Source organism: Streptomyces luteolus, from assembly GCF_029968015.1.
Lineage (GTDB): Bacteria > Actinomycetota > Actinomycetes > Streptomycetales > Streptomycetaceae > Streptomyces > Streptomyces luteolus.
Map to the genome: position 1 here is coordinate 1 of NZ_JASCIS010000051.1, position 56,196 is coordinate 56,196.

General features: G+C 72.2%; 49 protein-coding genes and 1 pseudogene. 28 read left to right on the plus strand and 22 right to left on the minus strand.

Going from position 1 to position 56,196, the window contains the following annotated elements:
- From sucB to QIT00_RS32715, 4 genes are all read left to right on the plus strand, one after another.
- Nucleotides 1–998, plus strand: a 998-nt coding sequence (gene sucB, locus QIT00_RS32700; protein ID WP_282539093.1) for a 2-oxoglutarate dehydrogenase, E2 component, dihydrolipoamide succinyltransferase, incomplete at its 5' end; no start/stop codon positions are given.
- 228 nt (nt 999–1,226) lie between these two features.
- Entirely contained in the window at nt 1,227–1,850 is a 624-nt protein-coding gene (locus QIT00_RS32705) for a GntR family transcriptional regulator (protein ID WP_282539139.1), read from the plus strand.
- Between the two features lie 362 nt (nt 1,851–2,212).
- Entirely contained in the window at nt 2,213–4,909 is a 2,697-nt protein-coding gene (aceE, locus tag QIT00_RS32710; protein WP_282539094.1) for a pyruvate dehydrogenase (acetyl-transferring), homodimeric type, read from the plus strand.
- Nucleotides 4,910–5,144: 235 nt separating this feature from the next.
- Entirely contained in the window at nt 5,145–6,116 is a 972-nt protein-coding gene (locus QIT00_RS32715; protein ID WP_282539095.1) for a helix-turn-helix transcriptional regulator, read from the plus strand.
- Here QIT00_RS32715 and QIT00_RS32720 read toward each other — a convergent pair.
- Nucleotides 6,107–7,126: an SDR family oxidoreductase gene (locus QIT00_RS32720; RefSeq protein ID WP_282539096.1), complete on the minus strand. Its 1,020-nt coding sequence runs from the start codon at nt 7,124–7,126 to the stop codon at nt 6,107–6,109. The genes QIT00_RS32715 and QIT00_RS32720 overlap by 10 nt on opposite strands.
- Before the next feature lie 124 nt (nt 7,127–7,250).
- Between QIT00_RS32720 and QIT00_RS32725 the strand changes: the two genes are divergently transcribed.
- A complete protein-coding gene (locus QIT00_RS32725; protein WP_282539140.1) occupies nt 7,251–7,775 on the plus strand; it encodes a DUF4240 domain-containing protein in 525 nt (174 codons plus the stop codon).
- A 22-nt stretch (nt 7,776–7,797) separates the two neighbouring features.
- Here the strand turns inward: QIT00_RS32725 and QIT00_RS32730 are convergent, their stop codons facing one another.
- Entirely contained in the window at nt 7,798–8,946 is a 1,149-nt protein-coding gene (locus tag QIT00_RS32730; RefSeq protein WP_282539097.1) for a PP2C family protein-serine/threonine phosphatase, read from the minus strand.
- Between the two features lie 134 nt (nt 8,947–9,080).
- The gene (locus QIT00_RS32735) at nt 9,081–9,875 is read right to left on the minus strand and encodes an SDR family NAD(P)-dependent oxidoreductase (protein WP_282539098.1); all 795 of its coding nucleotides are present in this window, start codon (nt 9,873–9,875) and stop codon (nt 9,081–9,083) included.
- 111 nt (nt 9,876–9,986) lie between these two features.
- Here QIT00_RS32735 and QIT00_RS32740 point away from each other — a divergent pair, with 111 nt between their 5' ends.
- The gene (locus QIT00_RS32740; RefSeq protein WP_282539099.1) at nt 9,987–10,643 is read left to right on the plus strand and encodes a TetR/AcrR family transcriptional regulator; all 657 of its coding nucleotides are present in this window, start codon (nt 9,987–9,989) and stop codon (nt 10,641–10,643) included.
- A gap of 137 nt (nt 10,644–10,780) precedes the next feature.
- Here QIT00_RS32740 and QIT00_RS32745 read toward each other — a convergent pair whose 3' ends face one another.
- Nucleotides 10,781–11,272 (minus strand): GNAT family N-acetyltransferase, encoded by a 492-nt coding sequence (locus QIT00_RS32745; RefSeq protein ID WP_282539100.1) that lies wholly within the window; start codon nt 11,270–11,272, stop codon nt 10,781–10,783.
- A gap of 127 nt (nt 11,273–11,399) precedes the next feature.
- Here QIT00_RS32745 and QIT00_RS32750 point away from each other — a divergent pair, with 127 nt between their 5' ends.
- Nucleotides 11,400–12,302, plus strand: a complete 903-nt coding sequence (locus QIT00_RS32750) for a TIGR01777 family oxidoreductase (protein ID WP_282539101.1) — start codon at nt 11,400–11,402, stop codon at nt 12,300–12,302.
- A 254-nt stretch (nt 12,303–12,556) separates the two neighbouring features.
- Nucleotides 12,557–13,933 carry an NAD(P)/FAD-dependent oxidoreductase gene (locus QIT00_RS32755; RefSeq protein ID WP_282539102.1) on the plus strand — a complete coding sequence of 459 codons (1,377 nt, stop codon included), beginning with the start codon at nt 12,557–12,559 and terminating at the stop codon, nt 13,931–13,933.
- Between the two features lie 194 nt (nt 13,934–14,127).
- Here the strand turns inward: QIT00_RS32755 and QIT00_RS32760 are convergent, their stop codons facing one another.
- Nucleotides 14,128–15,570: a regulator gene (locus tag QIT00_RS32760; protein WP_282539103.1), complete on the minus strand. Its 1,443-nt coding sequence runs from the start codon at nt 15,568–15,570 to the stop codon at nt 14,128–14,130.
- A gap of 241 nt (nt 15,571–15,811) precedes the next feature.
- Here QIT00_RS32760 and lipB point away from each other — a divergent pair, with 241 nt between their 5' ends.
- The 4 genes from lipB to QIT00_RS32780 all read left to right on the plus strand — a co-directional run bounded on the left by lipB (nt 15,812) and on the right by QIT00_RS32780 (nt 18,936).
- Complete coding sequence (lipB, locus tag QIT00_RS32765) at nt 15,812–16,642, plus strand: lipoyl(octanoyl) transferase LipB (protein ID WP_282539104.1); 831 nt, start codon at nt 15,812–15,814, stop codon at nt 16,640–16,642.
- Between the two features lie 120 nt (nt 16,643–16,762).
- Nucleotides 16,763–17,728, plus strand: coding sequence for a lipoyl synthase (gene lipA, locus QIT00_RS32770; protein WP_282539105.1), 966 nt, complete (start codon nt 16,763–16,765; stop codon nt 17,726–17,728).
- Between the two features lie 272 nt (nt 17,729–18,000).
- Nucleotides 18,001–18,204, plus strand: coding sequence for an SCO2195 family GlnR-regulated protein (locus QIT00_RS32775; RefSeq protein WP_282539106.1), 204 nt, complete (start codon nt 18,001–18,003; stop codon nt 18,202–18,204).
- 30 nt (nt 18,205–18,234) lie between these two features.
- On the plus strand, nt 18,235–18,936 hold the full coding sequence (locus QIT00_RS32780) for a DUF4191 domain-containing protein (RefSeq protein ID WP_282539107.1): 702 nt from the start codon (nt 18,235–18,237) through the stop codon (nt 18,934–18,936).
- A 203-nt stretch (nt 18,937–19,139) separates the two neighbouring features.
- Here the strand turns inward: QIT00_RS32780 and QIT00_RS32785 are convergent, their stop codons facing one another.
- Entirely contained in the window at nt 19,140–19,607 is a 468-nt protein-coding gene (locus QIT00_RS32785) for an RDD family protein (protein WP_282539108.1), read from the minus strand.
- 212 nt (nt 19,608–19,819) lie between these two features.
- Between QIT00_RS32785 and glnA (QIT00_RS32790) the strand changes: the two genes are divergently transcribed.
- Nucleotides 19,820–21,229 (plus strand): type I glutamate--ammonia ligase, encoded by a 1,410-nt coding sequence (gene glnA, locus QIT00_RS32790; protein ID WP_282539109.1) that lies wholly within the window; start codon nt 19,820–19,822, stop codon nt 21,227–21,229.
- 249 nt (nt 21,230–21,478) lie between these two features.
- Here glnA (QIT00_RS32790) and QIT00_RS32795 read toward each other — a convergent pair whose 3' ends face one another.
- The 8 genes from QIT00_RS32795 to QIT00_RS32830 all read right to left on the minus strand — a co-directional run bounded on the left by QIT00_RS32795 (nt 21,479) and on the right by QIT00_RS32830 (nt 29,211).
- On the minus strand, nt 21,479–22,045 hold the full coding sequence (locus tag QIT00_RS32795; protein WP_282539110.1) for a GTP-binding protein: 567 nt from the start codon (nt 22,043–22,045) through the stop codon (nt 21,479–21,481).
- Nucleotides 22,026–22,469 (minus strand): DUF742 domain-containing protein, encoded by a 444-nt coding sequence (locus QIT00_RS32800; protein WP_349017220.1) that lies wholly within the window; start codon nt 22,467–22,469, stop codon nt 22,026–22,028. Before QIT00_RS32800 ends, QIT00_RS32795 begins: the two co-directional genes overlap by 20 nt.
- Nucleotides 22,466–22,918: a roadblock/LC7 domain-containing protein gene (locus QIT00_RS32805; protein ID WP_282539111.1), complete on the minus strand. Its 453-nt coding sequence runs from the start codon at nt 22,916–22,918 to the stop codon at nt 22,466–22,468. The genes QIT00_RS32800 and QIT00_RS32805 overlap by 4 nt, the downstream gene beginning before the upstream one ends.
- Nucleotides 22,915–25,467, minus strand: a complete 2,553-nt coding sequence (locus QIT00_RS32810) for an ATP-binding protein (protein WP_282539112.1) — start codon at nt 25,465–25,467, stop codon at nt 22,915–22,917. Before QIT00_RS32810 ends, QIT00_RS32805 begins: the two co-directional genes overlap by 4 nt.
- A gap of 138 nt (nt 25,468–25,605) precedes the next feature.
- Nucleotides 25,606–26,388, minus strand: coding sequence for an MHYT domain-containing protein (locus QIT00_RS32815; protein WP_282539113.1), 783 nt, complete (start codon nt 26,386–26,388; stop codon nt 25,606–25,608).
- Between the two features lie 281 nt (nt 26,389–26,669).
- The gene (locus QIT00_RS32820; protein WP_282539114.1) at nt 26,670–27,650 is read right to left on the minus strand and encodes an asparaginase; all 981 of its coding nucleotides are present in this window, start codon (nt 27,648–27,650) and stop codon (nt 26,670–26,672) included.
- A gap of 40 nt (nt 27,651–27,690) precedes the next feature.
- A complete protein-coding gene (locus tag QIT00_RS32825; protein WP_282539115.1) occupies nt 27,691–28,692 on the minus strand; it encodes a fibronectin type III domain-containing protein in 1,002 nt (333 codons plus the stop codon).
- 225 nt (nt 28,693–28,917) lie between these two features.
- Complete coding sequence (locus tag QIT00_RS32830) at nt 28,918–29,211, minus strand: hypothetical protein (protein ID WP_374991078.1); 294 nt, start codon at nt 29,209–29,211, stop codon at nt 28,918–28,920.
- 166 nt (nt 29,212–29,377) lie between these two features.
- Between QIT00_RS32830 and QIT00_RS32835 the strand changes: the two genes are divergently transcribed.
- Nucleotides 29,378–29,746 (plus strand): arsenate reductase family protein, encoded by a 369-nt coding sequence (locus QIT00_RS32835; RefSeq protein ID WP_282539117.1) that lies wholly within the window; start codon nt 29,378–29,380, stop codon nt 29,744–29,746.
- A 351-nt stretch (nt 29,747–30,097) separates the two neighbouring features.
- On the opposite strand, the gene QIT00_RS32840 is transcribed toward QIT00_RS32835, so the two are convergent.
- Nucleotides 30,098–31,024 (minus strand): Gfo/Idh/MocA family protein, encoded by a 927-nt coding sequence (locus tag QIT00_RS32840; protein ID WP_282539118.1) that lies wholly within the window; start codon nt 31,022–31,024, stop codon nt 30,098–30,100.
- Between the two features lie 222 nt (nt 31,025–31,246).
- On the opposite strand from QIT00_RS32840, the gene glnII reads away from it, so the two are divergent.
- Nucleotides 31,247–32,278: a glutamine synthetase gene (gene glnII / locus QIT00_RS32845; RefSeq protein ID WP_282539119.1), complete on the plus strand. Its 1,032-nt coding sequence runs from the start codon at nt 31,247–31,249 to the stop codon at nt 32,276–32,278.
- A 107-nt stretch (nt 32,279–32,385) separates the two neighbouring features.
- Nucleotides 32,386–32,547 (plus strand): annotated as a pseudogene (locus QIT00_RS32850) (winged helix-turn-helix domain-containing protein); the annotation flags it as partial.
- A gap of 129 nt (nt 32,548–32,676) precedes the next feature.
- Here the strand turns inward: QIT00_RS32850 and QIT00_RS32855 are convergent.
- Together QIT00_RS32855 and QIT00_RS32860 are read right to left on the minus strand one after the other, a co-directional pair.
- Nucleotides 32,677–34,218, minus strand: coding sequence for a PepSY-associated TM helix domain-containing protein (locus QIT00_RS32855; RefSeq protein ID WP_282539120.1), 1,542 nt, complete (start codon nt 34,216–34,218; stop codon nt 32,677–32,679).
- A 74-nt stretch (nt 34,219–34,292) separates the two neighbouring features.
- Nucleotides 34,293–35,009, minus strand: coding sequence for a hypothetical protein (locus tag QIT00_RS32860; RefSeq protein WP_282539121.1), 717 nt, complete (start codon nt 35,007–35,009; stop codon nt 34,293–34,295).
- 251 nt (nt 35,010–35,260) lie between these two features.
- On the opposite strand from QIT00_RS32860, the gene QIT00_RS32865 reads away from it, so the two are divergent.
- The gene (locus tag QIT00_RS32865) at nt 35,261–36,253 is read left to right on the plus strand and encodes an NAD-dependent epimerase/dehydratase family protein (protein ID WP_282539122.1); all 993 of its coding nucleotides are present in this window, start codon (nt 35,261–35,263) and stop codon (nt 36,251–36,253) included.
- A gap of 57 nt (nt 36,254–36,310) precedes the next feature.
- Nucleotides 36,311–37,837, plus strand: coding sequence for a DUF1996 domain-containing protein (locus QIT00_RS32870; RefSeq protein WP_282539123.1), 1,527 nt, complete (start codon nt 36,311–36,313; stop codon nt 37,835–37,837).
- Between the two features lie 66 nt (nt 37,838–37,903).
- Here QIT00_RS32870 and QIT00_RS32875 read toward each other — a convergent pair whose 3' ends face one another.
- Nucleotides 37,904–38,338 carry a hypothetical protein gene (locus tag QIT00_RS32875; protein ID WP_282539124.1) on the minus strand — a complete coding sequence of 145 codons (435 nt, stop codon included), beginning with the start codon at nt 38,336–38,338 and terminating at the stop codon, nt 37,904–37,906.
- Nucleotides 38,339–38,452: 114 nt separating this feature from the next.
- Here QIT00_RS32875 and QIT00_RS32880 point away from each other — a divergent pair, with 114 nt between their 5' ends.
- From QIT00_RS32880 to QIT00_RS32910, 7 genes are all read left to right on the plus strand, one after another.
- Nucleotides 38,453–41,569 (plus strand): alpha-N-acetylglucosaminidase, encoded by a 3,117-nt coding sequence (locus QIT00_RS32880; protein ID WP_282539125.1) that lies wholly within the window; start codon nt 38,453–38,455, stop codon nt 41,567–41,569.
- Nucleotides 41,570–41,821: 252 nt separating this feature from the next.
- Nucleotides 41,822–43,813 carry a hypothetical protein gene (locus QIT00_RS32885; RefSeq protein ID WP_282539126.1) on the plus strand — a complete coding sequence of 664 codons (1,992 nt, stop codon included), beginning with the start codon at nt 41,822–41,824 and terminating at the stop codon, nt 43,811–43,813.
- A gap of 112 nt (nt 43,814–43,925) precedes the next feature.
- A complete protein-coding gene (locus QIT00_RS32890; protein WP_282539127.1) occupies nt 43,926–44,852 on the plus strand; it encodes a metal-dependent hydrolase in 927 nt (308 codons plus the stop codon).
- A 1-nt stretch (nt 44,853) separates the two neighbouring features.
- Nucleotides 44,854–45,930, plus strand: a complete 1,077-nt coding sequence (locus tag QIT00_RS32895; RefSeq protein WP_282539128.1) for a PDR/VanB family oxidoreductase — start codon at nt 44,854–44,856, stop codon at nt 45,928–45,930.
- 54 nt (nt 45,931–45,984) lie between these two features.
- Nucleotides 45,985–46,689 (plus strand): TetR/AcrR family transcriptional regulator, encoded by a 705-nt coding sequence (locus tag QIT00_RS32900; RefSeq protein WP_282539129.1) that lies wholly within the window; start codon nt 45,985–45,987, stop codon nt 46,687–46,689.
- A gap of 156 nt (nt 46,690–46,845) precedes the next feature.
- Complete coding sequence (locus tag QIT00_RS32905) at nt 46,846–47,883, plus strand: LacI family DNA-binding transcriptional regulator (RefSeq protein ID WP_282539130.1); 1,038 nt, start codon at nt 46,846–46,848, stop codon at nt 47,881–47,883.
- A gap of 118 nt (nt 47,884–48,001) precedes the next feature.
- Nucleotides 48,002–48,949 (plus strand): phosphatase PAP2 family protein, encoded by a 948-nt coding sequence (locus tag QIT00_RS32910; protein WP_282539131.1) that lies wholly within the window; start codon nt 48,002–48,004, stop codon nt 48,947–48,949.
- A gap of 34 nt (nt 48,950–48,983) precedes the next feature.
- Here QIT00_RS32910 and QIT00_RS32915 read toward each other — a convergent pair whose 3' ends face one another.
- From QIT00_RS32915 to QIT00_RS32925, 3 genes are read right to left on the minus strand one after another with little or no spacing between them, the layout of a single operon-like run.
- Nucleotides 48,984–52,013, minus strand: a complete 3,030-nt coding sequence (locus tag QIT00_RS32915; protein WP_282539132.1) for a bifunctional [glutamine synthetase] adenylyltransferase/[glutamine synthetase]-adenylyl-L-tyrosine phosphorylase — start codon at nt 52,011–52,013, stop codon at nt 48,984–48,986.
- Nucleotides 52,014–52,070: 57 nt separating this feature from the next.
- A complete protein-coding gene (locus tag QIT00_RS32920; protein WP_282539133.1) occupies nt 52,071–52,490 on the minus strand; it encodes a type II toxin-antitoxin system VapC family toxin in 420 nt (139 codons plus the stop codon).
- 2 nt (nt 52,491–52,492) lie between these two features.
- Nucleotides 52,493–52,696 (minus strand): hypothetical protein, encoded by a 204-nt coding sequence (locus QIT00_RS32925; protein ID WP_282539134.1) that lies wholly within the window; start codon nt 52,694–52,696, stop codon nt 52,493–52,495.
- A 46-nt stretch (nt 52,697–52,742) separates the two neighbouring features.
- Between QIT00_RS32925 and QIT00_RS32930 the strand changes: the two genes are divergently transcribed.
- Nucleotides 52,743–53,165, plus strand: a complete 423-nt coding sequence (locus QIT00_RS32930) for a VOC family protein (RefSeq protein WP_282539135.1) — start codon at nt 52,743–52,745, stop codon at nt 53,163–53,165.
- A gap of 64 nt (nt 53,166–53,229) precedes the next feature.
- Here the strand turns inward: QIT00_RS32930 and glnA (QIT00_RS32935) are convergent, their stop codons facing one another.
- On the minus strand, nt 53,230–54,591 hold the full coding sequence (glnA, locus tag QIT00_RS32935) for a type I glutamate--ammonia ligase (RefSeq protein WP_282539136.1): 1,362 nt from the start codon (nt 54,589–54,591) through the stop codon (nt 53,230–53,232).
- A gap of 192 nt (nt 54,592–54,783) precedes the next feature.
- Here glnA (QIT00_RS32935) and QIT00_RS32940 point away from each other — a divergent pair, with 192 nt between their 5' ends.
- The gene (locus tag QIT00_RS32940) at nt 54,784–55,488 is read left to right on the plus strand and encodes a DUF3105 domain-containing protein (protein WP_282539137.1); all 705 of its coding nucleotides are present in this window, start codon (nt 54,784–54,786) and stop codon (nt 55,486–55,488) included.
- A complete protein-coding gene (locus tag QIT00_RS32945) occupies nt 55,485–56,156 on the plus strand; it encodes a DUF305 domain-containing protein (RefSeq protein WP_282539138.1) in 672 nt (223 codons plus the stop codon). Before QIT00_RS32940 ends, QIT00_RS32945 begins: the two co-directional genes overlap by 4 nt.
- Nucleotides 56,157–56,196: the final 40 nt, after the last annotated feature.

Here is a 56,196-nt window from a genome sequence, read left to right on the forward strand (position 1 = left end):
CGGCCGCCCCGGCTCCGGCCGCGCCCGCCGCTCCCTCCCCGGCCGCCCAGGCCCCGGCTCAGGTGGACGACGGCGCGTACGTCACCCCGCTGGTCCGCAAGCTCGCGTCGGAGAACGGCGTGGACCTGTCGACCGTCAAGGGCACCGGCGTCGGCGGTCGTATCCGCAAGCAGGACGTCATCGCCGCCGCGGAGGCCGCCAAGGCCGCCGCCCCGGCCGCTGCCGCTCCGGCCGCCGCTGCCGCGCCGAAGGCCCCGGCCCTGGAGGTCTCTCCCCTCCGCGGCCAGACGGTCAAGCTGCCGCGCATCCGCAAGGCCATCGCGGACAACATGCACAAGGCGCTGCAGGAGCAGGCGCAGCTGTCCTCGGTCATCGAGGTCGACATCACCAAGCTGATGAAGCTGCGCGGCAAGGCCAAGGACGGCTTCGCCGCCCGCGAGGGCGTCAAGCTCTCCCCGATGCCGTTCTTCGTCAAGGCCGCCGTCCAGGCGCTGAAGGCCCACCCGGTCATCAACGCCCGCCTGAACTACGACGAGGGCACGATCACCTACTTCGACTCCGAGAACGTCGGTATCGCCGTCGACTCGGAGAAGGGCCTGATGACCCCGGTCATCAAGGGTGCGGGTGACCTCAACATCGCGGGCATCGCCAAGAAGACGGCGGAGCTGGCCGACAAGGTCCGTACGAACAAGATCGCTCCGGACGACCTGTCGGGCGCCACCTTCACGATCTCCAACACGGGTTCGCGCGGTGCGCTCTTCGACACGGTCATCGTCCCGCCGAACCAGGTCGCCATCCTGGGCATCGGTGCCACGGTGAAGCGCCCCGTCGTCATCAACCACCCGGACCTGGGCGAGACCATCGCCGTCCGTGACATGACGTACGTGACGCTCTCCTACGACCACCGTCTGGTGGACGGCGCCGACGCCGCCCGCTACCTGACCACGGTCAAGCAGATCCTGGAGGCGGGCGAGTTCGAGGTCGAGCTCGGCCTCTGACCTGCGGGTTCCCGTAGTACGTCAGCGCCCCCGTCCGGAGCTCTCCGGGCGGGGGCGCCGCCGTGTGCCTACCCGTCGGGCCGCCCGCGCGCGAGCGGCCCCGTAGCAGCCCCGCGTGACGGATCCCGCACCCCCCGCACATCCCAAGGTCGTGGTGAACGCCGTATCGTCGTCCCATCGCACCTGCCTGAGGAGCCACCACCCATGAGTTCGAGCCCCGGGACGGCCATGTCCGCGCCCGTCGTCCACTCGCTGCGCGACCAGATCCGCGAGCACATCGTGGAGGGGATCGTCAGCGGCCGCTGGAAGCCGGGCGAGCGCATCGTGGAGCGCCGGATCGCGGTCGAGTTGGAGGTCAGCCAGACCCCGGTGCGGGAGGCGCTGCGCGAGCTGGAGTCGCTCCGCCTGATCGAGTCGGCGCCGAACAAGGGCGTCCGCGTACGGAATCTGACCGCGGCCGACCTGGAGGAGAGCTACCCGGTACGGGCCGGCCTGGAGCAGATCGCCGCCGAACTGGCCGCCGACCGCCTCGCCGAGGACTGCTCGGCCCTGGAGGCGCACGTGACGCCGCTCTACGAGGCCGACCGGAACGCCGACGGCACGGCACAGGTGCGGCACACCGTCGGCTTCCACCGCGAACTGGTGCGCGCCGCGGGAAACTCCGTGCTCCTGCACACCTGGGAGGGCCTGGGCATCGAGGTGTTCACGGCCCTGTCGATCCGCTGGCTCGGCACGGTCCAGCAGTCGTACGCGGAGGAGCACGAGGCTCTGGTCGCGGCTTTCCGGCGGCGCGATCCGCAGATCGGGGCGCTGGTCAAGGAGCACGTTCTGGGGTGCGCACCCCGAGCTTGACCGTTCCTTGCTGTGGACCACGGCGCCGTCGATCGCCCTTCGGGCTCGTCCTCAAACTCCCCCAGCTACCGCTGGGAGGTGCCCCCAGACAGGCTGGATCTGCTCACCTGCCGCGCGTGACGCCCAAAAGTGCGTCCACTTTGACCGAATTAGGCGGCACCCCGTGCCCGAACCCCAGGCACGGGGTGCCGATTTCTCTACGTAGAGAAATTTCTCCCCTCAACCCTTTGATCGATCATCGATCAGCGGCTTACAGTCGACGGCGGGCTGCACCCAGCCCGCCGCCCTGTCCTGCCAGATAGGGCCATCTCCACCCCCTCTTCCGCGATGTCGCGGGAGAACCTGTCCGGAAGGCGTCGATCATGACCGACCCCGTAGGCAAGCTTCCGAGCCAGCTGGACCAGCTGCCGGACCGCGACCCCGAGGAGACCGCCGAGTGGGCGGCCTCCGTGGACGCCGTGAGTGAGCACGCCGGTACGCATCGCGCGGAGTACCTGCTGCGCCGTACCCTCCAGCACGCCGAGGACGCGGGCCTCGCCCTCCCCCGGCTCCTGGAGACGGATTACGTCAACACCATCCCCACCTCCGCCGAGCCCGCCATCGAGGGCGACGAGGAGCTGGAGCGGAAGATCACCGCGTGGAACCGCTGGAACGCGGCCGCCATGGTGACCCGCGGCTCCAAGCACGGCGTCGGCGGCCACATCGCCACCTTCGCCTCCGCCGCCTGGCTCTACGAGACGGGCTTCAACCACTTCTTCCGCGGCAAGGAGCAGGACGGCTCCGGCGACCAGCTCTACATCCAGGGCCACGCGTCGCCCGGCATCTACGCCCGCGCCTTCCTGGACGGCCGCCTCAGCGAGCAGCAGCTCGACCACTTCCGGCAGGAGGCGGGCGGCAACGGCCTCCCGTCGTACCCGCACCCGCGCCGCCTGCCCTGGCTGTGGGAGTTCCCCACGGTCTCCATGGGCCTCGGCCCGCTCTCCGCGATCTACCAGGCGCGGTTCAACCGCTACCTGACCAACCGCGGCATCAAGGACGTCTCCAGCTCCCACGTGTGGGCGTTCCTCGGTGACGGCGAGATGGACGAGCCCGAGTCGACGGCGGCACTCGCACTCGCCTCGCGCGAGGGCCTGGACAACCTGACCTTCGTCATCAACTGCAACCTGCAGCGCCTCGACGGCCCGGTCCGCGCCAACTTCAAGATCGTGCAGGAGCTGGAGGCCCAGTTCCGCGGCGCCGGCTGGAACGTCGTGAAGTCGCTCTGGGGCAACGCCTGGGACGAGCTCTTCCAGCTCGACACCAACGGCGCCCTGGTCCGCCGCATCCGTGAGGTCCCGGACGCGCAGATCCAGACGTACCAGACGCGTGACGCCGCCTACATCCGCGAGCACTTCTTCGCGGGCGACCCGGCGCTCGTCCAGCTCGGCAAGTCGCTCAGCGACGACAAGATCATCGAGTGCTTCCAGCTGTCGCGCGGTGGCCACGAGCCGCGCAAGGTGTACGCCGCGTACAAGGCCGCCCTCGCGCACAAGGGCGCGCCGACCGTGATCCTGGCCCAGACGGTCAAGGGCTTCACGCTCGGCGAGGGCTTCGCGTCGAAGAACGCCAACCACCAGATGAAGAAGCTCACGGTGGACGAGTTCAAGAACATGCGCGACCTGCTCGAACTCCCCATCAAGGACAGCGACTTCGTCGACGGCCAGGTGCCTTACGGCCACCCCGGCGCCGACTCTCCCGAGGTCCGCTACCTCCAGGAGCGCCGCGCCGCCCTCGGCGGTCCGGCCCCGGCCCGCCGCACGCAGCCGCTGCCCGCGCTGCCCGAGGCCGCCGCGAAGACCTTCGCCGCCTTCGACAAGGGCTCCGGCTCGCAGTCGGTGGCGACGACGATGGCGTTCGTGCGTCTCGCCAAGGACCTGATGCGGGACAAGACCTCCGGCAAGCGCTGGGTCCCGATCGTCCCGGACGAGGCCCGCACCTTCGGTATGGAGTCGCTGTTCCCGGCGCTCGGCATCTACTCGCCGAAGGGCCAGACGTACGAGCCGGTCGACCGCGACCAGTTGATGTACTACCGCGAGGCCAAGGACGGCCAGATCCTCAACGAGGGCATCACCGAGGCCGGCTCGATGGCCGACTTCATCGCCGCGGCGTCGTCGTACGCCACGCACGGCGAGACGATGATCCCCTTCTACATCTTCTACTCGATGTTCGGCTGGCAGCGCACGGCCGACCAGATGTGGCAGCTCGGCGACCAGCTCGGCAAGGGCTTCCTGATCGGTGCCACGGCCGGTCGTACGACGCTGACGGGTGAGGGTCTCCAGCACGCCGACGGCCACTCGCCGATGATCGCGGCGACCAACCCGGCGGCGCTGACGTACGACCCGGCGTTCGCGTACGAGGTCGCGGCGATCGTCAAGGACGGTCTGCGGAGGATGTACGGCGAGGCCGCGCCCGGCGAGGACTCGAACGTCTTCTACTACCTCACGGTCTACAACGAGCCGATGCCGCAGCCCGCGAAGCCCGAGGGCGTCGACGAGGGCATCGTGAAGGGCCTGTACCGCTTCAACACGTCCGAGTCCGCGGGCCTCTCCGTCGCCTCGGACGCCCCGCGCACCCAGCTGATGTCCTCCGGTACGGCGATCCACTGGGCGCTCAAGGCGCAGCGGCTGCTGTCCGAGGAGTGGGGTGTCGCCGCCGACGTATGGTCCGCGACCTCCTGGACCGAGCTGCGGCGCGACGCCCTGGAGTCCGACGCGGCGCTGCTGCGCGGCGAGGAGCGCACGCCGTACGTCCGCCAGGCGCTGGAGGGTGTCACCTCGCCGGTGCTCGCGGTCACGGACTACATGCGGCAGGTGCCGGACCAGATCGCGCAGTGGGTCGAGCAGGACTACACGTCCCTCGGCGCGGACGGCTTCGGCCTCTCCGACACCCGGGACGCGGCCCGTCGCCACTTCGGCGTCGACGCGGAGTCCATCGTGGTGGCGGCGCTGGCGCAGCTTGCACGCCGCGGTGAGGTGTCCGCTGCCGCGGTCAAGGAGGCCCGGGAGAAGTACGGGCTCTGAGCCCTGTCTCGTAGGTCGGCCCCCGTCACGCTCGTCGTGGCGGGGGCCGGTTCCATTTCCCCACCCCGCCCCTTCCCGAAAGCCTGCGGCGCTTCGGGGGCCAGCCCCCGGACCCCCGCTCCTCAAACGCCGGAGGGGCTGGAATTGGCCCGCACAATTCAGCCCCTCCGGCGTTTGAGGAGGCCCGTCCGGCGAGGACTTTCGGGAAGGGGCGGGGTGGGGAAAGAATCACCGCATGCGTGCCGCTCGCCTCATCAAGATGGTGCTTCTGCTCCAGAACCGGCCCTCCATGACCGCCGCCGAGCTCGCGGCCGAGCTCGAAGTCTCCGAGCGCACCGTGACCCGCGACGCCCAGGCCCTCTCCGAAGCCGGCGTCCCCGTGTACGCGGACCGAGGCCGCCTCGGCGGGTACCGGCTGATCGGCGGCTACCGCACCCGCCTCACGGGCCTCGCCCGCAGCGAGGCGGAGGCGCTGTTCCTGTCCGGCGTGCCGGGCGCCCTGCGCGAGATGGGGTTGGAGGACGCCGCGTCCGCCGCCCGCCTGAAGGTCTCGGCGGCGCTGCTGCCCAGCCTCCGGGACGCCTCGCGCAGCGCCTCGCAGCGGTTCCACCTGGACGCGCCTGGCTGGTTCCGGGAGGCGGACCCGCCCGAGCTGCTGCCGGTCGTGGCCGACGCGGTGTGGGACGACCGCCTCGTCACCGCCCGCTACCGCCGCCAGGACACGGAGGTGGAGCGGGAGTTGGAGCCGTACGGGCTGATCCTGAAGGCGGGTGTCTGGTACCTGTGCGCCCGCGTCCCGGAGCACAAGGCCCACCGGGTGTACCGGATCGACCGGTTCACCTCCGTCACGCCCGGCGAGGAACGCTTCGTACGGGACGAGGAGTTCGAGCTGCCCCGGTTCTGGGAGGAGCGGGCGGAGCAGTTCGCGCGCTCGATCCTCCGCTCCGCGGCCGTCCTGCGCCTCTCCCCCGCGGGCGCGCGCAGGCTGCCGTACGTCACCGGCCCGGCCGCCGCCCGCGAGGCCCTGGAGGCGGCCGGTCCCGCGGACGAGCAGGGGTGGGTGCGGATCGTGCTGCCGGTGGAGAACGACGAGGTCGCGTACAGCCAGCTGATCGTGCTCGGCGCCGAGTGCGAGGTGCTCGAACCGGCCGCGCTGCGCGGCCGGTTCACGGAGACGGCCGCCCGGCTCGGGGAGCTCTACCGGTAACCGGTGACGTCCGCTTCGGGGGCGGTCTGGTCGACCTCCGTCAGGTAGCGCCAGGCGTCCGGCGCCGAACCGTCCACGTCGGTCACGCCGTACTCCCGCGCGAGTCCGCCGCTGGACAGGGACGTGCCGTTGAACCGGGCGAGGTCCGGGTCGGCGGCGAGTGCGGCGAGGGTGCGGCCGATGTAGGTGGGGGTCTCGGAGATCGCGAAGTGCGGGTTCTGCTCGCAGCCGTCGAGCCAGTTCTCCTCGGTGACCTTGAAGTACGTGTCGAGCATCGCCTCGGAGCGCAGCCAGCCCGGCGTCAGGGCAACCGCCGTGCAGCCGTACTCCTTGAGTTCCTCGGCGAGGCCGCGGGCCATCCGCAGCGGGGCCGACTTGGCGAGGTCGTAGTAGAACGGCTCGCGGTAGCGGCGGTTGTACTCCTCGGTGCCGTCGGTGACCTCCACCACCAGGCCGCCGGGGTTGCGGATCAGCAGCGGCAGGGCGCAGCTGCTGGTGACGATGTGGGACTCCACCCCGAGGCGCAGCACGCGCAGGCCCTTGTCGAGGTCGTGCTCCCACATCTTGCGGCCCCACTCGACGTGGACGTCACCGCCCCAGATGTCGTTGACCAGGATGTCGAGCCGGCCCTGCTCCCGGTCGATCCGGTCGACGAGCGCGCGGACCTGCTCGGGGTCGAGATGGTCGGTGGGTACGGCGACGCCCCGGCCGCCGGACTCCGCGCCCGCCTCGGTGACGAGTTCGGCGGTGCCTTCGATGGTCTCGTCGTCGCGGCCGACCTCGCTGGTGTGCTCGCGGGTGGTGCGGCCCGTCGCGTACACGGTGGCCCCGGCGCGCCCGAGCTCCACGGCCATGGCCCGGCCCGCACCCCGGGTCGCGCCCGCGACCAGGGCGATCTTTCCGCGGAGCGGGCCGGAAGCGGTGGCGGAGGTTCCAGGGTCGGCTGCGGAGGTTCCAAGGCCGGCCGCGGAGGTTCCAAGGCCGGCTGCGGGTGTTCCTTTGTCGGTCATACGGAGAGCCTGGCAGCGAATCCGGACATCTTCTGTCTGGAAGGCGGCGGCGCGCGGTCGTACCAGTAACAAGAGCCGCACTCCGGGTGCGTCGGCCCCGCCCAGGCACGATGCTGGTCCCGTGATGGACGAGACGGAGTTCTGGGAGCTCATCGACAGCACCCGCGCGGCCGCCGACGGCGACCCGGAGGACCACGCCGACCTGCTCGTGGAACGCCTGGCACGACTCGACCCGGACGCCGTCCTGGACTTCGCCCGCCACTTCGAGGCCCGCTACAACCGCGCCTACCGCTGGGACCTGTGGGGCGCGGCCGCCGTCCTGCTCGACGGGGCCAGCGACGACGCCTTCGACTTCTTCCGCTGCTGGCTGATCGGCCAGGGCCGGGAGGTCTTCGAGGGCGCCCTGCACGACCCGGACACGCTCGCCGACCTCCTGGACGACTTCGACGAGGAGATCGACGGCGACGCCGAGGAGTTGGGGTACGCGGCCGACGAGGCGTACGAGCAGTTGACCGGCACGGTCGCCGCCGACCTGGGCATTCCGCCCGCGCCCGCCGAACCGCAGGGCACGCCCGTCGACTTCGAGGACGACACGGCGCTCGCCCGCTACTACCCGAAGCTGTGGGACCGGTTCGGGGCGCAGGACTGACCACCCCTGACCAGGCCACGGCTCAGGGCCCGGGGTCGGGGTCGGGCTCCGCTGCCATCGGCGCCAGGACCAGCAGCGCCACATCGTCCTTGACCTCCCCCGCGAAGCCGCGCAGATCCCGCCACAGCGCGGACACCAGCAGCTCCGGCTCCCCCTCCCGCACCTCCAGGGGCAGCGCGTCGAACCGGGCCACCGGCACATACAGCTCGCCCTGCGCGTCCCGCGCCTCGGAGAGGCCGTCGGTGTGGGCGAGGAGCTGGTCGTCCGGTGCGAGGTCGAGGAGGAGCCGGTCCGGCGGGGCGTACGCGGTCAGGCCGAGGCCGAGCGGAGTACCGGGCTCCGGCGCCAGCTCCTCGGCCGCCCCGGTGCGAAGGAGCAGGGGCGGCGGGTGTCCGCAGGACAGGATGCGTACGGTCGGCGCGCCCGGCACGAACTCGAGGAGCAGCGCGGTGGCGAACAGCTCTGCGTGCTCGGCGCGGGCGTTGTCCGTGACAAGCCGCCGGTCCAGCTTGGCGGCGACGCCTTCGAGGTGCGGCTCGTCAAGGACGGCCTCGCGGAACGCCCCGAGCAGCGCGGCCACGGTGCCCACGGCGGCGAGCCCGTGCCCCTGCACATCCCCCATCAACGCCCTTACGCCCCAGGGTCCTTCGCGTACGTCGTAGAGGTCGCCGCCGACCAGGGTGCCGCGCTCGGCCGCCCGGTACAGGCCCGCGCAGCGCACCCGGCCGACGTGTTCGGTCAGCGGGGGCATGACGGCGAGCTGGGCGGCCTCGGCGACGGAGCCCACGCTGACCAGCTGGGCGTCGCGGCGGCACCGTACCCAGGAGATGCCGACGCTGAGCACCGCGACGAACGCGATCATGAGGAGGTCGCTGTGGACCGGCTGTTCGGGCACCGGGGTCGGCAGGGCGGCGACGGCCAAGGCCACGGCGCCCATGCAGCCCGTGGCGACCGGCCCGTACGCGAGGGCGGCGAGCGGCGGCGTGGCGGCGAGCAGCAGCCCCAGCTCGATCTCGGGCGGGGTGAGGATCTGCACCGTGCCGAGCACGACGAGCAGGAGCGGCGGCGCCAGGCGGGCCCAGCTCGGCGGGCCGGCGCCGCGGCGCAGCCAGGTCGCCTGCCCGCCGCCGCGCGCCTTGGCGTGCCGGTGGCGGTCGGCCGCGCCGGTCACGCTCCCGTTCCGGGGGTTCCGGGACGTTGGGGGCTCATACGGCCACCCTGCGGCGCGGCCCGCTCGGGCGCACCTCGGGCCGGTCGGTCAGGGTGACCTGCGGGCCCTCTCCCCGCGCCCGCCGAAGGCCGGGTTCAGAAGTGCGTGCCGCCGTCGATGCGGATCTCCGTACCGGTGATGAACCGGCCGTCGTCCGAGGCGAGCATCGCGACGACGGAGGCGACCGTCTCCGGCCCGGCGAAGCCCTCGCCGAGCGCGGGGGCGAGCTTGACGAAGAGGCTCATGTCGGCGTCCTCGGGCAGGCCGGGGCCGATGCTCTGGCGGCTGGCGCCGGAGCCGTCGGTCATTCCGGAGGAGATGGATCCGGGCTGTACGGCGGTGAAGCGGATGCCCTGCTTCCCGTACTCGCTCGCGAGGGCGTGGGTCATCGACTGGATGCCGCCCTTGCTTGCCGCGTACGCCGCCATGTACGGGTGGGCGAACATCGCCGAGGTCGAGCTGAAGTTGACCACCGCCGGGCCCTCGCCGCGGAGCAGCGCCGGGATCGCCTCGCGGATCATCAGGAACGTGCCGGTGAGGTTGACGGCGATGACCTGGTTGAAGGCGTCCAGGGTCGTCTCGTGGGTGTGCGAGGAGCGCAGGATGCCGGCCGCGTTGACCAGGGCGTCCAGGCCGCCGAGCGTCTCCACGGCGGCGGCGACACCGGCGCGGACCGCGGCCTCGTCGGCGATGTTCAGGACCAGGGTGGTGAGCCGCTCCGCGTCCGCGCCGGCCTTCGCGACGGTGTCCTTCAGGCCGTCCTCGCTGATGTCGGCGGCCACCACGCGCCCGCCCTCGGCGAGCATGCGGACGACGGTGGCCTGGCCTATCCCGGAGCCCGCGCCGGTGACGAGGACGCGGCGGCCCGCGTAGCGATCGAGGTTCTGCATGACCTGCTCCCTGCTGTGTTCTTCCGGCGGTTCCGGCATTGCCCTACCGGTGGTTCCGGCTTCTCTTCACTTGCAGAGTACGCCCATGTGGCACATTTTGCCATCATGGCGATGCATGCCAGAGAAACGCCGGGGCTAGGGCTGGGGGCGTACGCTTCCGGCGTGAGCACCTCTTTGACCGAGCGCCGCAAGGCCGCCACGCAGCTGGAGATCGCGCACGCCGCGGCCGAGCTGTTCACCGAACTCGGCCCGGACGCCACGACGACCGAGGCGATCGCGGGCCGCGCCGGTGTCGGACTGCGCACCTTCTACCGCTACTTCCGCAACAAGCAGGACGCCGTGGGCCCACTGCTCTCCGTCGGCGGTGAGCAGTGGCGCGCCCGCCTCGCGGCGACGGAACCCGGCACCCCGCTTCCCGAGGCCCTGCACGCGGCCGTCGAGGACGCCCTCACGCCCAGCGACGACGCCGCGGTGGACGGGCTGCGCCAGACCCGCGGACTGCTCCGTGCCGCGGCCGACGACCCGGCGCTGCGGGCGGTCTGGTACCGCGTGAACCAGGAGTCCGAGGAACAGCTCAGGCCGGTGCTCGCCACCCTGCTCGGCCCGGACGCGGAACCGCTGCGGGTCCGCCTCGCGGCGGCCGCGGCGACGGCCGCGATCCGGATCGGCCTTGAGACCTGGGCGGAGCGGGAGGACACGGACGTACGCCACCCCGGCGCACCCGCGGAGCTCGCCCTGCGCTGCCTGCGGGAGCTCATGCCCGGCTGACGGGCCCGCGCCTCGGAGGGGTCAGAGGGAGCGCCGCATGAGTCGGAGGGTCAGAGGGAGCGCCCCATGAGTCGGAGGGTCAGAGCGAGCGCCCAACGACTCGGAGGGTCAGAGCGAGCGCCCCACGACTCGGAGGGTCAGAGCGAACGCCCCATGAGTACGTCGTCCACGTACTCCCCGTCCAACAGGAACTCCCCCGGCAGTACGCCCTCCACGACGAAGCCCTCCGTCTCGTAGAGCGCGCGGGCCGGGGTGTTGTGGCCGAGCACGCGGAGCGTGACGCGACGCGCCCCCTGCTCGCGCGCCAGTGCGCAGGCCGCTCTGATCAGCGCGCGACCGAGGCCACGGCCGCGCGCACGGTCGGCGACGGCCAGGCCCTGTATCTGCCGCACATGGGCGTTGACGGCGAGCGGGGTGGGCGGCACCAGGCGCACATAGCCCGCTATCGCGTCGTCGACGACGCCCACGAGGAAGTCGTCCGGGGTGTGCCGTTCGTCGAAGAACGACCCGCCCGGCTCGGGCCTCGGCGTCACGGCGTGCAGCCGCGACCACGTCTCCCGGTCGAGCGCGGCGAGCGCACTCTCGTCGGACGGCTGGGCGGGGCGGATGCGGGCGTCGGCGAGCGGCATGCCTGCCAGCGTAGAACCGGGCACTGACAGTGAGACTTGTGGTGGCGCTGTTCAGTCCGGCCGGGCGGCGGAGAACCGGCCAGGCCATAGGTGCCGACTCCCGTCCTCTCTGGGCAGGATGGACCCCATGGACGCCACACAGCGCATCGTCATCGCGGGCGCATCCGGCCTCATCGGCTCGGCCCTCGCGCGCTCGCTCGTCGCGGACGGACACCAGGTGCTGCGCCTGGTCCGCCGGCCCGCCGAGACCGCCGACGAGGTCGAGTGGGACCCGAAGCGCGGCCGCGTCCGCGCGGCGGCGCTGGCCGGCTGCGACGCGGTGGTCAACCTGGCCGGGGCCGGTATCGGCCACCGCCGCTGGACGGACGCGTACAAGCGGGAGTTGCGGGACAGCCGCGTACTCGGCACCGCCGCCCTCGCCGAGGCCGTGGCCTCCCTGGACACCCCGCCCCGGGTCTTCCTGAACGGCAGCGCGGTCGGCTACTACGGCGACACCGGCGACCGCGCGGTGGACGAGACCGCCCCGGCGGGCGACGGTTTCCTGTCGTCCGTGTGCGTGGAGTGGGAGGAGGCGGCGGGCCCGGCGGTGGAGGCCGGGGTGCGCACCGTGTTCTCCCGCACCGGCCTGGTGGTCGCGCGCGAGGGCGGCGCCTGGGGCCGGATGTTCCCGCTGTTCAAGGCGGGCCTCGGCGGCAGGCTCGGTGGCGGCGGGCAGTACTGGAGCTTCATCGCCCGGCACGACGAGGTGGCCGCGCTGCGCCATCTCCTCGACACGGACTCGCTGTCCGGGCCGGTCAACGTGACGTCGCCGCACCCGGTGACCAACCGCGAGGTGACGGCCGCGATGGGCCGCGCCCTGCACCGGCCCACCCTCTTCCCGGTGCCCTCGCCCGCGCTGCGCCTGGGCCTCGGCGAGATGGCCTCGGAGGTGCTCGGCAGCCAACGCGTCCTGCCCACCCGGCTCTTGGAGTCGGGCTTCCGCTTCGCGTTCCCGACGATCGACGACGCGGTACGGGCGGCGCTGCGCTGAGCCACCGCCGGACAGGACCCTAGGTCGTGTCCGCAAGTCTCAGTCGTCGGCGCGAAACCGGCCACGCTCCGATGCGCCCCCGGCGTACGCCCGAATGAGCTGTACGCGATCGAATGCGACCGCGTGCGACCGTGCTCGGTGCGTGCGCGACTGCACCTGACCGAAACCCCTCCTAACCTCGTGCCGAACTCGGGTATTCCTGGGTCGAGTTGGGGCATCACGACCCCAGCAGCCGCAACCTCGGGGAGGGGCACGTGCAGGAGCCCGCGGAACAGGCGGACGTCGTCATCGTGGGAGCTGGGCTCGCCGGGCTCTCCGCCGCCCTCCAGCTGACCGAAGCCGGGGTGAGCACCGCCGTCCTGGAGGCGGCCCCCGCTGTCGGCGGCCGGATGAGCACCGAACGGATCGATGGATTCCGGCTCGACCGGATCGGCCGCCTGCTCTCCACGGCCGATCCCGAACTGCGCCGTATCCAGGCCCTGGACGCCCTCGCGCTGCGTACGTTCGCGCCGGGCGTCCTGGTCCACAGCGGTGGCCGCGTCCACCGCACCTGGGAGGCCGGGAGCGCCCTGAGCGCCGCGCTCAGCGGGCGCCGGAGCGCGAGGGGCGCACGGGGCGCACTCAGCGCCGCGCGTGCGCTGGCCGGTACACCACGGGCGCCGCTGCCCGCGCTCCGCCCGCAGCGTGCCCGCCCCGCCCTGAGCGGACCGCTCGACCACGCCCGGCTCGGCGCGGCCCTGACCCGGCTCGCCGCCACCCCGGTGGACCGCCTGCTCACCCGGCCCGAACTGTCCACCGCCCAGGCCCTGTTGACGCGCGGACTGCCCACCCGTACCGTCGACGGCTTTCTGCGCCCGCTGCTCGCCGCGCTGCTCTGCGACCCGGACCTGGAGACGTCCAGCCGCTGCGCCGACCTCGCGCTGCGCGGCTTCGCCCGGGGCCGGCTCGGTGTGCCCGCGGGCGGCGCCGACACCCTGCCGGCCCTGCTCGCGGCCGCGCTGCCGCCGGGCACGGTGCACACCGGGGTGAAGGCGGTGGAGGTCGCCACCACCTCCGTACGCACCGCCGATCACGGTGAACTGCCGTGTCGCGCCGTGCTGTTGGCGACCGGGGCGCGGCAGGCCGCCGAGCTGTTGCCCGGCCTGCGGATGCCGTCGTTCCACGCGGTGACCGTGTTCCACCACAGCGCCCCCGAACCGCCGCTCGCCGAGCCCGCGTTGCTCCTGGACGCCGACCGCGCGGGTCCCGTCGCACACACGGCCGTGATGAGCGAGGTCGACCCGTCCCGCGCTCCCGCGGGCCGCGCCCTGATCACGTCCGTGGTCCTCGGCCCGCCCCCGGCCGAGCGCGAGGTGCGGTCCCGGCTCGCCCGGCTCTACGGCACGTCCACGGCCCACTGGGACCTCCTCGCCGTCCACCACGACCCGGAGGCCGTCCCCGCGATGCCCGTCCCGCACGACCCGCGCCGCCAGGTCCGGATCCTCGCGGGCCTGTACGTGTGCGGCGACCACCGGGACACCAGCACGGTCCAGGGCGCGCTGCACTCGGGGCGGCGGGCGGCGCGGGCGGTGCTGCGGGATCTGGGGGTCGCGCCGCAGCGGGGGGTACGAACGGTTTCTGCGGCGGCGTAGGTCCGCCCACCCCCGCGCCCTCCGGGCGATCTTTTCCCCTCCCCGCCCCTTCCCGAAAGTCCTGCCGGACGGGCCTCCTCAATCGCCGGAGGGGCTGAATTTTTCAGCCCCTCCGGCGATTGAGGAGCGGGGGCCCGGGGGCGGAGCCCCCGAAGCGCCGCAGGCTTTCGGGAAGGGGCGGGTAGGGGAAAAGCTCAACCGATCGCCGCGACCCTGTCCCGGTACCCCCGCACCGGCATCGCGTCCCGATAAGGCTCCAGTCGGCGCTCGAAGTCCCGTACGTACTCGAGGGCGCGAGCCGACCGCATCTCCGAGGCCTGCTGAGCCGCCTCCGCGCCGAGCGCGCAGGCCTGGTCCAGCTCGCCGAGGCCCAGGCGGGCGGTGGCCAGGACGACCCGGCTGAAGAGGCGCGAGCGGGCGAACGCGGGCGCGCGCAGATGCAGGGAGCGCTCGGCGTGCTGCGCGGCCGCCCGGTACTGCTGCAGGTCGCGGTGGCAGTGCCCGAACTCGTCGGCGAGCTGCGCCTCGTCGAAGAACCGTGCCCAGTGCGGCACTTCGTCGCCGGGCCGGGCGGCTTCGAGGGCGCGTTCGGCCCGTACGAGTGCACCCGTGCAGGCGCGGACCTCGCCGAGGACGCCGTGCCCGCGTGCCTCCACGGCGTGCAGCAGTGCCTGCACCACGGGCGGCGCCGCCGCGCCCACGCCCTGCTGCGCGACCCGGGCGAGCTGCACCGCCTCCCGCCCGTGCCCGAGATAGACCGCCTGCCGGCTCATCGTGACCAGCACATAGCTGCCGTACGCCCGGTCCCCCGCGGCCTGCGAAAGCCGCAGCGCCTGGACGAAGTACCGCTGCGCGAGTCCGTGCGCCGCGATGTCGTACGAGGTCCAGCCCGCGAGCCGGGTCAGGTCGGCGGCCGCCGCGAAGAGCCGGCGCCCGGTCTGCTCGCCGTAGACCCCGCGCAGCATCGGCTCGGCCTCGTGCTCCAGGTACCGCACGAGCGCCTGGCGGGCGTGGCCGCCGCCGTAGGCGTGGTCGAGGGCGCGGAAGAGTTCGCCGACGGAGCGGAGCGCCGCGATGTCTCCGCCGGTCACCTTCTGGCCCGGGCCGCGCTCGGTCTGGGAGCGCTGGCGGGGCACGGAGGCGCGGCCCTGGACGGGGACCCGGGCGCCGTTCGCCGGTTCCCCCCGGCCGACCCGCTCGTCGGCGCGGCCGATCAGCCAGTCCCTGCTGGGCACGACGAGACCGGCCGGGGTGAAGGCGATCTTCTGCAGCTCGGCGTGGCTGCCGGAGTCCTTGCGCCACAGGCCGCTGACGATGTCGACGGCCTCCTCGGGCGAGCCGGCGAACTCCAGGCCCGCGTAGACCGGGGCGCAGGCATCGAGCCCGAGGTCCTGGGCGGAGAGGCGGCGGCCGAGTCTGCGGGTGAAGACCTCGGCGATCAGGGCGGGCGTGGTGCCGCGGGGCTGCTGGCCGCGCAGCCAGCGCGTCACGGAGGTCTTGTCGTAGCGCAGGTCGAGTCCGTGCTCCAGGCCCAGTTGATCGACCCTGCGGGCGAGCCCCGCGTTGGAGAAGCCGGCCTCGGCGATCAGCGCGGCTAGTTGGCGGTTGGGCGTGCGCTGCGGGGGTCGGTCCGTCATCGGCTCTGCGGTCTCCTGCCTTCCGGGCCGGTGTGCAGCCCTCATGGAACGGCGCGAATTTAGCGGCCGTCGGCGCCCTCATCGCAGCCCTGGCCTCGCATTCATCCGATCGTGTGAGGATTGGGCGAGGATGTGACGGGGTTCGGCCGCCACGGGCGACTCGAACGGGTTGCGCGCCGGGTCGTACAGTGGCTCGGGGCGCGAAACGTGCACGGTGAAAGTTTTCAGGGAGGCGCTTGCCGTGAGTGAGCTGCGATTCGTACGTCTGGGCTTCGGCCCGGACAAGGTCGACTACGTGGAGACCTGGGAGGAGCAGCGCCGGGTGCACGCCGCCCGCTTCGCCGACGAGGTGCCCGACACCTGCCTGCTCCTGGAGCACCCCTCCGTCTACACCGCGGGCCGCCGTACGGCCGACAGCGAGCGGCCGCTCGACGGCACCCCGGTCGTCGACGTGGACCGCGGCGGCAAGATCACCTGGCACGGACCCGGCCAGCTCGTCGGCTACCCGATCCTGAAGCTGCCGCGCCCGGTGGACGTCGTCGCGCATGTGCGCCGCCTGGAGGAGGCGCTGATCCGCGCGTGCGCCGAGTTCGGCGTGGAGACCAGCCGGGTCGAGGGGCGCAGCGGTGTGTGGGTGCTCGGCGATCCGGTGGAGCAGCGCCTCGGCGGGCTCTCCCTCGACTTCGACCCCCGGCTGCAGGACGAGGAGTTCGACCCGCGGATGAACGGCCCGGAGTACGCGCCGTCCAACGCGGGCCAGCGCCGGGAGGACCGCAAGCTCGCCGCGATCGGCATCCGCGTCGCCAAGGGCGTCACGATGCACGGCTTCGCGCTCAACGTGAACCCGGACAACACCGAGTTCGACAGGATCGTGCCGTGCGGGATCCGGGACGCGGGCGTGGCCTCGCTCTCGGCCGAGCTGGGCCGCGACGTCACGATCGACGAGGTCCTGCCGGTCGTCGAGAAGCACCTGCGGGACGTACTGGAGAACGCGGAGCTCAAGCCGCGCGAGGTCGTCCGCGAGAAGGAGCCGGAGCAGGCGCCGGAGCCCGAGCCGGAGCCGGCCGTCTGACCGGAGGAGACGCCGCAGGGAATGCGGGCCGCCGTCCACAGGTTGGCCGCACTGAAGAGCGTACGAACGACGGGCGTACCCTGGTGTACGCCGAAGAATCGAAGCTGTAGGGAGCCGGTCGTGTCCGCAGTCGCACCCGACGGACGCAAGATGCTGCGCCTGGAGGTCCGCAACAGCCAGACCCCCATCGAGCGCAAGCCCGAGTGGATCAAGACCCGGGCGAAGATGGGCCCCGAGTACAAGGACCTGCACAACCTCGTCAAGAGCGAGGGCCTGCACACCGTGTGCCAGGAAGCGGGCTGTCCGAACATCTTTGAGTGCTGGGAGGACCGCGAGGCCACGTTCCTCATCGGCGGTGACCAGTGCACGCGGCGCTGTGACTTCTGCCAGATCGACACGGGCAAGCCGCAGGCCCTCGACGTCGACGAGCCGCGTCGCGTCGGTGAGTCCGTCGTGAAGATGGACCTGAACTACGCCACCATCACCGGCGTCGCCCGCGACGACCTGGAGGACGGCGGCGCCTGGCTGTACGCGGAGACGGTGCGCCAGATCCACGCGATGACGGCGGAGCGCGAGGCCGGGCAGACGAAGGTCGAGCTGCTCATCCCCGACTTCAACGCCGAGCCGGACCAGCTGGCCGAGGTCTTCTCGTCCCGCCCCGAGGTGCTCGCGCACAACGTGGAGACGGTGCCGCGGATCTTCAAGCGGATCCGCCCCGGCTTCCGCTTCGAGCGCTCGCTCAAGGTCATCACCGAGGCCCGCGAGGCCGGCCTGGTCACGAAGTCGAACCTGATCCTCGGCATGGGCGAGACCCGTGAGGAGATCAGCGAGGCGCTCCAGCAGCTGCACGACGCGGGCTGCGAGCTGATCACGATCACGCAGTACCTGCGCCCGACCGTGCGCCACCACCCCGTGGAGCGCTGGGTCAAGCCGCAGGAGTTCGTGGAGCTGAAGGAGGAGGCCGAGGAGATCGGCTTCTCCGGTGTGATGTCCGGGCCGCTGGTCCGCTCCTCGTACCGCGCGGGCCGGCTGTTCAAGATGGCCGTCGAGAAGCGTGGTGAGTACGCCGCCTCCCAGGCGGTGTGAGCGACGGGTGAGCCGCGGCCCAGGACGCCGTGTGAACTCCCGCACAAGTGACTACTGGCCGGTATCGGCTGCGACGACGCGGTCCGTACGGTCCCCGCAGGTAGGGGCGCCGTACGGGCCGCGTCAAGTTTTCCGGGCCCCGCATCAAGGCTTCATAGGTGTTTGACCGGCCCGCCATGCGCTGGTAACACCAATCTGTGACGCTGGCACTACGCCACGTACCCCCCGCGCACTTCCCGCTCCGTCCGGTCTTCCAGAGAGGGACCCCCGCCATGCAGGCCGCGCCCGTACGCGCCACCGCCATCCCTTCCGTCACCGACGCTCTGCGCGCCGTCGAGTCGCTGCTGATGGGCAGCGGCCAGCGCACCGCCCGCCGTAACGCGTGGTCCTCGGTCGTGGAGGACCGGCGCCGAGCCAAGGACCGGGTCGAGGCCCAGCGGGTGCTCGAGGCGGCCAGTACGGCCCGCACGTCGTAGTCCGTTCGAAGGGCACGTAAACTTCCAGTCATGGCGAGGAAGGACGACGCAGCGAGCGCTGCGAACCCAGGGCGGCTCAAGCAGATCGCTCTCACTTACAAGATGACCCGGCGGGCCGACTCCAAGATCGGTCTCGTTCTAGCCGCAGTGGGAATCGTCACCTTCGGTGTCCTTCTCGGGATCGGCCTCCTGATCGGATACCCGGTTTATCTGGGCATCCTCGGCGTGCTGCTCGCCTTCCTGGCGATGGCGATCGTCTTCGGCCGCAGGGCCGAGAAGGCGGCGTTCGGTCAGATGGAGGGGCAGCCCGGTGCGGCGGCCGCGGTGCTCGACAACGTCGGCCGCGGCTGGACCACGACCCCGGCGGTGGCGATGAACCGCAGCCAGGACGTGGTGCACCGCGCGGTCGGCAAGGCCGGCATCGTGCTGATCGGCGAGGGCAACCCGAACCGGCTCAAGGGGCTGCTTGCCGCGGAGAAGAAGAAGATGGCCCGGATCGTCGTCGACGTACCGGTGCACGACTTCATCGTCGGCGACGGCGAGGGCCAGGTCCCGCTGAAGAAGCTCCGCACCACGATGCTGAAGCTCCCGCGCGTGCTCGCCGGTCCGCAGGTCACGCAGACCAACGACCGCCTGAAGGCGATGGGCGACCTGATGAGCAACATGCCGCTGCCCAAGGGGCCGATGCCCAAGGGGATGCGGATGCCCAAGGGTGGGCCCAAGATGCGGTGACGCTGGCCGCTTGTCTTTCTACGTTGATGGGGCGCCGGGGATTTCCCGGCGCCCCATCAACGTAGGCGGATGTATTCGTGCCGTCGGCTCGGGCGCCCTTGATCGCCCTTCGGGCTCGTCCTCAAGCGCCGGACGGGCTGGATTTACCGGGCGCGGGCAGGATGGACCCGTCACGGGCAGATGCCTGCCGACCAGACTCGGGTCTAGATACGGACCTGGATCGCCTTGGCCAGGCGGTCGTGGAGGCCGCGGCCGTCGCGGTCCCAGATCAGGGCCGGGATGGCGAGGCACAGGAGCAGGCTGCGGAGCAGGACGCGGCCGATGCCCAGGCGGCCGCCGTCCTCGCCGACCACGCGCAGGCCGAACAGGCGCTTGCCCGGGGTGGAGCCGACCGTGCCGACGGTGAGCACGCTCAGGACGAGGAAGATACCGAGGGCCCAATTGCCCATCACCTGCTGGTTGCCCTGAGCGAAGAGGCCGTATGCGATGAGCATGCAGCCGGCCCAGTCGACGACGACCGCTCCGAAGCGGCGGCCGAGCGGGGCGATGGCGCCGGGGCCCTCCTCGGGCAGACCCAGCTGCTGGCCCCGGTAACCGAAGTCGGCGCCCATGTCCTCGGCCGCCTGGCGGGGGCCGGAGAGCCACGATCCGATTGCCTGTCTGTTGTCCACCCGTCCACGGTACTGCGCCCCCTTTCGCACCCCGGAGGCCGGGTCGCGGAAGGGCGCTCGGCCCGTCGGTCGGTTAACTTCGACGAAACAAATGGGTCATGCTTGAGAAATCCCCTGTCCTTATGGTCAGGACCAGCGTGTGCCACCGCACTGGCCGCACTCAAGCGAGACATCCCCGGCTCCACCCCGGACCGGGAAGTAGGAGGAGCCGGATGTTCCAGAACGCCGACGATGCCAAGAAGTTCATCAAGGACAATGACGTCAAGATGGTCGACGTCCGGTTCTGCGACCTCCCGGGCGTGATGCAGCACTTCACGATCCCGGCGACGGCGTTCGACCCGTCCGAGGAGCTGGCCTTCGACGGCTCGTCGATCCGCGGCTTCCAGGCCATCCACGAGTCGGACATGGCGCTGCGCGCCGACCTCTCGACGGCTCGCGTGGACCCCTTCCGCCGCGACAAGACGCTGAACATCAACTTCTTCATCCACGACCCGATCACGGGCGAGCAGTACAGCCGTGACCCGCGCAACATCGCGAAGAAGGCCGAGGCGTACCTCGCGTCGACCGGTATCGCCGACACCGCGTACTTCGGCCCCGAGGCCGAGTTCTACGTGTTCGACTCGGTCCGCTTCGAGACGTCCGCGAACCAGGGCTTCTACCACATCGACTCCGAGGCGGGCGCCTGGAACACCGGTGCGGAGGAGAACAACCGCGGCTACAAGGTCCGTTACAAGGGCGGCTACTTCCCCGCCCCGCCGGTCGACCACTTCGCCGACCTGCGCTCGGAGATCTCCCTCGAGCTGGAGAGCGCCGGCCTGCAGGTCGAGCGCCAGCACCACGAGGTGGGCACGGCCGGCCAGGCCGAGATCAACTACAAGTTCAACACGCTGCTCGCCGCGGCCGACGACCTGATGCTCTTCAAGTACATCGTGAAGAACGTCGCCTGGCGCAACGGCAAGACCGCGACCTTCATGCCGAAGCCGATCTTCGGTGACAACGGCTCGGGCATGCACGTCCACCAGTCGCTGTGGCAGGGCGGCAACCCGCTCTTCTACGACGAGCAGGGCTACGCGGGCCTCTCGGACACCGCCCGCTACTACATCGGCGGCATCCTCAAGCACGCCCCGTCGCTGCTCGCCTTCACCAACCCGACGGTGAACTCGTACCACCGCCTGGTGCCCGGCTTCGAGGCCCCGGTCAACATGGTGTACTCGCAGCGCAACCGCTCCGCGGCCATGCGTATCCCGATCACCGGCTCGAACCCGAAGGCCAAGCGCGTCGAGTTCCGTGCGCCGGACCCGTCCTCCAACCCGTACCTGGCCTTCTCGGCGCTGCTGCTCGCCGGCCTGGACGGCGTCAAGAACAAGATCGAGCCGGCCGAGCCGATCGACAAGGACCTGTACGAGCTGGCTCCCGAGGAGCACGCCAACGTCCAGCAGGTCCCGACCTCCCTCCCCGCGGTCCTCGACGCCCTGGAGGCGGACAACGAGTACCTGCAGCAGGGCGGCGTCTTCACGTCCGACCTGATCGAGACGTGGATCGACTACAAGCGCACGAACGAGATCGCCCCGATCCAGCTGCGCCCGCACCCGCACGAGTTCGAGCTGTACTTCGACCTCTAAAGAGCGGGCACCCACCGGTGCCGACGGCTTCTTCCGGGCCCCCGCCGATCGTCCCCCGACGACCGGCGGGGGCCCGCGCCGTTGCCCGGTTCGTGCAGCTCACCCCGACCGGCTCGCGCTGTTCCCTCGTCCTGGAGAGCGGCACACCAACGGCCGGGTGGTGCAGCAGGCACCGGCCCCGCTCGCCGAGCGCTGAGGCACGAGCGGGGCCGGGAGGTCGGCCGGGGTCAAGCCTCGGCCGGGACGGGGTCAGGCCTGGCTCAGGACGTGCTCCACCAGGGAGATCAGGACGTCCTTGCCCGATTCCCGGTCGCGTACGTCGCAGAGGAGTACGGGGGTTCCGGCGGAGAGGTCGAGGGCGCCCGCGATGGCTTCGGGGGTGTGGCTGCGCAGGCCGTCGAAGCAGTTGACGGCGACGATGAACGGGATGCCGCGGCTCTCGAAGTAGTCGACCGCGGGGAAGGAGTCCGCCAGGCGGCGGGTGTCGGCGAGGACGACCGCGCCGAGGCAGCCGGTGGCCAGCTCGTCCCAGACGAACCAGAAGCGGTCCTGGCCCGGGGTGCCGAAGAGGTAGAGCGCGAGGTCGTCGCGGAGGGTGATGCGGCCGAAGTCCATCGCGACCGTCGTCGTGGTCTTGGTGGCCACGCCCTTCAGGTCGTCGACCGGACGGGAGGCCTCCGTCAGCTGCTCCTCCGTACGGAGCGGGCGGATCTCGCTCACCGACTCCACCAGCGTGGTCTTCCCGACGCCGAAACCGCCGGCGATCAGGAGCTTCAGGGCGGTGAAGTCGGCGCGGTCAGAGTGCTCGTAGGCCATGGATCACTTCTCGCAGGAGATGGGCGTCGGGGCGGGCGCCGGTGTGCGGGGCGGCTTCGGGCGGGGTGATGGCGATCAGGCCGGCCGCGGCCAGGTCGCCGAGCAGCACGCGTACGACGCCCAGGGGCAGGCCCGAGTCCGAGGCGAGGTCCGCGACGGGGCGGGGGCCGCGGACGCAGAGCGCGAGGAGGTCGCGCTGTTCGGGCGGGAGCGGGCCGGGTGGGTGCGCCGCTTCGGGGCGGGCGCGGACGATCGCCATCAGGTCGACCCGCTCCGCGCCGTTCGCGGTACGGGCCCGGCCCGCCGTCATCGCGTAGAGGCGGACCAGGGGGCCGGCCTCGTCGTCGTAGCGGTCGCTCCAGGCGTCCGGGCGGCCGGGGTGCGCGTCCGCGCCCGGGCGGTCGCCGGGGTGTGCGTCCGTCATGGGGTCTCGCCGTCCGCGCGGGTGGGGACGCCGAGGTGCTCGCGCACGCGGTCGACCAGGAGGGCCATCTCGTACGCCACCAGGCCGATGTCCGCGTGGCCGTCCGTGAAGACGGCGAGGCAGGAGCCGTCCCCGGCGGCGACCACGAACAGGAAGCCGCCCTGCAGTTCGACCATCGTCTGCACGACGCCGCCCGCGTCGAAGTGCCGGCCCGCGCCCTTGGCCAGGGAGTGGAAGCCGGACGCGATCGCCGAGAAGCGTTCCGACTCGTCGCGGCCCATGCCGGTGGAGGCGCCCACGCACAGGCCGTCGCTGGAGAGCATCACCGCGTGGCGCACCTCGGCGACCCGGTCCACCAGGTCGTCGAGGAGCCAGTCGACGCCGCCGCGGCCCTCGCCGCCGGAGCGGTCTCCGTCGCCCAGGTTGGTGACGGTGTACGTCGGGGTCATCGGGGTCCTTGTCCTTCGTCGTCGGGGTGCGGGGTGTGCTGGGTCTGCGGGGTGTGCTGGGTGTGCGGGGTGTGCTGGGTCTGCGGGGTGTGCTGGGTGTGCTCGGTGTGCGGTTCGGCGGCCTCGCGGACGGCGCGGGCGCGGTGCCTGCCGGAGCGCAGGGAGGCCATGGTGGCCCGGGCCGCCTCCGGGGAGCGGCGGCCCGGCAGCTCCCGTACGGGTTCCGGTGCGGTGTCCGCTTCTCGCAGTTCGGGCGCCATGTTCGCCTGGCGTACGCGGCGGGGGAGGCCGTCTTCGGGGGGAGTTGGGGTCGGCTGCGGGGGCGGGGTCGGGGTCGGGGTCGGGGGCATGGCAGGGGCAGGATCGGGCCGTGGCGTCTGCTCGGGTTGCGGGCCGGGCTTCGCTCGCCGGGCCGGGAGGGCGTTCGGCGCCTGCGGTTCGTTCGGCACCGCCCGTCGCCCCGTGCGCGCGGGCAGCGGCTCGGGCTGCTGTTCCGGCAGCGGGCGCAGGCCCGGGTGGGGGGCCTCCAGGAGTTCCTTCGGTACGAAGACGACCGCCGTGATGCCGCCGTAGACCGAGCGCCGCAGCGTGACGTCCACGCGCTGGCGGTCGGCGAGGCGGTTGACCACGAAGAGGCCCAGCTGGCGGGAGTCGAGGAGGTCGATGTCGGGGGCGTGGATCTTCTCGTTGGCCGCCGCCAGGGCCTCGTCGCCCATGCCGAGGCCGCGGTCCTCGATCTCCAGGACCGCGCCCGCCCCGACCTCCTCGCCGCGTACCACCACGGGCGTGTGCGGGGGCGAGAACTGGGCGGCGTTCTCGGCGAGTTCGGCGACGAGATGGACCAGGTCGGCCACCGCGGAGCCCGCGAGCCGCAGGTCCGGGATGTCGTGCAGCCGGACCCGGTCGATGTCGGCGGTCTCGGCGATGCCCGCGCGTACGGCGTCGATCAGCGGGACCGGGTTGCGCCAGGCGCGGCCGGGGGCCGAGCCGGAGAGGATGAGCAGGGACTCCGCGTGCCGGCGCATGCGGGTCGTCAAGTGGTCGAGGCGGAAGAGGTCTTCGAGGTCGGTGGGGTTCTCGGTGCGGCGCTCCATGGTGTCGAGGAGTTCCAGCTGGCGGTGGAGCAGCACCTGGCTGCGCCGGGCCAGGCTGACGTACACCCCGGAGACCCCGGTGAGGACGGCGGCGCGGCCCGCGACGGCGCGCAGGGCGGCGCGCTGCACGGTGGTGAGCGCCGCGCCGACCTGGCCGACCTCGTCCCGGACGGGCGTACGCGCGAGCGGCGCCTCGGTGTCGAGGTCGACGTCCTCGCCGTTGTGGATGCGGCGCATCGCGGCGGGCAGGCGGGTGGCGGCCAGGTCGAGGGCGCGGTTGCGGAGTCCGGTGAGGTCGGCGACGAGGCCGCGCCCGATGCGTACGGAGAGGATCAGGGCGAGCACCACGCCGAGCAGGCCGAGGATCACGGCGAGCCCCGAACTGCCCAGGGTGGCCAGGGAGTACGGCTCCGCGGAGGCGGCCGGGGCGGTGGTGGCGCGCTCGGCGCGGTCGAGTCCGGTGAGCGCGCCCCCGGCGGCGGACCGCCAGCGCTCGGCGGGTACGGCGCCTGCGGCATCGGCGGCACCGGCGTCGAGGACGGCGTCCTGCGCGGTGTGCAGATCGGTGGCGGCGGTGGAGTCGAGGACCTCGCGGTAGGCGGTGGCGTCGCGGGGCGCGAGGTCGGCGGCGGCGCTCCGGGTGAGGTCGCGCTGGAGGGCGACGTCGCCGACGAAGGTGCGGTACTGCGCCGCGGTCATGGTGCCGTCGGCCTGCGCGGCCCCGTACACCGCGTGCTGGCGGCTCAACGCCTCGCGGGCGCGTGCCAGTTCGAGGACGGCGCGGGTGTCGGCGGCGGCGCCGGTGCGGTCGGCGCGGGCGAGCGCGGAGCGGACGGCGAAGCCGTGGTCGACGGCGGTGCTGTAGCGGGCGAGCGCGGCGGGACCGGTGTCCGCCTGCCGTCCGGTGACCGTCTCGGCGCTGTCGAGCAGCCGCTGGATGCGGTCGGGCAGGGTGGCGTCGATGCCGGCGATGTCGGTGCTGCTGGAGTGGACGCCCGCGCGCAGCGCCGCCGCGGCCTTGTCCGTACGGGACTTGGCCGCGTCGTAGGCGTCGCGGGCGGTGGCGTCGGGGGCCGCGTGCTTGACGAGGGCGGCGGCTCGCTCGTCCTGGACGGCGCGGGTGAAGTCGGAAACCGGTTGTACGAGCGCCGAGTTGACCTGCTTCAGCTGCTCGGCGTCCGAGACCTGGGTCGCGGTGGTGACCGCGGCGTGCCCCCAGAGCGCCATCAGGGAGACCACCGGAACCGTCAGCAGGGTGACGACCTTGGCTCGGATGGATTTGGCTCGGAGGGACTTGGCTCGGAAGGGCTTGGCTCGGAAGGGCTTGCCCCTGAGGGACTCGCCCCTGAGGGACTCGCCTCTGGGGGACTCGGCCGCGGGGGACTCGGCCCCAGGGGACTCACCCCCGGCTGATGTGCGGCGCAGCCGTTCGGGCAGCGGTTGGCGTACGGGCATGACGGAGTGGCTCCTCGACAGCACGCGGTGGTGCGGGAGTTGAGCGGGCGAGGGGACGGCACGCCCTGAGGGAAGTACGGAAGGGAATGGAGGGGAGGGGAGGGAGGGGAGGGGAGTGCAGGGAAGGAACGTCGACGCTCAGGTCGCCGGGAGCTCCACCTCGTGCAGCGGACGGGCCGCGGCCGCGTTCTCGGCGCTCTCCCGTGCGGTCGGCGACAGCGCGACGAAGGCGCAGGTCAGGAAGAGGAACGAGCCGAGCACGACGGCGAGCGGCAGGATGAACGCGGGTGCGCTGGCGCCGGTGAGAGGCTCGGTGCTCGCACGTACGGAGACGGAGACCGCGGCCATGCCGGTGTAGTGCATGCTGCTCACGGCCAGCCCCATGACGAGGGCGGCGGCTGCCGCGACCATCGGTCCGCGTACGGCGAGCGCGGCCCACAGGGCGGCGGACGCGGCGACGACGGCGATGACGACGGACGCCGCGACGAGCGTCGGGTCGTACGTGAGGCTGCCGTTGAGCTCCACGGCGGCCATGCCGATGTAGTGCATCGCGGCGACGCCGAGTCCGGTGCCGAGGCCGCCGAGGAGGACGGAGCGGGCGCGGGACCCGCCGTATCCGGCGATGAAGACGCCCGCGCCGACGACGGCGATGGCCACGACGAGGCTCAGCAGGGTGAGCGGGATGTCGTAACGGATCGGTGTGCCCTCGACCTTGTAGCCGAGCATCGCGATGAAGTGCATCGTCCAGATGCCCGCGCCGATCGCGGCGGACGCGGTGATCAGCCAGTTCCTCTTGGCCCGCCCCCCGGCGGCCAGGGCCCGTACGGTGCAGCGCAGTCCGAGCGCTGCCCCCACGACGGCCATGACGTACGACAGGACTGGCGTGATCCAGCCACCGTCCATGTGGTGCATGTGACCCACGGTTTCCCTCTCGCTTCGAGCGGTCGACCCCCCGGTCGGACGGGAACCTAGCACGCACCGAATCTCCGCACGATCTCCGCACGCGGGCCGGAAATTCGGGCGAAATTACGCGCTACCAATGAGTAAGCCCCGGGTTCAAGGGCCCTACGGGGAAAGGGAAATCGGCCCGCCTCCGGGCCGGTGCGACTCTTGTCACGCCACGCCTCGGGGTGCTTCGGACATACGGGACCAGGCCCGACTCGGGCATTTCCGGCGGATGTTTTCGGCCAGGACGCGTCGGCTCAGGCGTACCGCGAGAACGTCTCCGCGATGTCCTTCGGCGTCACGTCCGCCGTCATCAGCAGGAGCCGCAGCAACACCCGCGCCTTGTACGGGTCGAGGAATCCGGCGTTGATGAGGCCGCGCCGCTGGAGATCGGTCTCGGAGCCGGGGGCGCCGTAGGTGTGCCGGAGCACGGAGCCGGCGCCGGTGCGGGAGGCGAGGACGACCGGGATGCGGGTGGCGAGGTCGCCGAGGACCGGCGCGAGGTCGGCCGGTACGTGCCCCACGCCGAAGCCCGCGACGACCAGGCCCGCGACGTCCTCGCCGAGGCGGGTGAGCGCGTGGCCGTCGTCGTCGAGGGTGACGGTGTGCAGGGCGACGCGGGCGGGTACGGCCGTGCCGGGGGTGAGCGGGGTGCGGCGGGGCGGGCGGGTCAGGATGCGGGGCGTGCCCTCGATGACGTGGCCGACGGGGCCCGTGTCGGGAGACGTGAACGCGGCCGTGCTGGTGGCGTGCGTCTTGCGGACCGCTCGGGCGGCGTGGATCGCGTCGCCCAGGACGACGAGCGCGCCCAGGTCGCGGGCGTCGTCGGCGGCGGCGACGCGGGCGGCGGCGAGCAGGTTGGCGGGCCCGTCGGGGCCCGCGAGGGTGGGGTTGCGCATGGCGCCGGTGAGGACGAACGGCTCGGGGTGCGGCCACACCAGGTCGATGAGGAAGGCGCTCTCCTCCAGGGTGTCGGTGCCCTGGGTGACGACGACGCCGCGGGCGCCCCCGCGCAGCGCCTTGGAGGCCTGCTCGACCAGGTCGAGGAGGTGCCGGAAGGTGAGGTTGGCGCTGGGGACGGCCCGGGTGTCGTGGACGTCCAGCGGAATGTCAAGCCCGGGGACGGCCGCGGTCAGGTCGGCGCCGGTGAGGCGGGTGACGACGGTGCCGCCGCGCTCGTCCGCCCTGGCGCCCGCCATCGCGATGGTCCCGCCGAGGGTGAACAGGGCTACGGTCATGGGGAGTTCCCTTTCGAGGCGGGCGCGCGGCACGCCGAGGCTACTGGCCCGTGCTGCCCGTGCTGCCCGTGGTCACCGTGCGCTCCTCGGAGAACGCGCCCCAGTTGCCGTCGGGCAGCTTGGCGCGCAGCTTCACGCGGTACGTCTGGCCTGCCTCGCGGCTGATGAAGAAGCTGTGCTCCGCCCGGCCTTCGGGTGCCTCGGCGCCCCACATCAAGGTCGTGGCGGGTCTGCCGTTGAGGTGGATCTGGTACTCGCTGACGTCTCCCCCGGTGTCGGGCGGGGTCCAGGACAGGTCGAGGTGGTGGGCGCCGTCGTCGGCGTGCGTGGTGACGCGGAATCCGGTGGGTGCGGTGTCCTTCGACGTGTCCTCGGCGCCGTCGGGTGCCTCGGCCGTGGTGAGACCGGCGGCGTCACCGGCGCGGGAGCTGTTGTCGGCGGCGTCCCTGGCCTTGACCGTGAAGGTGTAGTCGGTGCCGGGGCGAAGTCCCGTGACCAGAGCGGCGGTCGAGTCTCCGTTGACGCTGTGGATCTTCGAGCCGCGCTGGTAGATGTCGTACGAGGTGACCTCCTCGTTGTCGGTCGACGCGCGCCAGGACAGGGTGGCCGCGCGGGGGCCGGAGGCGCGGGCGCGCAAGTGGGTGGGTGCGGTGGGCGGTTCGTGGTCGGTGGTGGTGTGCGCGCGGGTGGTGACGGTGACGGGGCGGCTCAGGGGTGAGGCGGCGCCGTCGTCGCCCTTGGCGCGGACGGTGAACTTGTAGGTGGCGGCGGGTTTCAGGCCCGTGATGTCGACCATCAGGCGGTCGGCTGGGACGGTCCTGACGCGGGTCTTGCCTCGGTAGATCTCGTACGCCGTGACGTCTCCCGTCGCCGCCTTGTTCCACATGACGTGGACCGAAGTGGCGCTGGACGCCTGGACGGTGAGGCCGCGCGGCGCGACGAGTTCCGGCTCCGCCGCCCTGGTGTCAGTGGCGCAGCCGGTCAGCGTGGCGCCGAGGACTGCGGCCAGGGTTGCGGGGACGAGGAGCCGGGTGCGTCGCACGGTGCGGCCTTCCGCTCGACAGCATGGGTCTGGAGCGAGCATTGGTCTGGAGCATTGCTCTGGAGCATTGGTCTGGACATGTTTGCCGCACTGTCGTGGGCAGTTCAAGAGGGCGGTCGGGATGGACCCTCGGCGCCCACGGGTGCGGGACCGCGAACCTCGCGGCCCCGCGACTGCCGTGACTGCCGTGACTGCCGTGCGGTTACTGCCGTGACCGCCGTAACGTCAGCGGCTGTAACGCATCAGCGCGCGGACCATGTGGCAGGTGATGTCCGACGGCGGGTGCACACCGACGAGTTCGGCCGTGCTGCGTATCTTGCGGTTGTTCGCCTGCTCCGCGCGGAGCACGCCCGAGTCGAGCAGGGCGATGGCGAGACGCATGGCCTTCAGGCGGCGGTTGTGCATGATGTAGAACTCGCGGGGGCGGCCCGCGGGGAGCGGCTGCTTCAGCAGCGGCATGTACGGAAGGTCGATCGGCAAGGGCTTCGGGACAGCGGACAGGACTGCGGCCATGAACATCCTCCTGGGTGGTCGGGGGTGGGACACACCGCTTCCGCGGCAGTGCCCAACCCGTCTCGAACACTGCTTCTATTCTACGACCCACCACTGACAATCGCCCCTGGCCACAAGGGCGTTGAGGCCCGCCGAGACCCCTCGTAGCGGAGTGCGGGCTTACGCTTGCGGCATGGAGATCTGGATCAACCCGGCCTGCTCGAAGTGCCGCAGCGCGGTGCGGCTGCTCGACGAGGAAGGCGCGTCGTACACGGTGCGCCGCTACCTGGAGGACGTGCCCGGCGAGGACGAGATCCGCGCCGTACTCGACCGGCTCGGGCTCGAACCGTGGGACATCACCCGCACCCAGGAAACGGCCGCGAAGGAGCTGAACCTCAAGGACCGCGAGGAGTGGCCGCGCGAGGCCGCCGCTCGCGACCGCTGGATCGCCGCGCTCGCCGCGCACCCGAAGCTGATCCAGCGCCCGATCATCACGGCGGACGACGGCACCGCTGTGGTGGCCCGCACGGACGAGGCGGTACGAGACGCACTCAGCCGCTGACGCTCTCTCTCCCCCCCGCCAGGCCCTGGGGCCCGTCTCCCCGATCTTCGCGGGTCCACGACTCCCCCAGCCCCCGGCCGGGAGGTGCCCCCAGAGCACGCTCCCCCAGCCTCCGGCCGGGGGGGGACCCCCAGAGCACACTCCCCAAGCCCTCGGCTCCTCCCAGCATTCGGCCGGGAGGTGCCCCAGAGCAGGGGGCCCTCAGAGCAGGGGCCCTCAGAGCAGCGGGGACCCTCATGGCGCCGCGGCCTGGTCCGCGAAGATCGGGAAGACGGGCCCTGGGCGTGTCCGTGAAGTCCCGCCTGCCCCGCGGGCGACGACGGGAATTCACGGACACGACCTGGCCGAGCGTCAGCCCAGCAAGCCCTCCGCCACCGCGAGGATCTCCGTCACGCGCAGCCCGAACCGCACGTCACAGGCGTGCGGGATGCCCGTGCGGGCGGCGGTCAGGAGAGCGTCGACGGCGCGCGCGTACGCGTCGACCGGTCCCTCGCCCCACACCTCGGGCAGGGTGGCCACGCCGGACGCGCCGCGCAGCTCGACCGTCACACCACCCGCCTTCTCCGGCGCCGTCAGGCTCAGCGTGGCGACCGAGGAGGCGCCCGAGTGGTGCCGCAGCAGCAGGTGCGTGGTGTCGAGGGGGCCGCGCGCCGCCGTCACCGAGGTCACGTCGCCGAGCGCGGGCACAAGGAGCGACAGGGCGTGCGGCCCCACGTCCCACAGCGCGCCCTTCTCGTGCCGCCAGGGCGAAGCGGGGTACGGGGAGGTCGTGTCCGGCGCGAAGATGCTGCCGAGCCACTCGGCCCGGCCCGTGAACCAGCCGTCCGCCGCTACCTGTTCGGCCAGCCACGGGCCGCTCGCCGCCGAGAAGCGCAACGTGAAGAAGACGACGGAGGCGACGGAGGCGGCCGCGTCGACGAGGTCCCGCGCGACGGCCACATCGGTCGCGACCGGCTTGTCCAGCAGCAGATGCCGCCCGGCCCGCGCCGCGCGTGCGGCGATGTGCGCCTGTACGTCGGGCGGCAGCGCGAACGCGGCCACGTCGACGTCGGCGATCAGGGCGTCCACCTCCCTGTACGCGCGCGTGGCGAGCTCCGTCGCCAGCTCGCCGGCCGCCTCGGGCCTGCGGCCCCACACCCCGGTGAGCTCCACGTCGGGGTGCGCGGCGAGCGCCGGGCCGTGCACACGCGCGGCCCAGGGCCCCGTGCCGAACAGGCCGACGCGCAGCGGCTCCGCAGGAGCCTGGGGAGCCTCGGGTGTCATCGGTGGTGTCGCCATGCCGCCCAGTCAATCGCGTATACGACGCACCTGACCACCGGAGCCGGGCAGCTGACGTGTCACGCGAGCGGCGAGCCGCGTTACACGGGGTTCACAGACGGGCAACGGTCGGGAAATCGCCCCTTGCGAGGCTGCGGGTACAGCGCGACCGCACCGCCGCGACCCACCCGCATCCGCGATACACCCGCATCGCACGCACAGCCCGCAAAGGATGGCGCCCCCGTGACCTTCAAGGCCGAATACATCTGGATCGACGGCACCCAGCCGACCGCGAAGCTGCGCTCCAAGACGAAGATCATGACCGGTTCGTCGGCAGGCCTGGCCGAGCTGCCGATCTGGGGCTTCGACGGTTCCAGCACCAACCAGGCCGAGGGCCACGCCTCCGACCGCGTCCTGAAGCCGGTCTTCACCTGCCCGGACCCGATCCGCGGCGGCGACGACATCCTCGTCCTGTGCGAGGTCCTCAACACGGACATGACGCCGCACGTCTCCAACACCCGTGCCGCGCTCCGCGAGGTCGCCGAGAAGTTCGAGGCCCAGGAGTCGATCTTCGGCATCGAGCAGGAGTACACGTTCTTCGAGGGCGACCGCCCTCTCGGCTTCCCCGTCGGCGGCTTCCCGGCCCCGCAGGGCGGCTACTACTGCGGTGTCGGCGCGGACGAGATCCACGGCCGTGACGTCGTCGAGGCGCACCTGGACAACTGCCTCGACGCGGGCCTCGGCATCTCCGGCATCAACGCCGAGGTCATGCCCGGCCAGTGGGAGTTCCAGGTCGGCCCGCTGTCCCCGCTGGAGGTCTCCGACCAGCTGTGGGTGGCCCGTTGGCTGCTCTACCGCACCGCCGAGGACTTCGACATCTCCGCGACGCTCGACCCGAAGCCGGTCAAGGGCGACTGGAACGGCGCCGGCGCGCACACCAACTTCTCCACGAAGGCCATGCGCGAGGGCTACGACGCGATCATCACTGCCTGCGAGTCCCTCGGTGAGGGCTCCAAGCCGATGGACCACGTCAAGAACTACGGCGCCGGTATCGACGACCGCCTGACCGGTCTGCACGAGACCGCCCCGTGGAACGAGTACAGCTACGGCGTCTCCGACCGCGGCGCCTCGGTCCGCATCCCGTGGCAGGTCGAGCAGGACGGCAAGGGCTACATCGAGGACCGCCGCCCGAACGCGAACGTCGACCCGTACGTCGTGACGCGGCTGATCGTCGACACCTGCTGCAGCGCGCTGGAGAAGGCCGGCCAGGTCTGAGCCTCCATCAAGCGGCTCGCGTCGTACGTGAGGAAGCGCCCGTCGAGGTCCGGCGGGCGCTTCTTCGTGTGTCCGGCGGGCGCTTCCTCGTGTTCCCGTCCAGCTTCCGGCTGGTCACCACGGTGTGGGGGTACGGGCACGTCGGTGACGGCCGGACGGTCGACGTCCACGTCGCCCGCCTGCGCCGCAAGCTGGGCGCCGAGCACCGGCAGGCCATCCAGACGGTGCGGCGGGTGGGGTACAAGTACGCGCCTCCCGCCGGGCGTTGACGCATTCCGCGCAGCAGCGAAAGGGCCGCCCCGTACGCGTGTACGGAGCGGCCCCTCTCGTAACGTCCTGCGTCAGCCGCTGGACGTCACCGTCGCCGCGTCAGCCGTTCGACGTCACAAGTCGCTGCGTCAGTCGCTCGACGTCGTCGCGCGGGCGCGTGCCGCGCGGCCGAGCACCGTGTCGAGGACGAGGAACGCGAGCAGGCTGATCCCGAGCAGCGGGACGAACCAGCCGATCACGGCCGTCGCCGCGGCGAGCGGTACGAGCAGCGGCACCGGCACCCTGCGCCAGGCACCGCGCGGCATCGGCCTGCCGAGGCTCAGGGCGCGGCCCTTGGTCGGCCGGCGCAGCCACCACATGCGGTAGCCCCAGACGATCAGCAGGACGGTGGCGACCATCAGGCCCGCGAGCGCCAACTGGTTGGGCAGGCCCAGGAAGACGCCCATGTGCGCGTCGATCCCGAACCGGGTCAGCTTGGCGAGCACCGGGTAGTCGGCGAAGGCCACCTCGTCCATGACCCGCCCGTCGGCCGGGTCGACGGCGACCGAGTCGAGGTGGACCGGGAACTCGGCGTCGGTCTCCTTGACCACGTAGCCCTGTCCGTCGACCGGCAGGATCACCGAGATCTGGCCGTCGACACCCTGGCCGCGGGCGATCTCCAGGGCCCGGTCGACCCCGATGTCCGCGCCGCCGTGGCCACCGTGACCGTGCTCGCGCCCGGAGCCGGAGCCGTGGCCCTCGTGGCCGCCGCCGGAGGATGCGCCTCCGGCGAGGGTCGCGTCGACGACGGGGGTGGCGCCGCCCAGCTGGGCCTTGAGCTCGTCGATGTTGGCGCCGGTGTTCTTCGACCAGGTCAGACCGGTGGCGGAGAGCGCCACGAGCCCGAGCACCGCCCACAGCCCGACGACGCCGTGCCAGGACAGCGTGCGGGGACGGCCCTTGGCCTGGCCCTTCGCGGGGACGACGAGGTCGCGGCGGCGTGCGCGACGGCGGGCGAACCAGAGGGCGAGCCCGCCGAGCGCCACGACCCACAGCCAACTGGCCGCCAGCTCGCTGTAGTTGCGGCCGAACTCACCGAGGTGCAGATGACGGTGCAGTTCGGAGACCCAGGTGCGCAGCGGCAGCGCTCCGGAGCCGCCGTAGCTTTCGAGCTCGCCGCGGATCTCGGCGTCGTAGGGGTTCACGAAGACCGCGAGGGAGCGGTCCTCGGGTACGTCGGGTGTGGACAGCAACACGCGCGTGCTGCGGTTTTCGGCGGGGGCGGGCCAGACCGCGGTGACGGTGCCCTCGGGATGCGCCGCGCGCGCGGCGTCCACCTGCTCGCTCAGCGGCAGGGCCTGGTCGCCTACGGGGACCTCCAGTTCGTGCGCGTACACGATCTTCTCCGCCTGGAAGGAGAGCGAGTACAGCAGTCCGCTCGCGGCGGCGACGAGCAGGAACGGGGCGATGAGCACTCCGGCGTAGAAGTGCAGCCTCAGGAGGAGCGGGCGCAGTGCGGACCAGATGGGTCCGCGGGGTGGGGACTGGTCGCCGCCCGTGGGATCGGTGGAGTCGCTGGGATCGGTGGGATCGGTGGGATCGGTGGGATCGGTGGGATCGGTGTAGTCGGTGTAGTCCGGCGGTTGTGGCTGGTCTGCCTCATCCGGCTTGGGTCGGTCTTCGATGGCCATGGCGTCCTTCGGTACGCGTACGACGGCAGGGGGAAGCACACCCGTGGCGTCGGACGGTCGTACGAGAGCGTGACTCAGGACGCCAGGGGCGCGTGACGGAGAAGAAGCGCCGTGGCGGGTGGGCCGCGCCGGGTGACGGCGTACGCGAGAACGGCCGCACGCGCGCGTGCGGCCGGGCGGGGGCGGGGCCGCCGGGTGATGCGGGGCGGCAGCGGCAGCCGTACCGCCGCGAGCAGCAGCCGCAGGGGCGCGAAGGCCAGGGAGTCGACGGCGGCGAGGAGTTGGAAGAACGCCGCTTCGCCGCGCGCCAGCCACAGGGCGCAGACGAGCGCGGCGAGCACATGGACGGCCAGCATGCCGAGGGAGCTGTGGTCCATGGCGGCGCTGTGTGTACCGGCTCCGGCCCCGGCTCCGCCGCTCATGGGGGCGTCGGCGCCCATGTGCGTTCCGGTACCCATAGGGGATCCGGCACTCATGGGGGATCCGGCACTCATGTGGGAACCGGCACCCATATAGGTGGCGGATCCGTGGCCCGCGAGGGTGCCCGTTCCGGTGCTCGCGTGCAGGCCGGATCCGGTGCTCGCGTGCAGGCCGGATCCATGGCTCGCGTGGGCCTGGGAACCGTGTACCTGGGAGCCGGCGAACGTCAGGTGCAGTCCGGCCTGCATCGCGAGCAGTCCGGTCGCGATGGACGGGATGCCTCGGCGGCGGTGCCCGACAGTCCAAGCCACGATCGCGGTGAGGACGAACGCCGCCAAGAGGCCACTGATCGGAATGTCATGGGCAGACATGGACGAATGCCCCACAGCGGCCAACGAGACGCCCACTGCCGCGAAGATCGCGGCCCGAAAGGCACGCAAGGGCGACCGGGCATCCGTCATCGGCGCACATCGTGCCACCCAGGTAGGTGGCTGAAAACACCGCCTCCGCGCGTGATGTGCCGACGCCCCGGATCGTTCCCGGTTCCGCCGTCGACTTTCCCGAATCTTCTGACAGCAGAGCGGTGTTCCGCCGCGGCCCGTCGGCGGGCAAGCTCTCAGGCATGAAACTTCTGATCCTCGGCGGCACGGAATTCGTGGGCCGGGCCGTGGCCGAGTCGGCGCTCGCCCGCGGCTGGGACGTGACGGTGCTGCACCGCGGCCGGCACGCACCCCGGGCCGGTGTCCACGCCCTGCACGGCGACCGCACGACACCCGACGGCCTGGCGGCGCTGGCGGACGGCGCGTGGGACCTCGTGGTCGACACCTGGTCGGCGGCGCCCCGCATCGTGCGGGACAGCGCACGGCTGCTCGCCGAGCGGGCCGGGAGATACGTGTACGTGTCGAGCGGCTCGGTCTACGTGTGGGCGCCCCCGGCCGGCTTCGACGAGAGCGCGCCCCTCAACGACGGCGCGGCGGACGCGGAGCAGACGGAGTACGCCCAGGACAAACGCGGCGGCGAGCTGGCCGTCCTGGAGTCCTTCGGTGCGGAGCGCTCCCTGCTCGTGCGGGCCGGACTCATCATCGGGCCGTACGAGAACGTGGGCCGGCTGCCCTGGTGGCTGGGCCGGATCGCGCGCGGCGGGCCCGTCCTCGCACCCGGCCCGCGTGAGCTGCCGCTCCAGTTCATCGACGTGCGGGACCTCGCCGAGTGGACCCTGGACGCGGCGGCGGCGGAGCTCAGCGGTCCGTACAACGTCCTCGCGCCGCCCGGCCACACCACGACCGGTCAGCTGCTCGACGCCTGCGTCCAGGTCACGGGGAGCGACGCCGAGCTGCGCTGGACCGCGCCGGAGGTGATCGCCGAGGCAGGCATCGAGCCCTGGACCCAGCTGCCGATCTGGGTGCCGCCGCGGACCGACATGCACGACGCCCTGCACGGCGCCGACGTGTCGAAGGCCCTGGCGGCGGGCCTGCGGTGCAGACCGGCGACGGAGACCGTGCGGGACACCTGGGAGTGGCTGCGGTCCATAGGCGGCACCGCGCCCCAGCGCCCGGACCGCCCCCCGCTCGGACTGGCGCCGGAGGTGGAGCAGAAGGTGCTGGGCCTCGGGTAGAGCGACGCGTTCCGGCGGGAGTTGAACACGGGGGGCTCCTGTTGCGTACGTCAACGCATGGGACGCACATCACGAAAACGATCGACGCTGGCAGGCCGGGCGATCGCCGCCGCCACGGCCCTGATACTCGGCGGCGGCGGGCTGGCTGTGGTGAATGTCTACGCCTCGGCCGGCGAGAGCGGCGGTCGCGGGCAACGCGACGCCGGGGCCGGGCAGCCCGCCGCCATGTCCACCATCGACTGCCCCGACGTGGGCGACGAACTGAGGGAGGTGCCACAGGCCGCACGCCAGGAGGTCGACAACCGACTGGCCGACCTGGACAGCCAGATCACCGAGGCGTACGCGCGGCTCGCCGAGCGCCGGCAGGCCGGTGCGGATCCCGCCGAGCTGTTGGGACCGCTGGAGCAGCAGCGCCGGGAGTCGATCGGCGGCATCGTGGCCGCGATCGAGGAGAACGGAGCCCGCGCACCGGAGAACCTCGACAGCCTGGCCCCGTGCACCCTCCGCACCGCCGACGAGGACGGCCGACCGGAGGGGCAGGAAGGAGAGGGAGGACAAGGACCAGGGGAAGACGGCCAGGACCAAGACGGCCAGAACCAGGACGGCCAGAACGAGGGGGGTCAAGACCAGGACGGCCAGGACCAAGACGGCCAGGACCAGGACGGCCAGGGCGGGCAGGACCAGGGCGGGCAAGCCGGGAACGGCCCCGTGGACGGCGACTTCGTCGACATCCGTACGGTCGAGCCGAACGTGAACCTCCCGCGCGAGCAACGAGACGCATCCCGCGGCACGTTCACGACGGACTGCGGCACGAACGAGAACGGCAACCGCAACCCGGACAACGTCATCGCGGCCCCCGGCGTGAGCAACGGCGCGCACCACATGCACGACTACGTCGGCAACCAGGCCAACGACGCCTTCGCCGGTGACGAGGACCTCGCGAACGGCGACACCAGCTGTCGCGACCAGGGCGACCGCTCCACGTACTACTGGCCGGTGCTGCGTGTGCAGAACGGTCAGGACGAGGAGGACGCGGGGGCCGACGGCGGCGGCAACGACCAGAACGTCGGGGAGATCCAGACGCCGGTCGAGGTGAGCCTGACGTTCGTGGGCAGCCCGGTCGGCGAGGTCACCGCGATGCCCAGGTTCCTGCGGGTGATCACCGGCGACGCCAAGGCCTTCACCAACGGCGACGCCAACGCCAACGCGTCCTGGAGCTGCACCGGATTCGAGGACCGTCAGCTGGCGGACAAGTACCCGCTGTGCCCCGACGGCAGCGACGTCGTCCGCTCGTTCCGCTTCCAGAGCTGCTGGGACGGCCAGAACACCGACAGCGCCAACCACCGCACCCATGTGGCCTTCACCGACGAGCAGGGCCGCTGCCCGCAAGGGTTCCAGGCCGTGCCGCAGCTCGTGCAGCGCATCGTGTACGACGTGGCGCCGGAGCGGAACTTCGCCGTCGACTCGTTCCCCGAGCAACTGCACAAACCGATCACCGACCACGGCGACTTCATCAACGTCTTCGACGAAGAGCTCATGGACCGGATGGTGCGCTGCATCAACAGCGGCGACCGCTGTACGTGAGCCGCCCTCCACCCACCGCCCTCCCCCGACACACAGCACCACCGCATCCCCCGTACCGCTGCGCGGTCAGTTCGTGCCGTGGCCCGAGTGGTGTTCCTCGTCCTTCCCCCCACCACCGCTGTTCCCCGAGTGGTGCGAGGACGTCACCACGGTCCCGCCGAGCCGGCCGCGCAGCTCCACGAGCACGCGCCGCTCGCCGACCGCGATCCACCGGCGGCCGACGAGATAGCTGCCGCCGTAGTCGTTCGCGGCGTCCAGCCACTCGTGCTGGCCACGGTCGGTGCGGAAGGCCACGAGTACGTAACGGGCCGCGCCGCTACGGCAGTTGGCCTGGCGGAGGTCGCGGCTTTCCGTACGTACGACCGGCTCGCACCCCGCTGCCGCCGCGAGCGGCTCCAGGCCGGACGTGCCGGTCACGACCACTTCGGCCTCGTCGGCGCCGGAACCACACCCCGCGACACCGAGCACGGCGACGACCACCAGCAGCAGGACTCGCCTCATGCGCCTCTCCCCTCCCGTACGCCGACACGAACGCGCCAGCTCCGTAAGTACCGTTGAGCACCGTCGACCGTCCGGTTAGCGTGCGCCGCAGCAGACGACAGAGGGGGGCACCACATGACTGATCCGTCCCGCCGCAGAGTCATCGGGACGGCCGGAGCCGTCGGCCTCGGCACCGTCCTCGGCACGACCGTCCCGGCCCACGCCGGCCCGGGCCACGCATCGGGTCGGCCCACGCAGGGCCCCGCCCTCGATACGGATCCCGTGCGCGCCGCGCTCAACCGGCTGCTGCCCGAGCACGCCGACCAGTTCCGGCTCGACCGGCTCCGTGCCTCCGGCGAGGGGTTCAGGGTCAGTGGCTCCACCGGCCGGATCACCGTCGCGGGCACCGGTCCGCTGGCCCTGCTCACCGGCGTGCACTGGTATCTGAAATATGTGTGCGGCGCCCATATCTCCTGGTCGGGCAGCCAACTGGAGCTGCCCAGGCGGCTCCCGGGGCCGCACCGGCCGCTGCACCGCAGAGCGACGGTGCCGCACCGCTTCGTCTTCAACGACACCCACGACGGCTACACCGCCCCGTACGCGGACTGGCCCCGCTGGGAGCGCATGATCGACGTGCTGGCGCTGCACGGCTGCAACGAGGTGCTCGTCACCGCGGGCCAGGAGGGCGTCTACCACCGCCTCCTCCAGAGCTTCGGCTACTCCGACACCGAGGCCCGCACCTGGCTGCCCGCGCCCTCGCACCAGCCGTGGTGGCTGCTGCAGAACATGAGCGCGTACGGCGGCCCGCTCAGCCATGAACTGATCGAGCGGCGCGTCGCGTTGGGCCGGAAGATCGCGGACCGGCTGCGCGCGCTCGGCATGAAACCGGTCATGCCCGGCTACTTCGGGACGGTCCCGGACGGGTTCGCCGAGCGCAATCCGGGCGCCCGTACCGTCCCGCAGGGCGACTGGAACGGACTGCGGCGGCCGGACTGGCTCGATCCGCGCACCGAGCCGTTCGCCGACGTCGCGGCGGCGTTCTACCGGCACCAGGCCGAACTGTTCGGCGAGGTCGACCTGTTCAAGATGGACCTGCTGCACGAGGGCGGCGACCCGGGCGACGTGCCGGTGCCGGAGGCGGCGCGCGCCGTGGAGCGGGCGCTGCGCACCGCACGCCCCCGGGCGCTGTGGACGATCCTCGGCTGGCAGGCCAACCCGCGGCGCGACGTGATCGACGCCCTGGACAAGAAGCAGCTCCTGGTCGTGGACGGCCTGTCCGACCTGGAGACGGTCACCGACCGGGAGAAGGACTGGGGCGGCGCGCCGTACGCGTTCGGCACGATCCCCAACTTCGGCGGCCGCACCACCATCGGCGCGAAGACTCATATGTGGACGGAGCGGTTCACGGTCTGGCGGGACAGACCGGGCTCGACGCTCGCGGGCACCGCGTACATGCCGGAGGCCGCCGAACGCGACCCGGCGGCGCTCGAACTGTTCACGGAGCTGGCCTGGCGCGAGGAGGCCGTGGACCGCGCCGAGTGGTTCCGTACGTACGCCGATCTGCGCTACGGCGGGCGGGACGGGCAGGCCCGCGAGGCGATGGCGGCGCTGCGCGAGACCGCGTACCGGATCACCAGCAAGGACGGCCGGCCGCACGACTCGATCTTCGCGGCACGCCCGAGCCTGAGCGCCAACTCCGGTACGTACTACGCGACACACACCCCCGCGTTCCCGCCCGGCGGCTTCGATGCGGCCTTCGCGGCGCTGCTCGGGGTGCGGGAGTCGCTGCGCCGCTCGGACGCGTACCGCTACGACCTCACGGACCTGGCCCGGCAGGCGCTCGCCAACCGGTCCTGGCAGTTGCTGCCGCAGCTGCGGGCGGCGTACGGGAGGAAGGACCGGGAGACCTTCCGGGCACTCGCGCGCCTGTGGCTGAAGCTGATGCGGCTGAGCGAGGAGGTCACGGGATCACACCGGGCGTTCCTGCTCGGGCCGTGGCTGGAGGACGCGAGGCGGATGGCGTCGTCACCCGCCGAAGCGGCGGAACTGGAGCGCACGGCCAGGGTGTTGATCACCACGTGGGCGGACCGGGCCACCGCCGACGGCGGGCGCCTGGCCAACTACGCCAACCGGGACTGGCACGGCCTGATCGGGGACTTCCACCTGCCGCAGTGGACGGCGTACCTGGACGAGCTGGAGGACGCGCTCGCGGCGGGCCGGGAGCCGAAGGCGTTCGACTGGTACGCGATCGAGGAGCCCTGGACGCGGGAGCGGAAGGCGTATCCGCTGCGGCCGCCGAACGACGCGTACCGCACGGCGAAGCAGGCGTACGACGTCCTGGCCCGGGCCCCCTATCAGGGCAAGGTCGCCGTCTCCGCCGAGCCGTCCGCGTTCCCGCCCGGCGGGCACGCGCGCGTGCGGGCGGTTCTCACCAACGTCAACGGGCTGCGTGCCACCGGCCGCGTGGACTTCACGCTCACCGGCCTGGACGCCGAACCGGAGGACGGCACGTCGCTGAGGTCGGTGCCCCCGGCCGGCGAGGGGGCGGTGACCTGGCGCGCGAAGGCCCCGGACGAGCCACTGACCTCGCCGCTGAAGCCGCTGCCGTACGAACTGTCCGTGCGGTACGGCCCGAAGGGCGAGGACCGGGTCACGGCGGTCGTCCGGGACAGCCTGTACGTGGCCGGTCCCCTGGACGAGGTGTGGCGGACGTACACCAACAGCGCGGCCGTGTTCGGGCAGGCGGGCGAGCGGTTCGCGGTCAACGGCGGCGGCCAGGACCTGTGGAAGGGGACCAGCGAGTTCGGCGCCGCGTACCGCGCGGGCGCCCTGCGGGACGGGGTCGCGGTGACGGTGCGGGTGGACGCGCAGGACGCCACGGGTCCGTGGGCGCGGGCGGGTCTCATCGCCCGCGACTCCCTCGCCGCACCCGGCTCCCCGGGCTTCGTGAACCTGTCCGTGACGCCCGCGAACGGGGTGGTGCTCTCCTACGACACGAACGGCGACGGCACCCTGGACACGTACAAGCGGATCACCGGCATCAAGGCCCCGGTGCTGCTCCGCCTGATCCGGAGAGGGGGCACGTTCCGCGGGGAGTGCTCGACGGACGACGGGGCGAGCTGGCGGACGGTCGCCGAGGTCCCGGTCGGGGGTGCGGCGGCGAGCCAGGACGTCGGCTTCTTCATGTCGGCCGCGCACGGGGGCAGCGGCGCCCGGGGCACGGTGGAGTTCAGCGGGTTCGCGCTGGGGTGAGGCCAGGGCGTACGGCGGGGTGGGCGGGGATCGCCGGGCGCGCCCGCGAGAGGTCGGAGTGGGCGGGGATCGCCGGGCGCGCCCGCGAGAGGTCGGGGTGGGCGGGGATCGCCGGGCGCGCCCGCGAGAGGTCGGGGTGGGCGGGGGCGCGGAGGGGTCAACTCCCGTTCCGCTGGGGCACGGAGCAGTCAACTCCCGTTCCGCCACGGCCTGTTCGAGTGACCATCCGAGGATTCGCTCGTTCTGCTGAACGTGAGTTCTTCGGACGCCGCCACGCGCACCTCCCCGCCCTCCTCCCCCGGGCCCGCTCCCGTCGTCGACGTGGAGCAGGCCGAGGCCGCGCTCGTCGAGCACTATCCGCGGCTCGTGCGGCTCGGCTACCTCGTCCTGCCGCCGTCGCTCGGCCGCAACCGGCGGGTGCTGACCGCGCACTGGCTCACCCAGCGCGCCCTGCCCCGCGCCCGTACGACCGTGGAGCGCGCCATGGTCCCGGCGCAGCGCGGGGCGGGCAGGCCGGGCGGCGACCCCGGTTACGGCTATGTGCGCCTGCGGGTGCTGCGGAGCGCCCTGGAGGCGGGGCTTCCGCTGCGGCGGCGGGCCTGGCCGCGGCGCGCGCAACTGCCACCGCTGCTGCCGCAGGTGTGGGGCCTGCGGCTGTTCCCGCGCTCCGGCGGCGCCGATGAACTCGCCCTCGACCAGCGGCTCTCCGCGCTCGGCGGCCCGGCGCGCGCCGCGTTCGTGCTGCGCGGTCTGGAGAAGCTGCCGGACGCCGAGGTGCGCCGGATCCTGGAGGGCGCCGGGGTCACGGACCCGCACGCGGCGCTCGCGGAGGCGGACGGTGTGGCCGCGTCGTACGAGCTGCTCGACTCCCCCGAGTTCGACCCGTGCTCGCTCCAGGCCAGGCCGCCGGACCTGATGCGGCGCAGGCAGCACGGCCGCGCCGCGCTCGCCGCCACGGCGGCCGCCCTGGTCTGCGGCACGCTCCTCGCCCTTCCGGGCGACGGCCTGGCGCCCGGCACCCCCGCGGCCCCCGCGTACGCGCGCAACCCGGCGGCCGAAGCGGCCCTGGACCCGGAGGAGTTGACGCGCGTCGGGGCGGGCGAGTGGCGGCGCTCGGCGCGCACCGACTTCTCCGTGTGGCCGGCCCGCGGCTCCCTCACCGGCGACCGCGAGCTGCTCGGCCGGGCGCTCGCCGTGTGGGCGCGCCCGGGCCCGTCCGTGCAGGTCTCGGCGACCCCCGGCACCGCGTCGGGCGCCCCGCCGGGACCGGCGCAGCTGCTGTACGCGGGTGAGGTGGGCCGGGCCCGCGTGGTGGTCCTGCACGACGGCCTGCGCCTGGTGCGGTACGCCGAGCCGCGGTCCGGGGCGGGCGGCGGCGCGGCCCTCGACTTCGCGCGGGTCGACGGCGCCGCGCAGGGCACGTCGGGGGCGGTGGTCGTGGGCCGGGGCAAGGGTGAGGTGCGGTATCTGACGGCGCCGTGGGTGCGTACCGTCGCCGTCCGTGATCTGCGCGAACCGAGCGCGCCCGCACGGGAGTTGGACCGGTCGGCGGACGGCGTGACGGCACCCCTGACCGCCGTGGCGCAGTCGCAGTCGCAGTCGCAGTCGCAGTCGCAGTCGCAGTCGACGGGATGTACAGAGGTCGCCGCGCTCGAACTGCGCGAGGAGGGTCCGGGGTCGGGCGGCACCCGGCTCGTGACCGACCTCGGCGAGCTCACTCCGGCCCACCTCACGTCCGGGCGCCCGCAGTCCCCGGGCGAGGTGGACGGGCAGGCGGCGCGGGAGAGTTGGGCGCGTACGGCCTGTCTGCTCGGGGCGGTCCGCTCGAACGGGGTGCGGTCGGTGAACTCCTGGGCGTACGCGGCACAGCGGCTGCCCGAGGGGAACGGCACGGCTACCTGGGTGTGCACGCGGGCGGAGACCTGGCGGGGCGCCGGCAGCAGGGTGCTCGCGCAGTTCCAGGCGCCGGGCAAGGACACCGGGGCGATCGCGGCGCGGGCGCAGGACTCGCCGGCCTGCGGGGCGCGCGAGCCGCGGGTGCTCGCGGGGGTGCTGTGGAAGTCGCGGGCGGGCCACTGGCACGTACTGGCGGCGGGCAGCAAGGATGTGGCGTCGGTGCGGGTGACGGGCGGCGCGCAGGGCTCGGCGCGCGGCAACACCCTCGCGGCACCGGCCCGCGAGGGCGCGCGGGCGCAGCTGCGGGGGCGCCTCGCGGACGGCACGGAGGTATCGGCGCTGCGCTGACAGGCGTACGGGAGCGGGGAGCTGAGGTGGCGGCCGCAGAAAAGCGCCGCACGAGCAGAAAAGCGCCGCACAAGGGGTACACCTCGACCGTACCCATCAGTACATTGACGCCATGTCTAATAAGCCCCAGGCCCGGTCCGACCGGGCGCCGCAGCCCATCGCCTCCGAGTGGACGGCGCTGAAGGCACGCAAGGTCTCCTTCGCCTGGGAGGAGACGCCGCTCCACTGGCTGCCCGGCGACCCGTTCACGACGCACACCATCAACGTCCTGCACCTCCTGCTGCCCGCGGGCGAACGCTGGTTCGTGCACGTCTACAAGCAGGTCCTGCCGTACATCGAGGACGAGCAGCTGCGCGCCGACGTGATCGGGTTCATCGGGCAGGAGGCCATGCACTCCCAGGCCCACGACGAGGTCCTGCCGCACCTGCGCGAGCAGGGCCTGGACCCGACCCCGTACACCGCGCAGATCGACTGGTTCTTCGAGAAGCTGCTCGGCGACCGCACGCTGCCGCCCGGCAAGGCCCGCAAGTGGTGGCTGATGGAGCGGGTCGCGACGATCGCGGCGATCGAGCACTACACCGCGTTCCTCGGCGACTGGGTCCTGAACGCCGACGAGCTGGACCGGCGCGGCGCCGACCCGACGATGCTGGACCTGCTGCGCTGGCACGGCGCGGAGGAGGTCGAGCACCGCTCGGTGGCGTTCGACCTGTTCATGCACGTGGACGGCTCGTACGCGCGCCGGGTGCGGACCTGGGGAGTCGCGTTCGCCGCGCTCGTCTTCCTGTGGCAGCGCGGGGCGCGGTTCTTCATGGAGAACGACCCGACGCTGGTCGACGGCCGCGCCTCGTTCAAGGAGTTCTTCGCCAAGGGGCGGCAGGGCGTGCTGCCGACGGCGGGCGCGATGGTCCGCTCCATCCCCCGGTATCTGAACCGCGCCTACCACCCCTCGCACGAGGGTTCCACGGCACAGGCCGTCGCCTACCTGGCGTCGTCGCCCGCCGCCCTCGCCGCCGAGGCCCACGAGAAGGGTGCCGCCTGAGATGCCCGGGATCCGCACCGTCGCCGCCGTCGCGGGCGCCGCGCTGCTCGTACGACGGGCCGTACGCAGCCGCATGGGGACCGCGCCCCTGTGGCCGATGCCCGCCCTGGAGAACCCGGTCTCGGGCCGCCCCCGCGGGCGCGCCCAGCGCCTGCGGGTCGCGGCCCGCACCGAGGTCGCCGACGGCGTGGTCCGGCTGCGCCTCACGCCGCGCGACCCGGGATCGGGCCCGCTGCCGGCCTGGGAGCCGGGCGCCCACCTGGACCTGGTGCTGCCGTCCGGGGTGGTCCGGCAGTACTCGCTCTGCGGCGACCCCGCGGACCGCACCGCGTACACGGTGGCGACCCGGCTGATCGAGGACGGCCGCGGCGGCTCGCGCGAGGTGCACGAGAAGCTGGCCGAGGGCGCCGAGATCGAGGTGCGCGGCCCGCGCAACCGCTTCCCCCTTGAGCCCGCGCACGCGTACGTCTTCGTGGCCGGCGGCATCGGCATCACCCCGGTCCTGCCGATGCTGCGCGCGGCCGAACTGTCCGGCGCGCAGTGGCAGTTGGTGTACGCGGGCCGCTCCCGCGCCTCGATGCCGTTCCTGGACGAGGTGGAGCGGCTCGGCCGCAGCCGCCGGGGCCGGGTGACGGTGATCGCCGAGGACGAGTCCGGCCGGCCCGACGCGGCCGCGCTGTTCGACGGGGCACCGCAGGCCGCGGCCGTGTACTGCTGCGGCCCCGAGGGGCTGATGGACGCGGTGGCGGCGGCGCTCCCGCAAGGCAGCTCCCTGCACCTGGAGCGGTTCACGCCCGCCACGGCCACCGAGGGCAACACGGCCTTCGAGGTCGAACTGCGGCGCAGCGGCGCCACGGTGGCCGTCCCGGCCGACGCGACGGTCCTCGCCGCGGTCCGCGAGCAGCTGCCGAACGTCGCGTACTCCTGCGAGCAGGGCTTCTGCGGCACCTGCCGACTGCGGGTCGTGGCGGGCGAGGTCGAGCACCGGGACGAGCTGCTCACGGACGAGGAGCGGCGCGACTCGATGCTGATCTGCGTGTCCCGGGCGCGCGGCGGGAGGCTGGTCCTGGACGTGTGATCCGCGCGTTCGGCCCCTGGCGTCGAACGTGGCCCCGCCCATTAGGGTGTTCGTATGACGACCGGGGTGCGCCGCAGGATGGGAGTCGAGGAGCGGCGGGAGCAGTTGATCGCCGTGGCGCTCGAACTGTTCAGCCACCGCTCCCCCGACGAGGTCTCCATCGACGAGATAGCCGGTGCGGCGGGAATATCCCGCCCGCTGGTGTACCACTACTTCCCGGGCAAGCGCAGCCTGTACGAAGCGGCGCTGCGCAAAGCCGCGGAAGACCTCGCCGAGCGTTTCGAGGAGCCGCGCGAAGGCCCGCTCGGCGCCCGCCTGTTGCGGGTGATGGGCCGCTTCTTCGACTTCGTCGACCAGCACGGCCCGGGCTTCTCGGCCCTGATGCGCGGCGGCCCCGCGGTCGGCTCGTCCACCACCAACGCCCTGATCGACTCGGTCCGGCAGGCCGCGTACGAGCAGATCCTCGCGCACCTCGGCATCACCGCGCCGTCCGCCCGCCTCCAACTCGTCGTGCGCTCCTGGGTGTCGCTCGCCGAGTCCACGGCACTGCTGTGGCTGGACGGCCGCCGGGTGCCGCGCGCCGAGCTCGAACTCCAGCTGGTGCACGACTTCGCTGCGCTGGCTGCGGTGAGTGCGGCGTACGACGAGGAGATGGCGTCCGTCCTTCGCCGCATCCTCGCCGACGAGCCGTCGGACGGGCCTTTCACGGACCTGGTGACGCGGCTCGTCGGGCTGGCGCCGCTGCCGGGTTCGGTGTGAGGGCTACCCGTCTGCCCCTTCCCGTTTCGCCGCCGGGTGCGGGCCGTGTTTGGTTGCTCGCGCCCCGCGGCGAAGCCGCAAATGTGACAGCCCCGCGCCCCTGACGGGGCACTGCCCGATAGGCACCGGATGATCCGCCCGGTACAGTCGCGTCCCATGACCGCGAGGCTTGCCGACATCGCAGCCCAGGCGGGGGTCAGCGAGGCCACGGTCAGCAGGGTGCTGAACGGGAAGCCGGGCGTAGCCGCGACCACCCGCCAGTCCGTGCTTGCCGCTCTCGACGTCCTCGGGTACGAGCGCCCGGTGCGGCTGCGCGGCCGGAGCGCGGGTCTGGTCGGGCTGATCACGCCGGAGCTGGAGAACCCGATCTTCCCGGCCCTCGCACAGGTCATCGGCCAGGCCCTGACCCGGCAGGGGTACACGCCGGTCCTCGCCACCCAGACCCCCGGCGGGTCCACGGAGGACGAGCTGACCGAGATGCTCGTGGACCGCGGTGTCTCCGGCATCATCTTCGTCTCCGGGCTGCACGCCGACACCAGCGCCGACATGGACCGCTACGAGCAGCTGCGCGCCCAGGGCGTGCCGTTCGTCCTGGTCGACGGCTTCTCGGAGAAGGTGCGGGCCCCGTTCATCTCCCCCGACGACCGGGCCGCGATGCGCCTGGCCGTGACCCACCTCGTCTCCCTCGGGCACACGGACATCGGCCTGGCCCTCGGCCCGAAGCGGTTCGTGCCGGTGCAGCGGAAGATCGAGGGGTTCGTACGGGCCGTACGGGAGCAGCTGGGCCTCGATGAGGACGCGGTGCACGAGCGGTTCGTCCAGCACTCGCTGTTCACCTTGGAGGGCGGGCAGGCGGCGGCCGCGGCGCTCCTTGACCGCGGCTGCACGGCGGTGGTGTGCGCGAGCGACATGATGGCCCTCGGTGCCATCCGCGCGGCACGGCGGCGCGGCCTCGAAGTGCCGGACGACATCTCGGTGGTCGGCTTCGACGACTCCCCGCTGATCGCGTTCACCGACCCGCCGCTGACCACGGTGCGCAAACCCGTCCCGGCGATGGGCCAGTCCGCGGTGAACACGCTGCTCGAGGAGATCGCCGGCACCCCGGCCCCGCGCAGCGAGTTCGTGTTCATGCCCGAACTGGTCGTACGCGGTTCAACTGCTTCTGCGCGCAAGGCTTCTTCCCCTAAGGGCTGAAGCCGGGATTCCTCGGTCGGAGGCCTTTCGCGCATCGTCCTTGGGGCGTAGAAAATGCACCCCGGACCCACCCGAGGGATGATCGGGCAAAGGTGAATTTCTGGCAGACTTTCTGTCCATGGGTGAGACGAATGTGAGTACACGGGAAGGCCGGACGGCGGCCGGAACCTCACCCCTCGAAGCGGAGGGAACCCGTCCGGCAGGGTCCTTCGTGCGCCGACTGCGCACCCCCCGGCGCCCCCGTATCTGGTACGAGCTGGCCCTCATCGCGGTGAGTTACTGGCTGTACTCCCTGGTGCGCAACGCCGTGCCCGAGCAGCGGGCCGCGGCGATGCAGAACGCCGACTGGATCTGGCAGGCCGAGCAGGCCATCGGCCTCGCCTTCGAGCGGGGCGTCAACCAGGCCGTGAACTCGGTGACATGGCTCGTCGTCGGCATGAACTACTACTACGCGACGCTGCACTTCATCGTGACGATCGCGGTCCTGGTGTGGCTCTACCGCCGCCACCCCGGCCGGTACGCGGCGATGCGCACCGTCCTCTTCGTGACCACCGGACTCGCCCTGGTCGGCTTCTACTTCTTCCCGCTGGCCCCGCCGCGGCTCCTCGAGGGCGGCGGCTTCGTCGACACGGTCCTGGTCCACCAGACCTGGGGCTCGATGGCCTCCGGCGACCTGAAGCACATGACGAACCAGTACGCGGCGATGCCGTCGATGCACATCGGCTGGTCGCTGTGGTGCGGCCTCGCCCTGTTCACGCTCGCCCGGGTGCCGTGGGTCAGGGTCCTCGCCGTGCTGTACCCGCTGGTGACACTCGTGGTGATCATCGCGACGGCCAACCACTTCTGGCTCGACGCGATCGGCGGCCTGCTCTGCCTCGCGGCGGCCCTCGCCGTCACCCACCTCTGGTACGGCAGGGCCCCGCACCGGATGGGCGCAGTCAGGGGGCGCCCTGAAGGGGCGCGGGGAACTGCGCGAGCAACCACGGCGGACCCGCAGCGAATCGGACAGGCTGCCGCGGCAGAATCAGCCCGTCCGGCGTTTGAGGACGAGCCCGCAGGGCGATAGACGGCGCCCAAGTCAACAGCACCACAACGCCGACCTACCCCACCGCCCCGTAGAACAACTCCTCCACCACGTGCCGCGCCCGCCGCGTGATCCGACGGTAGTCGTCGATCATCTCGCCGACCGTGCCCGCCTCGTACCCGAGATAGCGGCCCACCGCGGCCAGCTCGCGGCCGTCCGACGGGAACGTGTCACCGGCCCGGCCGCGCACCAGCATCACCGCGTTCCGTACGCGGGTGGCGAGCACCCAGGCCTCGTCGAGGATCTCCGCGTCCTCCGTGGAGATCAGCTCGGCGGCACGCGCCGCGGCCAGCGCCTCGCGGGTCCTGGTCGTCCGCAGGCCCGGCTCGGCCCAGCCCTCCTGGAGCTGGAGGAGCTGCACCGCCCACTCGACGTCGGAGAGCCCGCCGCGGCCCAGCTTCGCGTGCAGCGTCGGGTCGGCGCCGCGCGGCATCCGCTCGGCCTCCATGCGGGCCTTGAGGCGGCGGATCTCGCGTACCGCGTCGTCGCCGAGGCCCTCCTGCGGGTAGCGCAGCGGGTCGATCAGCTCGATGAAGCGGCGCCCCAGGTCCGCGTCGCCCGCGACGGGCTCGGCGCGCAGCAGCGCCTGGCTCTCCCAGACGTGCGACCACCGGTGGTAGTACGCGGCGTACGACTTGAGGGTGCGCACCAGCGGGCCGCTCTTGCCCTCCGGGCGCAGGTCCGCGTCGATGAGCAGCGGCGGGTCGGACGTGGGCAGCTGGAGGAGCCGGCGCATCTCGGCGACCACCTGGTTCGCGGCCTTGGCCGCCTCCTGGTCGTCGACGCCCTCGCGCGGCTCGTGCACGAAGAGCACGTCGGCGTCGGAGCCGTAGCTCAGCTCGTGCCCGCCGAAGCGGCCCATGCCGATGACGGTGAACCGGGTGGGCAGCTCGTCACCCCAGCCGGCCCGGACCACGGCACGGAGTGTCCCGGCGAGGGTGGCGGCGGTGAGGTCGGAGACCGCACTCCCGACCCGGTCCACCAGGGCGCCAGGATCCGCCTCGGCGGGGCTCTCCTCCGTCCCGTACGAGCCGATCAGGTCGCCCGCGGTCGTACGGAACAGCTCGCGGCGGCGTACCCCGCGGGCCGCCGCCACGGCCTGCTCGGCGCCGTCGGCCCGGCGGACGGCGGCGAGGATCTCCTGCTCCAGGTGGTCCCGCCCGCGCGGTTCGAGGCCCCGGGAGTCGCCGAGCAGGGCGACCGCCTCCGGGGCGCGCAGCAGGAGGTCGGGGGCGAGCCGGCCGGCGGACAGGACGCGGGCGAGGTTCTCGGCGGCGGCGCCCTCGTCGCGCAGCAGCCGCAGGTACCAGGGGGTCTTGCCGAGGGCGTCGGAGACCTTGCGGAAGCCGAGCAGACCGGCGTCCGGGTCGGCGGAGTCCGCGAACCAGCCGAGGAGCACGGGGAGCAGGGTGCGCTGGATGGCGGCCTTCCGCGTCACACCCGACGCCAGCGCCTCCAGGTGGCGCAGGGCGGCGGCCGGGTCGGCGTACCCGAGGGCGACGAGGCGTTCGCGGGCGGCGTCCGCCGAGAGCCGGGTCTCGCCGGGGGCGAGCTGGGCGACGGCGTCGAGGAGCGGCCGGTAGAAGATCTTCTCGTGCAGCCTGCGGACCACGGCCGCGTGCCGCCGCCAGGCCCGGTTGAGCTCGGTGACGGGTTCGGTGCGCAGGCCGAGGGAGCGGCCGAGGCGGCGCAGGTCCCGCTCGTCCTCGGGCACGAGGTGGGTGCGGCGCAGCCGGTACAGCTGGATGCGGTGCTCCATGGCGCGCAGGAAGCGGTACGCGGCGTCCAGCTGGGCGGCGTCGGCCCGGCCCACGTACCCGCCTGCCGCGAGGGCCGCGAGGGCGTCGAGGGTGGAGCCGCTGCGCAGCGAGACGTCGGCCCTGCCGTGCACCAACTGCAGGAGCTGGACGGCGAATTCGACATCCCGCAGCCCGCCGGGCCCCAACTTCAGCTCGCGTTCGATCTCGGCGGCGGGGATGTTGTCCACGACCCGGCGGCGCATCTTCTGCACGTCGGGCACGAAGTTGTCGCGCTCGGCGGCCTGCCAGACCAGCGGGGCCAGCGTCTCCACGTACGCCTCGCCGAGGTCGGGGTCGCCGGCGACCGGGCGGGCCTTGAGGAGGGCCTGGAACTCCCAGGTCTTGGCCCAGCGTTGGTAGTAGGCGAGGTGCGAGGAGAGGGTGCGGACGAGCGGGCCGTTGCGCCCCTCGGGGCGCAGGTTGGCGTCGACGGGCCAGATGGTGCCCTCGACGGTCGTCTCGGAGCAGATCCGCATCATGTGCGAGGCGAGCCGCGTCGCGGCTTGCATGGCCTTGGACTCGTCGGCGCCCTCTGCTCCGGCTGCTCCGTTGACGGGCTCCGCTACGAAGATGACGTCCACGTCCGAGACGTAGTTCAGCTCGTGCCCGCCGCACTTTCCCATCGCGATCACGGCGAGCGTGCAGAGCGCGTCGTCCTCGGGCGCCGCGCCGCGGGCGATGGCGAGGGCGGCCCGCAGGGTCGCGGTGGCCAGGTCGGCGAGCTCGGCGGCGGTCTCGGCGACGTCGGTGGTGCCGCACACGTCACGCGCGGCGATGGACAGCAGACAGCGCCGGTAGGCCACGCGCAGCGTCACGGGGTCGACGGCCTCGGCGAGGCCGTGCTCGAACTCCTCGACGCCCGGGTGCAGATCGCTCGCCTCGTACGTCACGAGGGCCTGCCAGTCGCGGGGGTGGCGGGCCAGGTGGTCGCCGAGGGCTTCGGAGGCGCCGAGCACGCCGAGCAGCCGGTCGCGCAGCGGCTTCGAGGACAGCAGCGTGTCGAGCAGCAGGTGCCGCTCGTCGGGGGTCTCGGGGCCGCCGGGGTCCTGCGCCTCGACGAGCCGGACGAGCCCGAGCAGCGCGAGGTCCGGGTCGGCGGTGGCGCCCAGGGCGTCGAGCAGCACGGGGTCGTTGCGGACGGAGGCCAGCTCCGGGCTGTCGAGGAGCCGCCCGGCCGCGGAGGCGTCGTTGAAGCCGTGCCGCAGCAGCCGCGTGAACGTACTGCTTCTCCGCCCCGGCGTGGTCATGTTCGGCCTCCCGTGTGATCATCGTACGGGGCCGAGCCTAGACGCAGGCGGGGGTGGCTACAGGTCGGCGGGGAGGAGGTCGAAGTACGGGACGTGCCTGGGCTTCACCACGCTGAAGTGCCTGCGGTCCACGGTGGCGACTTGCTGGGCCTGCCACCGCTCCGCGAGCGCGATCACGCACGCATCGGTACCCCCCAGAGGGAAGCTGGCGTACTTCCGCACCAACTCGGCCATACGCGCCAGATCCTCCGGCATCAGACCGCTCACGGTACCGAGCTGATCAGCCGCGAGAGCTTCGAGAAATGACGCCTCGACCTCGGTTCCGCAGCGCTTCCAGATGATGTAGCAGGCTTCCGCGATGACCGGAGCGGGAATCACGAGGTTCGCCGGGTTGACCCCGTCGTACCAGCGTGCGCAGGTCTCGTGATGGCGGTCGTCCGCATCGGCGAGGGCCACCAAGGGGCCCGTGTCGACCATGATCACTCGCCGAACCCCGTCTCCCGCAAGATCTCGTCCACGCGCTCGGATGTATCGCTGTATCCCGAGCGTCCCATGCCGATGAACCTGGGACGCTCCCGCGGCGGCTCGCTCTGTATCAGCGGCTTGAGGCGCATGGCGGCCACGTCCAGGTCGTCATCCGCAACCAGATCGATCATCTCGCGCAGCTCTTCCCGAGTGGTCATGCTTTCAGAGTAGCGACGCGGAGTGACAAGGCGCATGGTGATGTGTATGGAATACACCTTCGAAGTAGTCACCATCCCCGTCTCCGACGTGGACCGCGCCAAGGAGTTCTACCGCGACAAGGTCGGCTTCACCGTGGACTTCGACGGCGACGTGATGCCGGGCGTACGCGTCGTCCAGCTGACCCCGCCCGGCTCGGGCTGCTCCGTCGCGGTCAGCGACAACCTGGAGGGCCTGAACGTCACACCGGTGCCCGCGCCCGGCTCGTACCAGGGCATGCAGCTGTGCGTCGCCGACATCGCGCAGGCCCACAAGGAACTGAAGGACCGCGGCCTGGACGTCAGCGAGCCGGTGACCTACGCCGAGCAGGACGGCGGCACGTTCATGTACTTCAGGGACCCGGACGGCAACGGGTGGGGCGTCCAGGAGTACCGGGTCCGGGCGGAGCAGCCGCTGCGGTCGGTGATCTGAGGGCGGTACGGCGAAGGGCCCGGGGAGCAACGCCCCGGGCCCTTCGCCGTACCGTCCGACTCCCTTACAGAACCGGCAGGTTCTTCCGCAGTTCGAAGGCCGTGACCTCGCTGCGGTACTCCTCCCACTCCTGCTTCTTGTTGCGCAGGAAGAAGTCGTAGACATGCTCGCCCAGGGTCTCGGCGACCAGTTCCGAGCGTTCCATCAGGGCGATGGCCTCGCCGAGGTTCTGCGGCAGGGGCTCGATGCCGAGGGCGCGGCGTTCGGCGTCGCGCAGGGCCCAGACGTCGTCGTCGGCGCCGGGCGGGAGTTCGTACCCCTCCTCGATGCCCTTGAGGCCGGCGGCGAGGAGGACCGCGTAGGCGAGGTACGGGTTGGCGCCGGAGTCCAGGGAGCGGACCTCGACGCGGGCCGAACCGGTCTTGCCCGGCTTGTACATGGGCACGCGGATCAGCGCCGAGCGGTTGTTGTGGCCCCAGCAGATGTACGAGGGGGCCTCGCCGCCCGCGCCCGCGGTGCGCTCGGAGCCGCCCCAGATGCGCTTGTACGAGTTGACCCACTGGTTGGTGACCGCGGAGATCTCGGCGGCGTGCCGGAGGAGGCCCGCGATGAAGGAGCGGCCGACCTTGGAGAGCTGGTACTCGGCGCCGGACTCGTAGAACGCGTTGCGGTCGCCCTCGAACAGGGACAGGTGGGTGTGCATGCCGCTGCCCGGGTGCTCGGAGAACGGTTTCGGCATGAACGTGGCCTGCACGCCCTGCTCCAGGGCCACCTGCTTCATGACCAGGCGGAACGTCATGATGTTGTCGGCCGTGGAGAGCGCGTCCGCGTACCGCAGGTCGATCTCCTGCTGGCCCGGGGCGCCCTCGTGGTGGCTGAACTCGACCGAGATGCCCATGGATTCGAGCATGGTGATGGCCTGGCGGCGGAAGTCCATGCCCACGTTCTGCGGGGTGTGGTCGAAGTAGCCCGAGGAGTCGGCGGGGGTGGGCCGGGAGCCGTCCACCGGCTTGTCCTTGAGCAGGAAGAACTCGATCTCGGGGTGGGTGTAGAAGGTGAAGCCCAGGTCCGAGGTCTTGGCGAGGATGCGCTTCAGGACGAAGCGGGGGTCCGCGTACGACGGGGAGCCGTCCGGCATCAGGATGTCGCAGAACATCCGGGCCGTGCCGGGGGCCTCCGCGCGCCACGGGAGGATCTGGAACGTCGACGGATCGGGCTTGGCGATCATGTCCGATTCGTAGACCCGGGCGAAGCCCTCGATCGCGGAGCCGTCGAAGCCGATGCCCTCGTCGAAGGCCTGCTCCAGCTCGGCCGGGGCCACCGCGACGGACTTCAGGAAGCCCAGGACGTCCGTGAACCACAGGCGTACGAAGCGGATGTCGCGCTCTTCGAGCGTGCGGAGCACGAATTCCTGCTGCTTGTCCATAGCTACATCCTTGCAGTTCAGATGGTTTACGCACCACCGCCCCGGCACGGTAGGGGCTTCAGTATCGAGGCCAGGGGTTTCCGCCAGATTACGGGCCCCTTGTGGCGTGCGACATCCCGGTGGCCACTACGATCGGCGGTCCGCCGTACCCGTCATCCGTACCTTTTCGCAGAAGAACGCAGAGGTTCCTTCATGGGTTCAAGCAATACGTCCGGGCAGGGGAGTTCGCAGGACCGCAAGGCCCGGATAGAGGCGATGCGCCGGGCGGAGCGGGCGCGGGAGCGCCGCAACCGGACGATCGCGATCGTGGCGAGCACGGCTGTCGTCGCGGGCCTGGTGGGGTTCGGCTCGTATCTGTTCATCCGGGAGCAGGACGAGAAGAAGAAGGAAGAGGCCCAGGTCGCGGCCGAGCAGAAGCGGCAGGAGAAGCTCCGCGAGGAGGCCGCCGGGAAGAACATCGACGGCGAGCGGTCCTGGGACGCGAAGAAGCTGGGCCGCGACCACGTCACGAAGCCGGTGAGCTATCCGATGACGCCTCCGGTCGGCGGTGACCACGACCAGGTCTGGATGAACTGCAACGGCGATGTCTACGAGAAGCCGATCCCGGACAAGCACGCCGTGCACTCCCTCGAACATGGCGCCGTATGGGTGACGTACAACGCGAAGGCGAAGCCGGCCGACCTGAAGGCTCTTGAGTCGAAGGTGAAGGCGACGCCCTACTCCCTGATGAGCCCGGTGAACGAGCAGAAGGGCGCGCTGATGCTGAGCGCCTGGGGCAAGCAGCTGACCGTGGACAGTGCGAAGGACCCGCGGGTGGACACGTTCTTCGCCAAGTACGTGCAGGGCAAGCAGACCCCGGAGCCGGGCGCGGCCTGTCAGGGCGGGATCGCGCAGTGAGGCGTGCGGGGTGGGCGGCCGTGTGCGCCGCCGTGGTGTTCGCCGCGGCGGGCGGCGGGGTGACCGCCGCCCTGGCGAACGGCACGGTCCACGACCCCGCGCCGCCGTCCGCTCCGTCCACGCCGTCCGCGCTGGAGCGTCCGGCCGCGGACTCGGCGGACGCGGGTTTCGCGCGCGACATGGCGGTGCACCACCAGCAGGCGGTCGAGATGTCGTTCGTCGTACGGGACCGAACGGACGACGAGGAGATCCGCAGGCTCGCGTACGACATCGCCAACACGCAGGCGAACCAGCGGGGCATGATGCTCGGCTGGCTGGACCTGTGGGAGCTGCCGAAGGTGTCGTCGCGGCCGCCGATGGCGTGGATGGGGATGGGCGGGCACGACGGCCACGGTTCGGGCGGGGACGACGCGCCGTTGATGCCCGGCATGGCGACCCGGGCCGAACTCGCACGCCTGGAGAAGGCGGAGGGCGAGCGGGCCGAGGTGCTGTTCCTGCGGCTGATGACCGCGCACCACAAGGGCGGCGTGCACATGGCCGAGGGCTGTGTGGACCGGTGCCGTCCGGGGGTGGAGCGGGACCTGGCGAAGGGGATGGTCGAGGCCCAGGAGTCCGAGCTGCGGCTGATGGCGGATCTGCTCAGGGCGCGGGGCGCGAAGGGAAGTTGAGGTTGCCGGGGGGGCTTCGGGGGCCAGCCCCCGGACCCCC

Excerpts from the sequence above, each read along its gene's own strand:
- QIT00_RS32750 (WP_282539101.1), top strand. The coding sequence starts at position 11,400 with ATGGACGCCACACAGCGCATCGTCATCGCGGGCGCATCCGGCCTCATC.
- QIT00_RS32780 (WP_282539107.1), top strand. The coding sequence starts at position 18,235 with ATGGCGAGGAAGGACGACGCAGCGAGCGCTGCGAACCCAGGGCGGCTC.
- QIT00_RS32760 (WP_282539103.1), bottom strand. The coding sequence starts at position 15,570 with ATGACGGACCGACCCCCGCAGCGCACGCCCAACCGCCAACTAGCCGCG.
- QIT00_RS32820 (WP_282539114.1), bottom strand. The coding sequence starts at position 27,650 with ATGACCGTAGCCCTGTTCACCCTCGGCGGGACCATCGCGATGGCGGGC.
- QIT00_RS32745 (WP_282539100.1), bottom strand. The coding sequence starts at position 11,272 with ATGCCGCTCGCCGACGCCCGCATCCGCCCCGCCCAGCCGTCCGACGAG.
- QIT00_RS32880 (WP_282539125.1), top strand. The coding sequence starts at position 38,453 with ATGACTGATCCGTCCCGCCGCAGAGTCATCGGGACGGCCGGAGCCGTC.
- QIT00_RS32810 (WP_282539112.1), bottom strand. The coding sequence starts at position 25,467 with ATGCCCGTACGCCAACCGCTGCCCGAACGGCTGCGCCGCACATCAGCC.
- QIT00_RS32900 (WP_282539129.1), top strand. The coding sequence starts at position 45,985 with ATGACGACCGGGGTGCGCCGCAGGATGGGAGTCGAGGAGCGGCGGGAG.
- QIT00_RS32835 (WP_282539117.1), top strand. The coding sequence starts at position 29,378 with ATGGAGATCTGGATCAACCCGGCCTGCTCGAAGTGCCGCAGCGCGGTG.
- aceE (WP_282539094.1), top strand. The coding sequence starts at position 2,213 with ATGACCGACCCCGTAGGCAAGCTTCCGAGCCAGCTGGACCAGCTGCCG.
- QIT00_RS32920 (WP_282539133.1), bottom strand. The coding sequence starts at position 52,490 with ATGGTCGACACGGGCCCCTTGGTGGCCCTCGCCGATGCGGACGACCGC.
- QIT00_RS32720 (WP_282539096.1), bottom strand. The coding sequence starts at position 7,126 with ATGACCGACAAAGGAACACCCGCAGCCGGCCTTGGAACCTCCGCGGCC.
- QIT00_RS32860 (WP_282539121.1), bottom strand. The coding sequence starts at position 35,009 with ATGTCTGCCCATGACATTCCGATCAGTGGCCTCTTGGCGGCGTTCGTC.
- QIT00_RS32915 (WP_282539132.1), bottom strand. The coding sequence starts at position 52,013 with ATGACCACGCCGGGGCGGAGAAGCAGTACGTTCACGCGGCTGCTGCGG.
- QIT00_RS32840 (WP_282539118.1), bottom strand. The coding sequence starts at position 31,024 with ATGGCGACACCACCGATGACACCCGAGGCTCCCCAGGCTCCTGCGGAG.
- QIT00_RS32890 (WP_282539127.1), top strand. The coding sequence starts at position 43,926 with ATGTCTAATAAGCCCCAGGCCCGGTCCGACCGGGCGCCGCAGCCCATC.
- QIT00_RS32725 (WP_282539140.1), top strand. The coding sequence starts at position 7,251 with ATGGACGAGACGGAGTTCTGGGAGCTCATCGACAGCACCCGCGCGGCC.
- QIT00_RS32895 (WP_282539128.1), top strand. The coding sequence starts at position 44,854 with ATGCCCGGGATCCGCACCGTCGCCGCCGTCGCGGGCGCCGCGCTGCTC.
- QIT00_RS32805 (WP_282539111.1), bottom strand. The coding sequence starts at position 22,918 with ATGACCCCGACGTACACCGTCACCAACCTGGGCGACGGAGACCGCTCC.
- QIT00_RS32940 (WP_282539137.1), top strand. The coding sequence starts at position 54,784 with ATGGGTTCAAGCAATACGTCCGGGCAGGGGAGTTCGCAGGACCGCAAG.
- QIT00_RS32715 (WP_282539095.1), top strand. The coding sequence starts at position 5,145 with ATGCGTGCCGCTCGCCTCATCAAGATGGTGCTTCTGCTCCAGAACCGG.
- QIT00_RS32855 (WP_282539120.1), bottom strand. The coding sequence starts at position 34,218 with ATGGCCATCGAAGACCGACCCAAGCCGGATGAGGCAGACCAGCCACAA.
- QIT00_RS32740 (WP_282539099.1), top strand. The coding sequence starts at position 9,987 with ATGCATGCCAGAGAAACGCCGGGGCTAGGGCTGGGGGCGTACGCTTCC.
- QIT00_RS32910 (WP_282539131.1), top strand. The coding sequence starts at position 48,002 with ATGGGTGAGACGAATGTGAGTACACGGGAAGGCCGGACGGCGGCCGGA.
- QIT00_RS32800 (WP_349017220.1), bottom strand. The coding sequence starts at position 22,469 with ATGACGGACGCACACCCCGGCGACCGCCCGGGCGCGGACGCGCACCCC.
- QIT00_RS32930 (WP_282539135.1), top strand. The coding sequence starts at position 52,743 with ATGGAATACACCTTCGAAGTAGTCACCATCCCCGTCTCCGACGTGGAC.
- QIT00_RS32775 (WP_282539106.1), top strand. The coding sequence starts at position 18,001 with ATGCAGGCCGCGCCCGTACGCGCCACCGCCATCCCTTCCGTCACCGAC.
- QIT00_RS32705 (WP_282539139.1), top strand. The coding sequence starts at position 1,227 with ATGTCCGCGCCCGTCGTCCACTCGCTGCGCGACCAGATCCGCGAGCAC.
- glnA (WP_282539136.1), bottom strand. The coding sequence starts at position 54,591 with ATGGACAAGCAGCAGGAATTCGTGCTCCGCACGCTCGAAGAGCGCGAC.
- QIT00_RS32830 (WP_374991078.1), bottom strand. The coding sequence starts at position 29,211 with ATGTTCATGGCCGCAGTCCTGTCCGCTGTCCCGAAGCCCTTGCCGATC.
- glnA (WP_282539109.1), top strand. The coding sequence starts at position 19,820 with ATGTTCCAGAACGCCGACGATGCCAAGAAGTTCATCAAGGACAATGAC.
- QIT00_RS32925 (WP_282539134.1), bottom strand. The coding sequence starts at position 52,696 with ATGACCACTCGGGAAGAGCTGCGCGAGATGATCGATCTGGTTGCGGAT.
- QIT00_RS32875 (WP_282539124.1), bottom strand. The coding sequence starts at position 38,338 with ATGAGGCGAGTCCTGCTGCTGGTGGTCGTCGCCGTGCTCGGTGTCGCG.
- QIT00_RS32865 (WP_282539122.1), top strand. The coding sequence starts at position 35,261 with ATGAAACTTCTGATCCTCGGCGGCACGGAATTCGTGGGCCGGGCCGTG.
- QIT00_RS32870 (WP_282539123.1), top strand. The coding sequence starts at position 36,311 with ATGGGACGCACATCACGAAAACGATCGACGCTGGCAGGCCGGGCGATC.
- QIT00_RS32795 (WP_282539110.1), bottom strand. The coding sequence starts at position 22,045 with ATGGCCTACGAGCACTCTGACCGCGCCGACTTCACCGCCCTGAAGCTC.
- QIT00_RS32905 (WP_282539130.1), top strand. The coding sequence starts at position 46,846 with ATGACCGCGAGGCTTGCCGACATCGCAGCCCAGGCGGGGGTCAGCGAG.
- QIT00_RS32735 (WP_282539098.1), bottom strand. The coding sequence starts at position 9,875 with ATGCAGAACCTCGATCGCTACGCGGGCCGCCGCGTCCTCGTCACCGGC.